Source organism: Streptomyces phaeoluteigriseus, assembly GCF_001896135.2.
GTDB lineage: Bacteria > Actinomycetota > Actinomycetes > Streptomycetales > Streptomycetaceae > Streptomyces > Streptomyces phaeoluteigriseus.
Map to the genome: position 1 here is coordinate 1 of NZ_MPOH02000015.1, position 55,734 is coordinate 55,734.

Below are 55,734 nucleotides of genomic sequence, written 5' to 3' on the forward strand. Positions count from 1 at the left end.
GGACGGCGGGATCCGGTCGGCGACCTGGACTTCCGCGTGGCCCGGACGCGGGATCCCGTCGGGCGACCTGGACTTCCGACATACCCCCTAGGGGTATATAGTCGATCCTGACAGGAGGGGCGGACCGCGCTCCTCCGGCAGCGCCCCACGCGACGACACCCGAGGAAGTAGCCATGACTGACCTGAAGAACGTCGGCGTGACCGACGTGCGGAACTCCGGCTCCTGCTGCTCCATCGACGGCTCGTGCCACTCCGGCGGCGCGGCCGACAGCCAGGGCGGTGCGGTCACCACCGTCTACAAGGTGTCCGGCATGACCTGCGGGCACTGCGAGGGCGCGGTCTCGCAGGAGATCTCCGCGCTGGACGGCGTCACCGCTGTCACCGCGGACGCCAGGACCGGTGAGGTGACCGTCGCCTCCACCACCCCGCTCGACGAGGAGGCCGTCCGCGCCGCCGTCGACGAGGCGGGTTACCAGCTCGTCGGCACGGCGTGAGCCCGTCCGGGCCCGGACGGGCCCGGACCACGCGCATTCCTCCCCGCCGCGGCGTGCCGCTCCGCTGATACGGACGCCGTACGTCCCGGCCTTCCCCAGGAGTATCTCCATGACCAGCACGGCTCCCGAGAAGACGCTTCCCGACAGGGCACCCGCGCCCGTCTCCGAGGTCGAGCTCTCCATCGGCGGCATGACCTGCGCCTCCTGCGCGGCCCGCATCGAGAAGAAGCTCAACCGGATCGACGGCGTCACGGCGACCGTCAACTACGCCACCGAGAAGGCGAAGATCTCCTACCCGGCCGCGGTCGGGGTCGCCGACCTCATCAGCACTGTCGAGAAGACCGGCTACACGGCCGCGGAGCCGCCCCCGCCCACTCCCCCGGGCGACGACGCCGCGTACGGAGCGCTCCGCCCGCCGCGGACCACGAGCTGCTCACCCTGCGGCAGCGCCTGTTCGTCTCGCTGGCGCTCTCGGTGCCCGTGGTGCTGATGGCGATGGTGCCGGCCCTGCAGTTCGACAACTGGCAGTGGCTGTCGCTGACACTGGCCGCTCCGGTCGTCGTCTGGGGTGCGTTCCCCTTCCACCGGGCCGCCTGGACGAACGCCCGGCACGGCGCGGCGACCATGGACACGCTGGTGTCGATCGGCACGCTCGCCGCCCTCGGCTGGTCGCTGTGGGCCCTGTTCCTCGGAGACGCCGGCATGCCGGGCATGCGGCACGGCTTCGAGTTCACCATCTCCCGCTCCGACGGCTCGTCCTCCATCTACTTGGAGGCCGCGGCCGGTGTGACGACGTTCATCCTGGCCGGGCGCTATCTGGAGGCAAGGTCCAAGCGCAAGGCCGGCGCGGCGCTGCGGGCACTGCTGGAGCTGGGCGCGAAGGAGGTCGCCGTGCTGCGCGGCGGCACGGAGGTGCGCGTCCCCGTCGCCCAGTTGGCGGTCGGCGACCGCTTCGTCGTACGCCCCGGCGAGAAGATCGCCACCGACGGGACCGTCGTCGAGGGTGCTTCCGCGGTCGACGCCGCCATGCTGACCGGCGAATCCGTACCGGTGGACGTAGGCGTCGGCGACGCCGTGACCGGGGCGACGGTGAACGCCGGTGGCCGACTCGTCGTCGAGGCCACCCGGGTCGGCGCCGACACCCAGCTCGCCCGGATGGCGAGGCTCGTCGAGGACGCCCAGAACGGCAAGGCCGACGTGCAACGCCTCGCCGACCGGATCTCCGGCGTCTTCGTCCCCGCGGTCCTGCTGATCACCGCCGCCACCCTCGGCGCCTGGCTCGGCCTCACGGGTGACACGACCGCCGCCTTCACCGCCGCCGTGGCCGTCCTGATCATCGCCTGCCCGTGCGCCCTGGGCCTCGCGACACCGACCGCGCTCATGGTCGGCACCGGCCGCGGAGCCCAGCTCGGCATCCTCATCAAGGGCCCCGAGGTCCTGGAGAACACCCGCCGGGTCGACACGATCGTCCTCGACAAGACCGGCACCGTCACCACCGGCCGGATGCGGCTCCAGGACGTGTTCACCGCGCCGGGCGTGGACGAGGGCGAACTGCTGCGCCTCGCGGGCGCGTTGGAACACGCCTCCGAGCACCCGATCGCCCGTGCCATCGCGGCCGGCGCCGTGGACCGGACGGGAAGCCTGCCGGTGGCCGAGAACTTCGAGAACGCCGCCGGTCTCGGCGTCCAGGGCGTCGTCGAGGGACACGCGGTGCTCGTCGGCCGCGAGAAGCTCCTGGCGGAGTGGGCCATCGAGCTGCCCGGCGAGCTGGCCGAAGCCAGGGCCGCCGCGGAGGCCGACGGGCGTACGGCGGTCGTCGTGGCCTGGGACGGCGAGGCACGCGGTGTCCTGACCGTCGCGGACGCGGTCAAGGCGACCAGCGCCGAGGCGGTGGCCGGGCTGCGCGTGCTCGGGCTGAGGCCGGTCCTGCTGACCGGGGACAACCGTCTCGTCGCCGAGACGGTCGCCCGGGCCGTCGGCATCGACGAGGTCATCGCCGAGGTACTGCCGCAGGACAAGGTCGACGTCGTCAAGCGACTCCAGGCGGAGGGCCGTACGGTCGCCATGGTCGGCGACGGTGTCAACGACGCCGCCGCCCTCGCCACCGCCGACCTCGGTCTGGCCATGGGCACCGGCACGGACGCGGCGATCGAGGCCGGCGACCTGACCCTCGTACGCGGCGATCTGCGGGTGGCGGCGGACGCGATCCGGCTCTCCCGCAAGACCCTCGCCACCATCAAGGGCAACCTCTTCTGGGCCTTCGGCTACAACATCGCCGCCCTGCCGCTGGCCGCCTTCGGGATGCTCAACCCGATGATCGCCGGCTCCGCGATGGCCTTCTCGTCGGTCTTCGTCGTCACCAACAGTCTGCGCCTGCGCTCGTTCAAGTAGCCCCGCCCCGTCACCACCCCCACGCTCACCCCGACGCACCGCTCAGCGCCGCCCGGCCGCCGTCCGCGCGGCCGGGGCGGCCGGGCGGCGCCTCACGTCGACGGTGGCGGGGTCAGTGCCCCCACGCCACCAGCGATCAATGGGGAACGGCCCCTTCACGGCACGGCCCGCGGCCCTTGGGTACTGTCGGAAAAGCAGATCCAGAACGGCCAGTCACGGAGTCCGGTGTGAAGGCGAGCCGAAACGCACGCGCGGGGGGTGCCCTCGGGCACCTGCTGCTCGTCGTCCTGCTCGCCCTCGGCGTGTTCGCGATGCACGGTGTGGGACATCCCAGCGAGTCGGCCCACGACGCCGGCATGAGCACCACGTCCTCTTCCGCGATGCCCGGTGCCGCTGCTCCGGGCCACATGCCGAGGAGTGCGCCGCACGGCATGGCGGTCGGCGGTCACGCCACGGACGACAAGCCGGATTCGTCGTCCACGCACGAGCCCGCCATGGCCATGGACATGCTGTCGCTGTGCGTGGCGGTGCTGTTCGGCGCGTGCGCGCTCACCGCCCTCGTCAGATCGGCACTCACCCGTCGCCAGGAGTGGTCGGCGGGACTCCTCGCCCAGGTCGCCGCCGTCGCACGACCAAATCCTCCGCCTCGCGGACCCGATCTCACCCGTCTGTCGGTTCTGCGGCTGTAGGCCGAACCCTCTCGCGGACGCGCGTCACGCGCGAGCCCGCGGTTTCGCCTGCGGGCGGTTACGCCTGCGCACACAGCCCACGAACCGACACCACGAGGTGAATCGACCATGACTGCCTTCACGCATGCCCCGCGCCACAAGCCCGTCCGCCGCGCCGCGACCATCGGTCTCGTCGCCGTCGGCGCCCTGTTCCTCTCCGCCTGTGGCGACAACGGCGACGACATGAGCGGCATGGACCACGGCAGCGGCAACAGCTCGGCGACCGCGACCGCGACCGCGTCGGCGGCCGCCGAGGCGGGCTCCACGGGCTTCAACGACACGGACGTCACGTTCGCGCAGATGATGATCCCGCACCACCAGCAGGCCGTGGAGATGGCCCGGCTCGCCGACGGCCGTGCCTCGGACTCCGAGATCAAGGACATCGCGGTGAAGATCGAGCAGGCTCAGGAGCCCGAGATCACGACCATGCAGGGCTGGCTGAAGGACTGGAACGAGCCGACCGCCGCCGCCACCGGATCCATGCACGGCATGGACCACGGCAGCGGCGACGGCATGATGTCCGGCAGGGACATGGAACACCTCAAGGGCATGAAGGGCGCCGAGTTCGACAAGATGTTCGCCGACATGATGATCGAGCATCACAACGGCGCGATCACCATGGCCGGGGCCGAGCAGCGGAACGGCGAGAACGCCGACGCCGTGAAGATGGCGGGCGACATCGTCGAAGGCCAGAAGGCCGAGGTCGAGCAGCTCCAGAGCATCCTCGACCGGCTCTGAGCGCCGCAGGCGCGGCGACGTCCGCCGCGCCGTCCGCACTGCCCACGGCGCCCGCGTCACCCACGTCGCTCACGTCGCCCACGGCGCCCGCGCCGCCCACGTCGCCCAAGCCGACGACCCCTCCCGGTACCAGTCGCCGAAACGTTCGCGGTCGGTGAGGGCGTCCCACTCCGTTCCGCTCACGCGGACACGCGAGCGGCCCGCTGCGGGGCCGGTCGCGACGGCCTCCGTGAGGGTGCGCAGGGCGCCGACGAGGGCGGGGTGGCAGCCCTCTGGGCCGCGGCCGTGCCGGGCCCGCCCGGCTTCGCGGTGGCCCGCTTCGGCCTAGGCGCATCCCAGGCGCGCCTCGGCGTCGCCTCGGCCGGCTTTCGTCACCGCCGTCACCGCCGTCACCGCCGTCACCGCCATCACCGCGCCAGGCAGGGCGGACCACGATGACACCGACCCTGGCCATATACCCCCCAGGGGTATATATTATGTGACTGTGGGACTCGGAGAGACGGGCCGCACTCGAAGGGAATGGGGATGACGGTCATGAACCACACCGCACGCCACACGACGACCGGGCACGACCACGCGACCCACGCGGTCCACGAGGGGCAGCACGGCCACGCGGGCCACGGGACGGACGCGGGGGCAGGGGCATCCTGGGGTACGGCGGTCAAGGCGACCCTGCACTGCCTCACCGGCTGCGCCATCGGCGAGATCCTCGGCATGGTCATCGGCACGGCCCTGATGTGGGGCAACGTGCCCACCATGATCCTGGCGATCACGCTGGCGTTCCTCTTCGGCTACTCGTTCACCCTGTTCGCGGTCATCCGGGCGGGCCTCGGCTTCAAGAGGGCGATCGCGGTCGCGTTCGCCGCCGACACCGTGTCCATCGCCGTGATGGAGACCGTCGACAACGGCATCATCGCCCTCGTCCCCGGCGCGATGGACGCCCACCTCTCCGACGCGCTGTTCTGGTCGGCCCTGCTGGGCGGCTTCGTGGTCGCGTTCCTGGTCACGACGCCGATCAACAAGTGGATGATCGGCCGCGGCAAGGGCCACGCCGTCGTCCACGCCCACCACTGACGATCAGCCGGAGGAGTCCGCACCGTGTCGAGGCGCCCCGAGCCGTCGGGGCGCCTCGACACGTTCCGGTGCCTTGCGTGCCGTAGCGGCCCGGAAGGCAAGGCGCGCGGCCGGCGCGGGAGTTCAGCCGCCCTCGGCGAGAACTTCCGTGCCGGGGGCGCTCATCCGCAGGTTCCAACGACCGCTCCGGCCGGTCAGGTGCACCGCGGACAACGGCGGGACGTCCACGCGCCAGAACGACGACAGCGGAGCGTCCAGCGCACGCAGCACCGCGGCCCGCGCCACGGCCTGTTCCACCACGGCCAGCACCCGTCCCGCGTCCGGCGGCAACGCATCCAGCCAGGCGGCGACCCGGCCGCAGGCGTCCGCAACGGATTCCCCGCCGTGGGGTGCGGCTCCGGGATCCGTCATCCAGACGGCCAGCCCGGCACCGTCACCGGCCGCGACCTCGTCGAGTGTCCGGCCCCGCCAGTCGCCCATGTCCAGGTCCCGCAGCGACGGTTCGACGACGGGGGCGTCCCAGCCCAGGGCATGCGCCGTCCGCCGGCAGCGCTCCGACGGCGCCGTACGGCAGGCGGCCCCGTCGGGCAGGGCTCCGGCGACGGTCGCCGCCACCGCTCGTGCCTGGCGCAACGCCCGCTCGTCGAGGGGGGTGTCGCCGAAGCGCACGTCGCGCTCCGCGGGGGCGGCGGCGCACAGCAGGGTGAGCCGGACGGTCATGACGGTCCCTTCGCCGGATACCGCCGGTGGGCGGTTCATCGTAGGTGGCGTACGCCATGTTGGCCGATGCCCCCGGTGCCCCTACCATCAGGGGCGACAAGGACGACGGCGCCACGGAAGCCGGTGCAAGCCCGGCACGGTCGCGCCACTGTGTGCCGTCCCTCCCCGGAGGTGGCGGTGAGTCAGACCCAACGCCGTCGTCGCGTGCTCCACACGATGCGGGACGCGATGTTCCCGAGGAGGTCTCGCCATGGCGCAGTCCACTGCCGCCCCCACCCCCACCACCCAGACCCTCACCCCGCTGCCGTTGCGGGCGATCGCCCCCTGGGCCGTCTTCGTCGGCGTCCTGATGCTCGTCCTGCTGTACTTCGTCGGCGCCGAGCAGGGCGCCACGTCGCTGGTCTCCGGTGAGGGCGTGCACGAATGGGTGCACGACGCCCGTCACCTCCTCGGCTTCCCCTGCCACTAGACGGGGCGCCCCTCCATGAACTCCACCACCGTACGCACCCTGCTGGTGCGTGGCATGCTCGCCGGCCTGGGCGCCGGCGTGCTCGCCTTCGTCTTCGCCTACTTCGTCGGAGAGGGCTCCGTGGACGCGGCCATCGCGTTCGAGGAGTCCGGCGCCCATGAGCACGGCGAGGAACTGGTCAGCAGGTCCGTCCAGTCGACGGCCGGCCTCGCCACGGGTGTGCTCGTCTTCGGCGTCGCCATCGGCGGCATCGCGGCGCTCGCGTTCTGCTTCGCGCTGGGCCGCATCGGCCGGTTCGGCGCGCGGGCGACCGCCGCGCTGACCGCGCTCGCCGGTTTCCTGCTCGTCTACCTGGTACCGATCCTGAAGTACCCGGCGAACCCGCCGGCCGTCGGCGACCCGGACACTCTCGGCAAGCGCACCAGCCTGTTCGTGCTGATGATCGCCCTGAGCGTGCTGCTGGGTACGGCCGCCGTCCTGCTGGGCCGCAGGCTCGCCCCGGCCTGGGGCAACTGGAACGCCTCCATCGCCGCCGGCACCGCGTTCGTGGTGGTGGTCGGGGTCGCGATGGCGGTCCTGCCATCGGGGGACAACACCCCCAAGGGCTTCCCCGCAACCGACCTCTGGGAGTTCCGCCTGGCCTCGATCGGTATCCAGGCCGTGCTGTGGTCCGCCTTCGGGCTCCTCTTCGGCCACCTGGCCGAACGCGTCCTCGAACCGAGAGCCGTACGCGGCCGGGTCGCCACACTGGTGGCCTGAACAACGACCCCACTCGGCGGGGGCTGCCCGGGGGCGCGCCCGGCAGCCCCCGCGCGCATGTTTTCCACCCGGGTCCGGCAACGGCCCAAGGGGCCCGTCTGGTGACGGCTCGTCCCCTACGACCCCTTCGACCAGCGGCTCGTCGATGACTGGTCCCTCGCACGTGCCGCGCGTCGCCGGTGGCGGGACGGCCTCGGTCTCGAGACGCGCCCAGCCCCCGCTGCACCCTTTCCGCTGACCGGGACAGCCCCGCCGCGGCAGGTGCCGGCGCGGCGGAACGCGCCGCCGCCCACCCGCTCACGCCGGTGCTCGCGCGCGAGGCCGACCGGACAGGCGGACAGGCGGACAGGCGGACAGGCGGAGAGTCGGACAGGGCGACGGCTGAGCGCCCGTCCACCAGCCCCGCTGCTGCATCCGGGTGGATCCGGTGGCGCGGCGGAACCGGAGCCGGGGGCGGCGCAGTCCCTCCCGGCAACCTCTGCACACCATGCAGGAGAGGAATCAGCCCATGGCCCACACCACCACGACGCACCGCCGGCCCTCCTGGGCGAGCGAGGACTTCCCGCTCGCGCCGCCGGACCCCGCCCGGCGTTTCGAGCTGACGCTCGACCCCCGCGACGTGCGCCGCCTGGAACTGCACGCGGCTCTCACCACCGCCGGCATCGCCCCGATGCCCGGCGACCGTGAAGCCATCGACCAGCTCAGCGGGCTCCCCCAGGGCGTCCAGTCGGCGCTGCACCGCTGGCTCACCCACACCCTGACCTGAGCCCCAGGCTCCCGGGACGGCGCTCCTCGATGCGAGGAGGGCCGCCGGTCTCAGTCCGCCGCGCCCACGACGGGGGTCTCACCGTCGCGCGCGGACGGCTGCACCGGCTGGTGGGGCAGGAGCGGTTTGCGGATCAGGAGCAGCGCCGCGTCGTCGTGCAGCCGACCGCCCACATGGGCCAGCAGGTCGTCGTGGAGCGCGGTGAGGGTGCTCGCCGGATTGTCGGTCAATGTGCGTGCCAGCCCTTCGTGGAGGGGGTAGAACTCGCGGTCGCGGTCGCGTGCCTCGGTGACGCCGTCGGTGTAGAGCAGCAGTTGGTCGCCGTCGGTGAACGGCAGCACATGCAGGTCGGGGGTCTGGTCCGTGAGCGCGCGCAGGCCCAGCGGCGGGGCCGGACGCGGCGGATCCACCGGGACGACGTCTCCCACGGCGCGAACCAGCAGCGGGGGCGCGTGTCCGCAGTTCACCACCTCCAGTTGTCCTGGGCGCGGGTGTCCGGCGACCACGGCGGTGACGAAGTCGTCGCGTCCGAGGTTGCGCGCCAGGCTGCGTTCGATCCGGTCGACCACGGCCAGGAGGTCGGGTTCGTCGTGGGCGGCCTCCCGGAAGACGCCGAGCACCAGCGCGGCGGTGCCCACGGCCGGCAACCCCTTGCCCCGCACATCGCCGACGATCAGCCGGACGCCGTACGGGGTGGACACCAGGGCGTAGAGATCGCCGCCGATGCGGGCCTCGGCCGCGGCGGCGCTGTAGCGGACGGCGACCTGGAACGGGCCGACCGTCGGCGGCACCGGCACCAGCAGCGCGTGCTGGGCGGTCTCCGCCACGGAGCGGACGGCGGCGAGGACCCGTTCCCGGCGTCCGCGCAGCACGCTGGCCAGGCCGCTCGCCAGGGTGACGGCCACCAGGACGGACAGCACGGCGGCCAGCTCGGGGCCCGGAACGCCGTGCCGCATGCCGTGGACGACGCCGAACGCCGCGGCGAGCAGTCCGACGCACAGGACACCGCGCGGGCCGTTGGTGGTGGCAGCCAGCGCGGGTCCGGCCGCCAGCAGCGGCAGCCACATCGCCCCGGCTCCGCCGACGAGGTCCACGGCCAGCACGACGACGGCCACGAGCAGCACGGGCAGCACTGCCGTCCCGGCGGCCGACCGCGCGGCGGCCCGCCTGACCGCCGACGCCCAGCGAAAGCCCGTCCGGCTTCTGAAGCGCCGCCCGGGCCGGTGGCCGTCACGGCGGTCTATGGCCTCACTCATGGTGTGTCCGCAGTCCTCATCTGTGCACGGGGGATCGCCCCTGAAACGCCTGTTTCATCCAGGAATACGGGTTCGATCCGGGTGCCACAAGGAGCACGTTTTCAGATAGTGAGCGACAGGCCCCTGGTCACGCGGTTCGCGGTCGGGATGAGCCGCTCCCGGATCTCCCGCAGCCGGGACAGCCGGTCCACCGGCAGGGACACCCCGAGCGAGCCGAGCGTGTCACCGCTGTAGACCGGCACCGCCACGCAGACCGTGCCGAGGGCGTACTCCTCCATGTCGGTGACGGCCGGTGCCATCGGCGCGGAGTCCAGGCGCCGCAGCAGCTCGGGGGAACTGGTGATCGTCCGCGGAGTGAGGTCGGAGAGGTGGTGGCGCGAGAGGTAGTCCCGGCGGGCCTCGTCGTCCAGTTCGCGCAGGACGGACTTGCCGAGCGCGGTGGCGTGGCCGGCGTCCTCGAATCCCACCCAGAGGTCGACCCGCGGGGCCCGGGGGCCGTCGACGATCTCGGCGACGCGGATCTCGCCCTCCTCGTAGAAGGTGAGGTAGGCGGCGGTCGCCAGCTCGTCCCGCAGAGCGGCGAGCGCGGGCCGGACCCGGCTGAGCAGTGCCTGACCGCGGCCCGTCGAGCGCAGCGTCTGGATCTTGTCGCCCATGATGAAGCCGCCGTCCTGAAGCTTGCGCACGTATCCGTCGTGGACCAGCGTTCGCAGCAGGTGGTAGGCGGTGGCCAGGGGCAGGCCCGTCTCGCGCGCCAACTGTTTCGCCGGGGCGCCGTTCTCGTGCGCGCCGACCGCCTCCAGCAGGCGGAAGGCCCGCTGGACGGACGTGATCAGCGTCGGGCCGCCCTGCTCACCCATGCGTACAGCCTGCGTCAGGCACCCGTAACGGGCAAGGCAGGCGGAAGACGTGCCCGTTTCGGGGCACCCGGTGCGCATGAACGACACGAACGCTGCGAACGACACGAACGGTACGGGCGCGGGACGTGCCTCCCCGCCCGAGGAGCGCCACACCGTGGAGCGGCTGGTTCCGGTCTGGCTCGCGGAGACCGAGCGGCACGATCCGGCCGCGGCCCGCGAGGCCGGGGCCGGGTGGGAGCGGGGTTCCCTCTCGGCCCACGCCGCCCAGGACCTCGCCACCTGGGTCACCGCGCGGGTCACCGACACGGGCTTCAACGAGGACGAGGGCCCGCGCGTCGACGGTCCGGCCCGGATCACCCCGGCCGACAAGGACGCCGTGCACCGCTGGCTGGCGCGGCAGGGCCACCGGATCTGAGGCCGGTCCCACCGGGCACCCGGTGTCGGGAGCGTTTCGCCGGGTACTCGGACATCTCGCCGTGAGGATCCTTCGGACCGGCTCGCCGGACGCGCCGGGCGACGGACCGAACAGGAAAGGGGGAGCAATGACGCAGCACGCGGACGACGACGCCCTCGGCCGGGCCCCGGGCTTCGCGGAACTGCGGCTGGCGACGGGGGACCCGGGTTCCGGCCCGCCGAGCGACGTCCTCGCGCAGGATCTGCCGCTGGACCGCAATCAGGCGATCCTCCAGGCCACCAAGCAGGTGGGTTCGATCCTGAAGCGCGAGGGGCACCTGTTCGCCCTGGCGGGCAGCGTCGCCGTCTACGCCCATGGCGGCACCCAGAACCTCCAGCACGACGTCGACTTCGCCATCCGTCCGGAGGACGCGGACGCCGTCGCCGAGACCCTGCGGGAGGCGGGGCTCGAGGTGTACGAGCCGCCGGAGGACTGGCTGTTGAAGGCCAGCTGCCTCGGCCAGCAGGTCGACCTGATCTTCGAGCTGGCCCGTCAGCCGGTCACTACGGACTTGCTGGAGCGGGCGGAGCGGCTCTCCGTCGACTCGGTCTTCATGCCGGTCCTGGCGCCGACCGACCTGGTGAGCAGCCTGGTCGCCGCGTTCTCCGAGCACCACTGCGACTTCGGGGCGGTCCTGCCGATCGCTCGCCAGCTGCGGGAGAAGGTCGACTGGGACCGGGTGCGCCGCGCCTTCGGCGACGAGCCGATGCCGGACGCGTTCTTCTACTTCCTGGAACGGCTGGACGTCATCGCGCCGAAGCCGAAGGAGGACCGGCGATGAGGCCTTTCGCGCAGCCCGCGAGCGGCGGTGCCCAACGGCCCGCCGGGAGCAGCGGTGACACCGACGACGCCGGGCACATCGAGTACCGCGTCGCCCATCTGCGCGACCGGCTCGCCGCCGAGGAGCTGGCCGAGCTGGGCGTGCGAGCCGAGGTGCGGGCCGGATCGGTGGTGGTGAGCGGCACGGTGCCCTCGGCGGAGTGCCGCGAGGTGCTGCTGCGGACCGTCCACGAGGAACTGGCGGGGCTCGCCGTGCACACCGACGTCGTGGTGGCGGAGACCGCCTCCCCCGACCATGCGGAGGACCTGCCATGATCCGTGTCGCCGCCGTCGGGGACATCCACATGGGCCCCGACAGCCAGGGCCTGCTCCGGCCCGCCTTCGACACCCTGGACGAGTGCGCCGACCTGTTGCTGCTGGCGGGCGACCTGACCCGGCACGGCACGCCGGAGGAGGCGCGGGTGGTGGCCCGGGAGGTGCGCGGACTGCCGGTGCCGGTGGTCGCGGTCCTGGGCAACCACGACCACCACGACGAGCAGCCCGAGAAGGTCACCGGCATTCTCCAGGAGGCGGGGGTGACCGTCCTGGAGGGCGAGGGGACCGTCGTGGAGTGCGCGGGGAGTCGCGTCGGCATCGCCGGCACCAAGGGCTTCTGCGGCGGGTTCGTCGGCCGCAGCGCCGGGGAGTTCGGGGAACCGCTGATGAAGGAGTTCGTCCGCTACACGCGGCGCAGCGCGGACGCGTTGCACGGCGCCCTGGAGGACCTCGGCCGGGACGGCTGCGACGTGCGGATCGCGCTCACCCACTTCTCCCCCGTCGCCGACACCCTCGCCGGTGAGCCGCCGGAGATCTACCCGTTCCTCGGCAGCTATCTGCTGGCCGAGGCCATCGACACGGCCGGCGCCGACCTCTCCGTCCACGGACACGCCCACATGGGCACCGAGCACGGGATGACGGCCGGCGGGGTCCGGGTGCGGAACGTGGCCCAGCCGGTGATCCGGCGCGCGTTCAACGTGTACCAGCTGCACGCGGCCTGACCCGGAGGCTCACCCACCGATCCCGCGCCCGGCGGCTCACCCGCCGCCCAAACCCCGGTCGGCCTCTCTTCGGTTGCGCGGGGAGCATCCTGTTGCGCGCGGTCCGTGCCGAGGCACGGGCCGCTGCGGGCTCGCGCCGTGGCGCTGCCACGTTCAGGTGAAGATCACCACGGATCGCCGCACCGGCCCCACGCCCGCCCGTATGCAGGGCACATGGACAATCTCCACGGCTCCGACGCATCCGACGAACCCCGCTCACTGTCCCGCCGGCACTTCACCGCCACCGCCACCGCCGGTACGGCCACCGCGGCGCTGCTCGCTACGGCGCCCGGCGCGACCGCCGCGCCAGCGGCCCTGCCGCGGCAGGCCCGGCCGCGGTCCACCGCCGACTGGGCCACCTGCCTGGCCGTCGCACGGGCCCTGCTGGTGGTCGACGAACAGGACGAGCCGCTCGTCCCCGGCTACCAGAAGATCCTCGGCGGGGGGCTGCCCCGCACCGGGGCGAGGACCGGGACGAGAACCGCGAAGAAGGTCCTCGTCGTCGGCGCGGGACCCGCCGGCCTCGTGGCCGCGTGGCTGCTGAAGCGGGCCGGGCACCACGTCACGCTCGTGGAGGCCAACGGCAACCGTGTCGGGGGCCGGGTCAAGACCTTCCGCACCGGCGGGCACGAGAAGGCGCCCCAGGCGTTCGCCGACGCCCGCCAGTACGCGGAGGCGGGTGCCATGCGCATCCCCGGCAGTCATCCGCTGGTGATGAGCCTGATCGACCAGCTCGACGTGGAGCGGCGCCCGTTCCACCTCGTGGACGTCGACGGCCAGGGCAAGCCCGTCAACAACGCCTGGCTGCACGTCAACGGCGTCCGCGTGCGCCGCTCCGCGTACGCGAGGTCGCCGCGGAGGATCAACCGGTCGTTCGGAGTGCCGAGGAAATACTGGGACACGCCCTCCTCGACGATCCTGCGCGAAGTCCTGGACCCGGTCCGCGACGAGTTCAGCACGGTCGGCCCGGACGGCAAGCGCGTCGACAAACCGATGCCGGAGCGGGTGCGGGGCTGGGCGCGCGTCGTGCAGCGGTTCGGCGACTGGTCGATGTACCGCTTCCTGACCGAGGAGGCCGGTCTCGACGAGCGCACCATCGATCTGATCGGCACCCTGGAGAACCTCACCTCGCGGCTGCCGCTCTCCTTCATCCACAGCTTCATCAGCGCCTCGCTGATCAGCCCGGACACCGCGTTCTGGGAGCTGGTCGGCGGTACGGCGACGCTGCCGGACGCGCTGCTGCGGGAGGTGTCCGACGTGCTGCGCCTCGACCGGCGTGCCACCCGCATCGAGTACTGGTCGCCGGACCGGACCGGCACGGACGACACCCCGCACGTCCGTGCGGACGGCCCGCACGTGTGGATCGACACCGTGTCCGAGGGCCGTGACGGCACGGTGGTGCGCGAGCAGTTCACCGGCGACGTCGCGATCGTCACCGTGCCGTTCTCGGGTCTGCGCCAGGTGCAGGTCAGCCCGCTGATGTCGTACAGGAAGCGGCGGGCCGTGGCCGAGCTGCACTACGACAGCGCGACCAAGGTGCTGCTGGAGTTCAGCCGGCGCTGGTGGGAGTTCACGGAGGCCGACTGGAAGCGGGAGCTGGACGCCGTACGGGCGGGGCTGTACGACGAGTACCGGGCGGGGAAGGCCCCGGCCGACGGGAGTCTGCTCGGGGTGCATCCTTCCGTGCCGCCGGGGCACATCACGGCGGGGCAGCGGGTGCACTACGCCGCCAACCGGTGGGTGGGCCGGGACCAGCCGGAAGCGGTGGACATCGTCGGCGGAGCCTCCGTCTCGGACAACTCCAACCGCTTCATGATCAACCCGTCCCACCCGGTGGAGGGCAGCCGGGGCGGTGTCGTCCTCGCCTCCTACAGCTGGGCCGACGACGCCTCCCGCTGGGACTCCCTCGACGACGACGCCCGCTACCCGCACGCCCTGCGGGGACTCCAGCAGGTCTACGGCCGGCGCGTCGAGGTCTTCTACACGGGCGCCGGCCGCACCCAGAGCTGGCTGCGGGACCCCTACGCCTACGGGGAGGCGTCCGTCCTGCTCCCCGGCCAGCACACGGAACTGCTCACCGCGATCCGCTCCCCCGAGGGGCCGCTGCACTTCGCGGGCGACCACACCTCGGTCAAGCCGTCCTGGATCGAGGGCGCCGTGGAGTCAGCGGTACGGGCGGCGCTGGAGGTGCACCAGGGGTAGGGACGACCCTTCACCGTAGTTTTTGAACACGTTCAAATATCGGGTAGGCTCCCCTTCGGACGAGGGACGTGCAGGACACGAGGGAGGGGAGCCTCACGATGAAGATCGTCATACCCGGCGGGACCGGACAGGTGGGTACGGTGCTGCGCCGGGCGCTCACCGCGGCCGGACACGAGGTCGTGGTGCTGAGCAGGCGCCCGGCACGGCCCGGCGACCTGGCCTGGGACGGCAGGACCACCGGGCCCTGGACGGACGCCGTCGACGGCAGTGACGTCGTGATCAACCTGGCCGGGCGCAGCGTCAGCTGCCGCTACACCCCGGGCAACCTACGGGAGATGATGGACTCGCGGGTGGACTCCGCCCGGGTCGTCGGCGAGGCGATCGTCGGGGCCGCCCGGCCGCCCCGGCTCTGGCTCCAGATGAGCACCGCCACCCTCTACGCCCACCGCTTCGACGCACCCAACGACGAGGCGACGGGAATCGTCGGAGGTGCCGAGCCCGACGTCCCCGGCTACTGGTCCTACAGCGTCGACATCGCCAGGAACTGGGAGCGGGAGCAGGAGGAGGCCGACACCCCGCACACCCGCAAGGTCGCCCTGCGGTCGGCCATGGTGATGAGCCCCGACCGGGGCGGGGTCTTCGACGTGCTGTCGAAGCTGACCCGCCTCGGCCTCGGCGGTCCGGTCGCCGGCGGCGCGCAGTACGTCTCCTGGATCCATGACCGCGACTTCGTGCGCGCGGTCCGTTTCCTGATCGACCGGGAGGACCTCGCCGGGCCCGTGAACCTCGCGGCCCCGGCACCGCTGCCGCACCGCGCGTTCATGCGCGCGCTGCGGGGCGCGTGGGGCGTCCCGGTGGGCCTCCCGGCGACGAGATCGATGGCCGCGCTGGGCGCCTTCGCCCTCCGCTCGGACACGGAACTCCTGCTCAAGAGCCGCCGTGTCGTCCCCGGCCGCCTGCTCGAGGCGGGCTTCGCCTTCGACCACCCCCAATGGCCGGAAGCGGCGAGGGACCTGGTGCGGCGGAGGCGGGGCGGGGCCGAGGTCGCCCCGGGGGAAAGCGCGGGGGCCGCGCGGACGTGATACGGGGGACGCGTCCGCGCGGCTGCTGTGGGGGTGTCAGCTCGTCGCGCGGACGGCTGTGCGGATCAGGTCCGCGACCTCCTTCGGCCGGGACACCGCGACGGCGTGCGAGGCGCCCTCGATCTCGACGACCGTCGCGTCGGCACGCTTGGCGCCGAAGCGCTCGACCTCGGGGTTGATGGCGTTGTCCGCGCCGGCGATCAGCGCCCAGGACGGCTTGGTCCTCCAGGCGGCCGCGGCAGCGGTCTCCTCGAACGCGGCGGCGGCCAGCGGGCGCTGGGCGGCGGCGAGGACCTTGGTGATCTCGGCCGGCACATCGGCGGCGAACACCGACGGGAAGGCGTCCTCGGCGATGGTGACCTCGGCGGCGGGCTCGCCGCCCGGCACCGGGTACGTCCACTGCTTCAGGTTGCTGACCAGCGGGGACAGCGGGAAGCGGCCCTGGAGCTCGCCGAGGCTCTCGCCCTCCTCCAGGACGTAGGCGGCGACGTACACGAGGCCGACGACGTTCTCCGTGACGCCGGCCACGGTGATGAGGGCACCGCCGTAGGAGTGGCCGACCAGGACGACGGGACCGTCGATCTGGGCGGCGACGGAGGCGACGTACGCCGCGTCGGAGGCCAGGCCGCGCAGCGGGTTCGGCGGGGCGATCACGGGGATGCCGTCGCGCTGGAGTTCGGCGATGACACCGGACCAGCCGGCCGCGTCCGCGAACGCGCCGTGGACGAGGAGGACGGTGGGAGTGGTGCTCATGTGGTGTGTCTCCTCGGATCAGGCGGCGTGCAGGGCGGCGCGGAGCGTGCCGACGGCCTGGGTGATGGCGGCTTCGGCGGCGTGCGTCCCGCGCAGGGCGTTGAGCATGACGAAGTCGTGGACGATGCCCTGGTAGCGGACGGCGGTGACGGGGACGCCGGCCTGGCGGAGCTTGTTGGCGTAGGCCTCGCCCTCGTCGCGCAGGACGTCGGCCTCGCCGGTGATGACCAGGGCCGGGGGCAGCCCGGTGAGCTGCTCGGTGGTGGCCCGCAGCGGGGACGCGGTGATCTGGGCGCGCTCGGCCTCGTCGGTCGTGTACTGGTCCCAGAACCACTGCATGCCGTCGCGGCGCAGGAAGTAGCCGGTGGCGAACTGGTGGTAGGAACCGGTGTCGAAGTTCGCGTCGGTCACCGGGTAGAACAGCACCTGCTGCACCAGCGGCACATCGCCGCGTTCCTTGGCCATCAGGGTGAGGGCGGCGGTCATGTTGCCGCCGACGGAGTCGCCCGCGGCGGCGATGCGGGTGGCGTCCAGACCCTTGGTGGCGCCCTGTTCGACGATCCAGCGGGCGACGGCGTAGTTCTGCTCGATGGCGACGGGGTAGCGGGCCTCGGGCGAGAGGTCGTACTCGGGGAAGACGACGGCCGCACCGGCGCCGACGGCGAGTTCGCGCACGAGCCGGTCGTGGGTGTGGGCGTTGCCGAAGACCCAGCCCGCGCCGTGGATGTAGAGGATGACGGGCAGGGTGCCCTGGCTGCCGGCGGGCTTGACGACGCGGGCGCGGACACTGCCCGTGGGACCGCCCGAGACGGTGATCCACTCCTCGTCGACGGCGGGCTTGTCGATCTCGCCGGACTGCACCTCGTCGACGGCCTTGCGTCCCTCGGCCGGTGCCAGGTCGAACAGATACGGCGGGTTCGCGGTGGCCTCCACGAACGCCTGGGCGGCGGGCTCCAGCACCGGCGCGGCCGGCTCGACGACGTCGGACATGAGAATCTCCTGCTGTTGACGGTGTGCGTTGTGCTGCCCGGTCACGCTAGACACGCTTCGCGACCGGGCATGGTCCGCGCGCGCACCCTCAGTGTGCTCAGAGCGCACGGCATGTCGTGCGGCCCGGATCCGGCCGAGTCGTCGGCGTGGCGAGCGCGAGCGCGGTCCGCCCGGCGGACGGGCTTGTGGGAACTCGGCAGGGGTGCAACGGGTCGACGGTGCCGGTCGGCGGCTGCCTCGGCAGGCCGCCGATCACGGGAGAGCCGGGGAAGCGGAGCCGTCAGCCCCGGCCCGCGCTGTCCCGCCACTCGCGGGGGGACATGCCGTAGGCGGTGCGGAAGACGCGGCTGAAGTGCGTGGCGCTGGTGAAGCCCCACCGGCCCGCGACGGCGGCGATGGTGCGGCTTCGGCGGTCCTGGCGCAGCAGGTCGCGGCGGCACTCCTCCAGGCGGCGGCGCAGGATCCAGCGGCCGAGGGTGGTGCCCTCCTGCTGGAACAGCTTGTGCAGGTAGCGCACGGAGATGTGGTGGGCGCGGGCGAGGGTCTCCGGGGAGAGGTCCGGTTCGGTCAGGTGCAGTTCGACGTGCTCCAGGATGCGGGCCAGCACCGGTGGTGGCTGGCCGTCCGAGGGGCCCTCCGTGTCACTGCCGAGCCGTTCGGCGACAAGGGTCGCCAGGAGGTTCACGGCGTTCCCGGCGAGCATGTCGCCGACCGGCGGCCGGGCCCGGGCCGCGGTGCGGGCCAGGTCGGACAGCAGCGGTGAGAGCAGCGCGCCGAGCCGGGAGGTCCGGGCGACCGGCGTGCGGGTGATCCGGCCGGCGTCGGCGGGGGTGATGCCCAGCAGGTCGGCCGGCATCAGGAAGACCGTGGCACGGAACCGCTCGGGGAAGTCCAGGGCGGGCGGCCGGTGGGCGTCGTAGAAGCAGATGTCGCCGGGGGCGAGGCACACGCTCACCGGGTCGGTGTCCGGCGGGCGGGTGGCGCTGCGCAGTCCCACGAAGAGGTACTCGCCCGCCTCCCGTGCGTAGGGCCGGTGCTCCGGCTGCGGTGCCCGCTCGCCCGGCAGCCGGCCGGGGCCGGTCTCGACGGTCATGATCTCGACGCCCAGGGGCGTCCTGCGGATGGGTGCGTCGATGGTGCTGGTGGTGGACATCTTCCGCCGTTGCCTCCTGAGCGAGCGACTGTCGGTCTCGTCGCCCGGACCGTAGGCCGCAGGGTGTGCAAAAAGAGTGACAACGCGGTGACAACGGCCGGGACAACGGCCGGGCGCGTCACCTGCGAGGCGCTTCGGCGGCGAAGGCCCGCAGCAGGCGGTGCAGGGTGTAGCGGCCGGGCGTGTGCTCGGTGATCAGGTGGGTTTCGGCGAGTTCGGCGAGGAGTCGGCGGGCCCCGCGGACCGGTAGCCCGGTGAGCGCCGCCGCCGACGCCGGGGTGAGGTCGGGCCCCGCGTGGCGGGGCAGGAGCCGGAACAGCCGGGCGGCCTGCGGTGACAGCAGCCGGTAGGAACCCAGGAAGGCGGCGCGGACGTCGGCCGTGCCGCCGCCGGCGAAGGCGTCCAGGGTGCCTTCCGTCTCGCGCAGGTAGGCGGCGGTGTCCGTGAGGGGGATCTCGCGGTGGGCGGCGGCCCGCAGGGCGACGGCGGTCAGCGCGAGGGGCAGTCGGCCGCTCCGAAGGAGGATCTCGTCGACGGCCACGGGTTCGGCCGCGGTCCGGTCGGCACCGATCAGCCGGGCCAGCATCTCGCGCGCGTCCTCGGCCGGGGGCGGCTCCAGGCGCAGTGGGCGGGCGCCCGAGGCGATCAGGCCGGGCAGGGCGTGGCGGCTGGTGACCAGGGCCAGGCAGCCGGGTGCGGCGGGCAGCAGCGGACGCAGTTGTTCCGTGCCTGCCGCGTCGTCGAGGACCACGAGGACGCGCCGGGCGGCCAGCAGGGTGCGGTACAGGCCGGTCAGGGCCGCCGCCCCGGTCGGCATCCGGGCCGCGGACACGCCGAGGGCGGTGAGCAGGGCGCGCAGCGCCTCCTCGGGTTCGGCGGCGGGCCCGGCCGGGTCGCTGCCGCGCAGCGCGACGTACAGGCGCCCGTCGGGGAAACGGCCGGCGGCCCGGTGCGCCCAGTGCACGGCGAGGGCGGTCTTGCCGACGCCCGCCATGCCGCCGATCCATACGGCCGCCGGGGTGGCGACGGTCCCGTCGACCGCGTCCCGGGTCGCCGTCAGCCACCCAAGCTCGGCCTTCCGGCCGGTGAAGCCGTGGATGTCGGGGGGCAGGCCGGTGTGCCCCGTGGGTGCCGTCCGCTCCGGTACGGCGAGGGCGGCACCCGGCGCCCTGTCGTCGCCCCGCGGGGCCGCGGCGACACCCGACCCGGCGACCCGTGCGACCGGAGTCTCCCGGGCGAGGTCCACCCGTGGCCCGCCGTCAGCCGGCCCACGTCCTGGCGCAGCACGCGCGTGTGCGCGCCGCCAGTTCGGCGCCGGGGGTGGTGCCGAGTTCGGCGGCCAGTCGGCGGCGCACGTCCTCGTACGCCGTGAGGGCCTCCGCCTGGAGGCCGCAGGCGGCGAGGGAGAGGATCAGCCGGGCGTGCAGGGGTTCGTCGAGCGGATCGAGGGCGGTGGCCCGGCGCAGTGCGGGCAGGACCTGGGCGGTCCTGCCGCTGAGCAGGGCGGCGTCGCCCGCCAGCCGGGCCGTCCGCAGGAGTTCGCGGCAGACGTCGGTGAACCGGACGTGCTCGCGCGCGGCGGCCGCGACGCCCATCGCCACCGGACCGCGCCACTGTGCCAGGGCATCGGTGAAACGCAGCGCCGCCGTCTCGGCCCGCCCGGTGACGGCCGCCCGTACGCCCTGCCGGGTCAGTTCACGAAAGCGCAGCAGGTCGACCTCGTCCGGGGTCACGTCCAGCAGGTAGCCGCCGGGGCGGCGCAGCAGTCGTCGGCCGGGGGCGCGGGGCGGCAGTTCCGGTTCCAGGAGGCGTCGTAGCGCGCCGATGTACCGGCGCACCACGTTCAGCGCGCTGGCGGGCGGCTGTCCCGGCCAGAGCAGGTCGAGCAGTTCGCCGGTCGGCACCGGGCGGCCCTCATGGGCCAGGAGCAGGGCGAGGAGCGCGCGTTGCTGCGGGAACCCGAGGTCGAGTTCGGCTCCGTCGCGGCACACCCGGACCGGTCCGAGCAGCTCGAACCGCAGCACCGGGCCCCGTGCCTCCGGGCGGGCGGGGTCAGCAGACATCGGCATGTCCGTCGCGTCCGGTCAGCCGGGCACGGACCCGCTCGGCGTCGGGGTGGGCCAGGGCGCTGAGGAGACGGAGGGCGTCGGTCCAGGCGGCGCGGGCGCTGTCCTCGTCGCCCATGGCGCGGTGGGTGTCGCCGAGCCGGGCGAGGATGTCGGCCTCCGCGTAGGGCGCGCCGAGGTCGCGGAGGAGGGCGAGGGCGTTGCGGTAGGCGAGGAGGGCCTGTGGGTGGCGGCCCAGGTGCTGGTGGGCGTAGCCGATGCTGTCCCAGGTGACCGCCTGGCCGTAGCGGTCGCCGAGGTCCTGGAGCATGGTCAGGGCCTCGAAGCAGTGCGTCAGGGCCTGCCGGTGGTCGCCGAGCCGGGCGTGGTACCAGCCGACCGAGTTCAGGACGCTGGCCTGCGCGGCCCGGTCGCCGAGCGCGCGGAACAGGGCGAGGGCGAGTTGGTTGTGGCGCAGCGCTCCGGGCAGGTCGCCGCGCTGCTCGCTCTCCCAGCCGAGGCTGCGGTGGGTGTGCGCGCGGCCGATGTCGTCGCCCAGCCGGGTGAAGAGTTCCAGGGCCTCTTCGAGGCGGGGCACGGACCGGTCGTGGAGGCCGAGCCGGCCTTCGATGCGCCCGAGTCCGCGCAGTCCGCGCGCCTCCAGAGCGGGTTCGGCGAGCCGTCGGGCGGCGTCGAGGGCGGTGCGCTGGACGGTGAGCCCGTCGTGCCAGTGGCCGCGCCGGTCGAAGAACGGTTCCAGGGACCAGGCCAGATGGCAGGCGAGACGTTCCTGCCCGGTGGCGGCGGCGGTGTCGACGGCGGCGAGGAGCACCGCGTGCTCGGCGGTGAGCCAGCCCAGGGCCCGGTCGTCGTCGGCGAGCGGTTCGGGGCGTACGCCGTCGGGTGCGGGCGGCGGGGGCAGCGGGTCGGCGTGGGGGACGAGCAACCGGTCGGCGGCGTGGGCGGTGTGCAGGTAGTGGTGGTACAGCCGGTGCAGGGCCGCCCGCTGTTCGTCCTGGGTGTGCCGTTCGTCGAGGAGTTCGCCGGCGTGGGCGCGGAGCAGGTCGTGGAAGGCGTGCCGGCCGGGGCTGTGCTCGGTGACGAGGTGCAGGCCGGTCAGTTCGGCCAGCAGCGGCCGGGTCCGGCGCGCCGGCAGCCCGGCCAGGGCGGCGGCGGCGGCCGGCAGGGTGAAGTCGGGGCCCGGGTGCAGGGCGAGCAGCCGGAACAGCCGGGCGGCGGCGTCGGAGATCTGCCGGGAGGACCAGGAGAAGACGGTGCCGACGTCCACGGAGGCGTCGGAGCGGGCGAACGCGTCGAGGCTGCCGTGGGCCTCGCGCAGTTCGGCGGCGACGGCGGAGAGCGGGAAGTGGGGGTGGGCGGCGGCGCGGGCGGCGACACAGGCGAGCGCGAGGGGCAGACCGGCGCAGAGTGCGGTGATCTCGTCGGCGCGCCCGGTTCGGCCCCGACGCGTGCGGCGCCCAGGCGTCGGACCAGGAGGTCGCGCGCCTGCGCGGTGTCGAAGGGCCGCAGCGTCAGGGAGTGGGCGCCGTGCGCGGCGACCAGCCCGGACAGGGCGTCGCGGCTGGTGACGAGGGTGAGGCAGCCGGGCGAGCCGGGCAGCAGCGGCCGTACGTGGTCGCTGTCGCGGGCGTTGTCCAGGACGAGGAGGATCCGCCGCCCGGCCAGCACGCCGCGGTAGAGGGCGGCCTGCGCGTCCACGCCGTGCGGTATCCGGTCGGGCGGTACGCCGAGCGCGTCCAGGAAGCCGCGGACGGCCTCGCCCGCCTCCATGACGGCGCCGGAGGGGTCGTAGCCGCGCAGGTTGACGTAGAGCTGCCCGTCGGGGAAGCGGTCGGCGACGCGGTGGGCCCAGTGCACGGCGAGGGTGGTCTTGCCGACGCCGGCCATGCCGCCGATGGCGCTGATCACCACGGTGTGGGACGCGGGGGCCGCGCCGCCCGACAGGGCGAGCATCTCGTCGAGTTCGCCATCCCGGCCGGTGAACGCCGGGATGTCGTGCGGGAGTTGGGCGGGCACCGGGAAGGAGGAGAGACCGGCGGGGGCGCCCTCGCGGGCCGGCGCGTGGGGTTCGTCGGTCTCCGTGAGCGGGGCGCCGGCCGCCGTCGCGGCTCCCCCGGCCTCGCCGGGCCTCCCCCGCAGCACGGTCTCCCGGGCCTCCCGCAGTTCCGCGCCGGGGTCGATCCCCAGCTCCCCGGCGAGCCGGGTCCGCACGGCGTCGTACACGCCGAGGGCCTCGGAGCGGTGGCCCGCCGCCGCGAGGGTGAGGATCAGGCCGGCCTGTACGGGTTCGTCCAGGGGGTGTTCGGCGGCGGCCCGGCGCAGTTCGGGAAGGACGGTCCCGGGGAGTCCGGCGCGCAGGGCGGCATCGGCCGCTTCACGCACGGCGGCGACGCGTTCGCGGTCCACCGCGTCGAACGCCGGACGGGCGCGGGCCCGCGCGGGAAGCCCGGCGGCGACCGGCCCCCGCCACAGGGAGAGCGCCTCGGTGAACAGCCCGAGCGCGTGCGCGGGCGACTCCCGCGGGGTCCGCTGCCCGGCCTCCCGCAGCGCGCGGAACCGGATCAGGTCCAGAAAGTCACCCTCTGTCACGAGCCGGTAGCCGCCCGCGTCCCGCACCAGCCGGTGGCTCTCCGCGCGGGCGGGGAGGCCGGGCTCCAGCAGCCGCCGCAGTGAACCCACGTGCCGGCGGACCACGTTGACCGCGCTGGGGGGCGGGTCGGTTCCCCAGAGGGTGTCGACGATCTCGTCCATACCGACCGGCTGGCCCGCCCTGACCAGCAGCAGCGCGAGGAGGGCCCGCTCCTGCGGCGCGCCCAGCTCCAGCTCCGTGTCCCCTCGACGCACCCTCACGGGCCCCAGAACCGCAAACCGCACGGACTCCAGCGGCACCTCTTCCCCCTCCGGTCTCACTCCCCGGAGGCCGACCCTACGTCACGGTCGGGGTTACCGAGAGTCAGGGCCGCTCGGGTGGATCATGCCGACCGCGCGCGGGCCAGGGCGGCCGACAGTGCCTGGTGGATCTCGTCGGGGAGCCAGCGGCAGTGGGCGCCCTGCACCACGTACTCGGCGACCTCGCGCAGCTTGGTGTTGGTCCGCTGGGAGATCTCCAGCAGGACCTCCCAGCCCTGCTCGGGGCGCAGCCGGCCGACGGCGACGACCACCCCGATCGCCTGGTCGATCACGGCGTGGGAGGCGATGGCCTGCCGCAGCTGGGCCACCTCCTCCTGCAGGGCCGCGACCCGCGCCTCGACGTCCTCCTCCGCAGCCATGCCGCAATCCCCCGTCCTTCTCCCCGCCGAGGACCGGCGAAGCCGCGGGCCCCGCCGGTGTGTCACGTGCCGTCCTTCCCAGCCTGCACACAAAGGACCGGGAGCGCCGCACGCAGAACGAACAACATCGCCGGGCCCGGTCCGGAAAACGCATGCGCACCGGGATGCGGGGAAAGCGGGCGAAGCGGGCGAACGTCGGTCCGGGGGCCTCCCGGCCCGCAGAGCGCGGTGCAGACCGACCCATCGGACGAAGGTTTCATGGACACGCTGTTCTTCGACAGTGACGACCTCGGCCTGACCGAGGACTTCCTCAGCCGGGCCTACTCCAGCATGCAGATCGGCAGCGACGATCCGGGGACCGTCCGGACGCGCATCAGCCGCGCCGCGATGCCCTCGGTGAGCGTCGACGAACTCGACCTCGGCTTCGAGATGAGCTACTCCGTCACGCCGCTGGGCCGGATCTGTCTGTGCCTCGTCCACGAGGGCACCATCCAGGACCACACCTTCGACGGTGTGACGGACGCCTTCGGGCCGGGCGACGTGGTGTCGTTCGCCCCGCCGGAGCTGCCGTACTCGGGGCGGATCTGCCACGCCCGCTACAACATCACCATGCTGGACACCGATCTGCTCACCCAGGTGGCCGCCGGCGCCCCGGGCCGCGTGCCGGGACCGGTGCGGCTGACCGGTCACCGGCCGCACTCCCCTGCCGCGGCCCTCCGGCTGCGGCAGACCGTCGGCTACGTCCGCGACCATGTGCTGGCCTCACCGGGCCTCGCCGACCAGCCGCTCGTCGCCTCCACGGCCGCCCAGCACCTGGCGGCGGGCGTACTCGCCACGTTCCCCAACACTGCGCTCACCGATCCCACCGCGACCGACCGCAACGACGCCCGGCCGGCGACACTGCGCCGCGCGCTGGCCTACATCGACGACCACGCCGGCGAACCGGTCACGGTCGCCGACATCGCCGCGGCCGCGCACGTCACCGTGCGGGGCCTCCAGTACACGTTCCGGCGGCACCTCGACACCACGCCGCTGGCGCACCTGCGCCGGGTCCGGCTCGCCCACGCCCACGACGACCTGCGGGCCGCGGACCCGCTCGACGGCACCACGGTCACCGACGTCGCGGCCCGCTGGGGCTTCTTCCACCCCGGCCGCTTCGCCACCCTGTACCGCTCGGCGTACGGCCGTCCCCCGCACCGCACACTGGCCGGTTAGCCGGGGCTCATCCGGCGTCCGGGGCGACCACGACGTTCCCCCGCTCGTCGAGGGTGCGGGTGCTCCCGTACGTGTCCCACTCGTCGCCGACGATCTCGGGGACCTTCCCCTGGGGGCAGCGGACGCAGCCCCCAGGGGGCTCCTCCTCGTTCGGGACGCCGGTGCCGCCGGTGCCGCCCACCGCCGGCACCGGGTGCTCGCCGCCGCCGCACATCGCCTCCTCGATGCGGAGGGAGCAGCCGGTCGGGACCGCTGCGGTCACCCCGGCCACCGGCAGCAGGGCCGAGGCGGCAGCGCCGCAGGCGCGGGACGGACGACCGGCCGCGCCGGGCCGAGGCGGATCGCGCCGCCGAGGGGCGGGGCGCGGAGACGGGGGCCGCACCCGACGGGTCATACGGACGGCCGGCTCCTGCTCGGCTCCTCGATGACTCGACGAGGGCTCGCCGACGGGTACGGCGGCTGGTACGGCCGGCCTGCGCGAGCCGAGCGGATCGCTCATGAGGTACGACTGCTCAGGTGTGCCGACGCGGCTACTCGACTTCAGGGGCTCGTCACGTCAGCGCCGCGCGGACGGCCAGGCGGGGAGCGCGATGGGTCAGAGCAGCGGCGGACAGGCCGATCAGCGCGCCGGCGGCGACGTCGGTGGGGTAGTGCGCGCCGGTGTGCACCCGTTCGCAGGCCACCAGCACCGCGGGCACCGCGCAGAGCGCGCCGGCCACGGGCCAGACCCCGGCGACGGCGGCGGTGAAGCCGACGGCGGCCGCCGTGTGCCCGGAGGGGAAGGAGGAGGAGTCGGGCCGGTCGTGGACCTCCTCGTTCGGGATCCACTCCTTCGGTGGCCGGCGCCGCTCCCAGAGATGCTTGAGCACGCCGTTGGACACCGCTTCCGCCACGGCCATGCTCGCCAGGCCCGCCGCGGCGGCCCGGCGTCCCCGCCACCCTCCTGCCGAGGCCATCAGGAAGGCGGCGCCCCACCAGAGTTTGGTGTGCTGCGCCGCCTCCTCCACCGCCGGCAGCCCCCGCCGCACGCCGGTCCACGGCCATGAGGCCACCCACTGGGTGAGCCGCCGGTCGCCGTCCCTGAGATCGTTCCGCATGCTCATGACCTGCGCCTGCCCCACCCGGCCGGTCCCTAACGCGGAGGTCACCGGGCGGCTCCCCCACGCCCTCACGTCATACGGCGCTGGTCCTCCTCGCTCCAGGCGCGGGTGTCCCGGGGCGGCACGTAGGGTTCCTCGTCCGGCGGCATTCCGCCCGCGACGGCCCGCTGACGGGCCAGCTCGGCGTCGAACTCCAGGCCGAGCAGAATGGCGATGTTGCTGATCCACAGCCACACCAGGAACACGATGACGCCGGCGAGTGTGCCGTAGGTCTTGTTGTACGAGGCGAAGTTGGCCACGTAGAAGGCGAAGCCGGCCGAGGCGATCAGCCAGATCAGCAGGGCCAGCACACTGCCCGGGGTGATCCACCGGAAGCCGCGGCCCTTCACGTTCGGGGTCGCCCAGTACAGCAGCGCGATCATGATGATGACGAGTACGACCAGGACCGGCCACTTGGCGATCGACCAGACCGTCAGGGCGGTGTCGCCGATGCCGAGCGCCGTGCCGGCCCGGCGTGCGAGGTCACCGGTGAACACCACGATCAGGGCGCTGATCACGGCCAGCACCAGCAGCAGCACCGTCACGCCCACGCGGACCGGCAGCACCTTCCACACGGGCCGGCCCTCCGGCACGTCGTACACGGCGTTCGCGCTGCGGATGAAGGCGGCGACGTAGCCGGAGGCCGACCAGACGGCCAGCACGATACCGACGATCGCCATGATCGAGCCGATGCCGCCCCGGCCCTGGAGCTGGGTGACCGCGTCGCTGAGGATGTCCCGGGCCGACCCCGGGGCCAGTTTCTGGAGGTTCTTCAGGACCTCGTCGGTCGCCGACTTGCCGGCGATGCCGAGCAGTGACACCAGGACCAGCAGGGCGGGGAACAGCGCCAGCACCCCGTAGTAGGTCAGGGCGGCGGCGCGGTCGGTGAGTTCGTCGTCCTTGAACTCCTTGACCGTGCCCTTCAGCACCGCCAGCCAGGAACGCTTGGGGAGCCCGGTAGGTTCGTCCGGCGCCCTGCGCTCCACCTGCTCGTCCGGTCCGGTTCTCGATGTCCGTGCCATAGCGACGGAGTAACCCCGGCGGCCCGTTCCATGCGCTTTTCCGGGACTTCTGTCACAGCCGGTACAGGTTCCCGGCCGCTGGGGGTAGCAGTGCCCCTGTGTGTGTCTCGTGTGCAGTTCCCGTGAGGGTCGCGGCCCCGCGCGCCGCCTCCCACCTCCGGGAGGTGCCGGTGCGGCCGGTGACGCGGTCCGCCGGTCAGGCCGTACGACTGCCGGAATCCGGGACCCCGTCGTGGGCCCGTGCCGTCGCCGCGTCGCAGAACGCGTCGAGCCCCTCCAGCAGCGCGACCCGCTTCCCCGCGGGCATCCCGGCCAGCACCGCCCGCAGCTCCGCCTCCCGGCGCTCCCGGAGGTCGGCGAGGAAGGCCCGGCCGCGGCCGCTGAGGCGCAGCCGCAGCTCACGCCGGTCGGTGGGGCTCACCACCCGCTCCACGAATCCGGCCGCCTGGAGCCGGTCGCACAGCCGGCTCGTCGACGGCGGGCTGGAGGCCAGGGAGTCGGCGAGGGTGCGCAGGTTGATGCCCTCCTGGTGCTCCAGGACGAACAGCACGCGCAACTGGGAGGCGGACGCGGGCGCCGTCGAGGCCCGCCCCCACAGCACTTCCAGCAGTTCCGCGGCCGTCGCGGTCACCCGTGCGACCTCGTCGGGTTCCGGGCGATGGCGGAAGGCAGTCACGGTCACACTCTCGCAGACACTGGGACGACCGCCAGCGTACTGGCGCTCCCCCGGTCCCCCAGGACCTCGAAGCCGCGGCGCCGCACGGGCGCCCGCGGGACACCCCCGGCCGGCGGTCCGGCCACAGAGCGAAGGATCGGTGCAACTCCCGTCGTGGTATCTCCCGTCACCCACAGATTCGCCACCGCCGAACGCGCCCTGCGGACGGCGGCACCGCACGAGCTGGTCGACGCCGTCCGCCGGACCCTGGACGAGCAGTACGCGGCGGTCGCCGTCGAACTGCTCATGGCCGACTACGGCCTCACCGTGCTGCAACCGGTCTCCGGCCCGCCCGGCCGGGAGCCCCTGTCGGTGTACGACAGCGCGGCCGGCCGGGCCTTCGGCGCGCAGGAGCCCTACGTCGAGCCGGCCGACGGCGGGCGGGTGCGGGCGCATCTGCCGGTCACGGTGCGCGGCGACCGGCTCGGCGTGCTGTCGGTGACGCTGCCCGGAGACGGCGAGGTGCCCGAGGTGCTGGGCGAACTGTCGGAGATCGCGCAGGTGCTCGGGCACGAGGTGGTGGTGGCCGACCGCGCCACCGACCTGTACCTGCGGGCCCGGCGCAGGGACCGGCTCACCCTGGCCGCCGAGATGCAGTGGCAGCTCCTCCCCGCCCGCTCCCGCACCTGCCCCGAGTACGCGCTCGGCGCACAGCTGGAGCCCGCCTACGCCGTCCACGGCGACAGCTTCGACTGGTCCGCGACGGCCGACCGGCTCACCCTGTACGTCAGCAACGGCATGGGCGAGGGCACGGAGGCGGCCCTGTTGACGAACCTGGCGGTCAACGCGCTGCGCAACGCCCGGCGGGCCGGCCTCCCGATCGCCGACCAGGCCGCGCTGGCCGACCAGGCGGTGCACGCCCACTACGGCGGCCGCCGCTATCTGTCCGTGCTGATGCTGGACGTCGAACTCGCCACGGGCCGGGCCCAGGTGGTGGACGCCGGCTCACCGCGGCTGCTGCGGCTGCGGGAGGGCACCGTCGAACGGGTCGACTTCGAGGCCCAGTTGCCGCTGGGCATGTTCGAGGAGACCGACTACGTGCCGCAGCCGTTCCGGGTGGAGCCCGGTGACCGGCTGGTCCTCGTCAGCGACGGCGTCCACGCGGTCGCCTCGCCCGGCGGGGAGGTGTACGGGGACGCCGCCCTGGCACGGGCGATCTCCTCGACCCGGCTGCTGCCGGCGGCCGAGGTCCCGCGGGCCGTGCTGCGCGAACTGAGGGGCCACCGCGGTGGATCCGTGGCGGAGGACGACGCGCTGGTGGTGTGCCTGGACTGGCACGGCCGCTGACCGGCGCCCGCGTACGTGATCGGCTACGAGGGCGGCTTCACCGTCACCACGAACGGCACCGGCGCCGGGCCGGAGGCCGATCGCCCGGCGGGCGCCCCGGTCTTCGGTGCCGCCGGCGTCGTGTGCCGCGCCGACCGGGGATTCCACGTCCCGGACTCGTCCTGTCGGTCCGGAGGCGGCGCTTCGGCGTCTGCGGCCGTCTGTCATTCTGTCGCCGTGCACCAGCCCGCCTCCGTGACGCCCGACGCCCCCGAATCCATCAGGTTGCCGTTGCTGACCCAGCAGTGGCTCGACCTCTGCTTCGTCCACTGGGAGGTGGCACCGGAGACGGTGGCGGGGCTGCTGCCGCCGGGCACCGTTCCCGACGTGCACGAGGGGTCGACGTACGTCGGTCTCGTCGCCTTCCGGATGCACCGGGTGGGCTGGCTGCGGCTGCCCGGGGTGCCGTACCTCGGGTCGTTCCCGGAGACCAACGTGCGGCTGTACTCGGTGGACGGGCACGGGCGGCGCGGAGTGGTGTTCCGGTCGATGGACGCGGCGCGGCTGATCCCCGTGGTGATGGGACGCGTCGGCTTCCGGCTGCCGTATCTGTGGTCGCGGATGCGGGTGCGCGCGGACGGCGACACCGTCGCGTACACGAGTTCGCGCCGGTGGCCGGGGCCGCGCGGTGCGTCGAGCCGGATCGTGGTGCGCCGGGGTGAGCGCATCGAGGAGCCCACGGAGCTGGAGCACTTCCTCACCGCCCGCTGGGGGATGCACAACGCGTTCTTCGGCGGCGCCGCCTACCTGCCCAACGACCATCCGCGCTGGCCCCTGTACCGGGCGGAGCTGCTCGTCTGCGAGGAGGACCTGGTCGCCGCGGCCGGACTGCCGGCGCCCGCGGGGGCGCCGGTCAGCGTCCTGTACTCGCCGGGCGTGCCGGTGCGGCTGGGCCGCCCGGCCCGCCCGGCGGGAATCCCCACCCCCTGACATCCGTCAGGGACGCGTTGTTGCCCCCAGACGTGCCGTGGTCTCCGTCAGGGAGACGTGAAGGGGTGTTGAGGGGCGGCCAGGAGCTGCTGCGCAGGGCCCTGCTCGACCAGTTCTCCCGCTTCCAGTACGGCGATGCGGTGGGCGAGGCGTGCGGTGTCCAGGTCGTGGGTGATGAGGACGAGGGCGAGGTCGTCACCGTCGCTCAGGAGGCCGGCCAGGAGGTCGAGGATGCCGCGCCGGGTGACCGTGTCGAGGCCGGAGGTGATCTCGTCGCAGATGAGGACGCGGGGCCGGGCGAGCAGGGCGCGGGCGAGGGCGGCCCGCTGGAGTTCGCCGCCGGACAGGGCGCCGGGCGGGCGGTGGGCGAGATCCTCCGGCAGGCCCAGACGGGCCAGCGTCGTCAACGCCTGTTCGACAGCGGCGTGTTCGTCGGCGCCACGCAGCCGGACCGCCGTGCGGGCGACCTGCGCGAGGACGGGACGGAACTCGTCGAACGCGGCGCGGGCGTCCTGGAAGACGTACTGCACGGCGGCGAGCCGGTCCCGGTCGCGGCGTCGCAGACTGCGCGGGAGGGCCGCCCCGTCGAGCAGGATCTCGCCGGTGTGGTCGCGGTGCAGCCCGGCCAGGCAGCGGGCCAAAGTGGTCTTGCCGCTGCCCGACCGGCCGACGACGGCGAGGCACTCTCCGGCGCCCAGGGTGAGGTGCGGAGCGCGCAGCACCGTGGTGGTGCCGTGCACGGCGGTCAGGTCGCGGACGGTCAGCACGGGCCGGGCGACGCCGGCGCCGGTGTCCCGCGGCGGGTCGGCCCGGTGTTCGGCGAGGAGCCTGCGGGTCCACTCGTGCCGGGGCGCGAGCCACAGGCGTTCGGCCGGGCCGGACTCCACGACCCGGCCGGCACGCATCACCAGGACCTCGTCGGCGAGGGCGCGAACCACGTCCAGGTCGTGGCTGAGCAGGACGACCGCGATGCCCCCGGCCGCGACCGCCGCGAGCTGCTCGACGATCCGGCTCTTGGTCAGCGCGTCCTGGCCGGTGGTGGGTTCGTCGGCGACGACGACCCGCGCGCCGAGCAGCAGGGCCTGGGCGAGCACGACCCGCTGCTGCTGGCCACCGGAGAGCTGATGCGGGTAGCGGCGCAGCAGGGCCGCCCCGTCGGCGAGTTGGGCGTCGCGCAGGGCCCGCAGGACCCGTTCGCGGACGGCCGTACGGCGTTCGGCGCGCGGCAGGTGGCGTACCTGGGGGCGGGCGATGTCGCGCAGGAGGGCGCCGACGCGGCGGGCCGGGTTGAGGACGGCGGCGGGGTGCTGGGGCACGTATCCGACCGGCCCGTCGCCGGGGCGGCTCACCTCCCCCGTGACACGGGCGCCGGGCGGGTACTCGCCCAGCAGTGCGAGGCCGGTCGTGGTCTTGCCGCTGCCGGAGGCCCCGACCAGGGCGGTCACCCGGCCGGGCGGCACGCGCAGGCTCACCCCGTCGACGATGGCCCGTCCGTCGATCTCGACGCGCAGATCGCGGATCTGTGCCGCGGGGGCGGTCTCGCCGGTCCTCGGTGCCGGCTGGTGGCTCACGGACGTCGTCCCTTCCGTCGCGGGGTCTTCTCCAGGGCGGCGTCGAAGACCAGGTTCGTGCCCGTCGTCAGGGCCACGATCAGCAGGGCGGGCACCACGACCGCCCAGGGCTGCACGAACAGTCCGGTGCGGTTGCGGTCGACCATGACCGCCCAGTCGGCGGCGTCCGGCGCGACGCCCACGCCGAGGAAGGCGGCCGTGGACACCAGATACAGCACGCCGGTCAGCCGGATTCCGGCGTCGGCGGCGAGGGTGCGCAGGGTGGCCCGGCCGACGTAGCCCACGGCGATGCGCCACCAGGTCTCGCCCTGCATGCGCAGCGCCTCGACCGCGGGACGGGCGGCGGCCTCGCCCGCCGCGCCCGCACGATGCGGGCCGCGTCGGGCACGTTCACCATGGCGACGAGCAGGGCGAGTCCGGTCGCTCCCGGCGAGAACACGGACGCCACGAGCAGGATCAGCAGCAGCGACGGTACGGCGAGCAGCACGTCCAGCGGCCGCATCAGCAGCTCCTCCAGACGCCGTACGTGGGTGAGCGCGGCGGTCAGTCCCACGGGCAGCGCGACCAGATAGGCCAGGGCGGTCGCGGCGAGGGCGGTCAGCACGACCGTACGGCCGCCGTGCAGGACCTGCCGCCAGACGTCCCGGCCGACGAAGTCGGTGCCGAGCGGCGGGTGACCGTCACCGAGGGCGAAGGACAGGGAGCGGGGGCCGGGTTCGCCGGCGAACAGGGGCCCAGGAGGGCGAGGCCGAGCGGGACGGCGACGACCGTGAGGCGAGGGCGAAGCGGCTGCGGGTCATGCCGCCACCGCCGCGCGGGGTGTCAGCCGGTGTGCCACCAGGTCGGCGCCCAGGTTGAGGACGACGGTCAGCACGCCGAAGACCACGGCCAGCCCCTGCACGACCGGTACGTCCCGTTCGGCGACGGCGTTGAGCAGGACCGTGCCGAGGCCCGGGATGACGAACAGCGCCTCGACGACGATGACCCCGCACAGCAGCCAGTCGGCGGTACGGGCCAGTTGCTGCACGGCCGGGGCGAGGGCGTTGGGCAGGGCGTGGGCGTAGCGGACGCGGGCGCCGGGGACGCCGCAGCGGCGGGCGTGGGCGGCGTAGGGCGCGGCGAGGGCGTCGACCATGCCGGCCCGGACCAGGCGGGACAGCGAGCAGACCGGCCGGGAGAGCAGGACGAGCACCGGCAGGACCAGGACGGCGGGGTGGGCGAGCAGGTCGGTGCCGTGGCCGACGGCGGTCGGCGGCAGCCAGGCCAGCTTCAGCGCGACGACCGTCACCAGCAGGACCCCGAGGGCGAACTCGGGGACCGCGTACACCGCGAGGGTGACGGAGCTGACCAGTCGGTCCACCAGCCGCCCTTCGTGGCGGGCGGCGAGCACGCCCAGGCCGAGGCCGAGCGGGACCAGCAGGGCCAGGGTGAGGGAGGCCAGCAGCAGGGTCGGCCCGAAACCGTCGCCGAGGTACTGGGACACCGGGCGGCCGGAGGCCAGGGAGGTGCCGAAGTCGCCGCGCGTCAGACCCGCGGCCCAGTCCGCGAGCCGCTCGTACGCGGGCCGGTCGAGGTCCATCGCCTCGCGGATGGCGGCGATGCGCGCGGGGTCGGGCTGGTCGCCGGCGAGGGCGACGGCCGCGTCGCCCGGCAGCGCCTCGGTGAGCGCGAAGACCAGCAGCACGACGGCCACGGTCTGCGCGGCGCCGAGGAGCAGCCGCCGGGCGACGAACGAGCGCAGGCCGCTCGTCCTCGGACTCTCCGTCACGCCAGCCAGACCTTGTCGAAGCGGGCCCAGTCGAGCGTGTTGGCGGGCGCCTCGGTCTCGACTCCCTTCACGGTGCGGGCCGTTCCGATGATCCAGTCGGCGAACCCCCAGATCAGGAAGCCGCCCTCGGCGTACAAGCGGCGCTGCATGCGCTCGTAGACGGCGGCTCGGGCGGTCTTGTCGCGGGTGGCCTGCGCCTGCTGGTAGAGAGCGTCGAAGTCCTTGTGCTGCCACTTGGTGGCGTTGGTGGTGGAGTCGGTGAGCAGGCGCTGCGAGATGTGCGCCTCGATGGGCATGGCGCCGGAGCGGTAGCAGCTCAGGGTGCCGTTGTCGAGGATGTCGCTCCAGTAGGAGTCCTTGCTGCCCACCTTCACGTCGACGGTGACCCCCGCCTGCGCGGCCTGGTCGCGGAAGATGCCGGCGGCCTCGGTGAAGCCGGCGGCGACGGCCGAGGTGTCCAGGGTGACCTTCAGTTTCTCGGCACCGGCCTGCTTCAGCAGGGCGCGGGCCCTGTCGAGTTCCTGGGCGCGCTGCGGGAGACCGTCGGCGTAGTACTCGTAGCCCTTGCCGAACAGGTCGTTGCCGACGACGCCCGCGCCGGACAGGGCGCCGTCGACGAGTTCCTGGCGGTCGGCGATGAGGAAGAAGGCCTCGCGCACCCGCTTGTCGTCGAAGGGGGCGCGGTCGGTCTTCATGCAGAACGCCTGCATGGCGCTGCCCCGCAGCCGCACGATCTCGATCTGCCCCTTGCCCTCGTGGGCGCGGGCGGTGGTCGGGGCGAGTTCGTGGGCGTATTCGATCTGGCCGCCGAGGAGGGCGTTGACACGGGCCGACTCCTCGTTGACGACGACGAGTTCCAGCTCGTCGAGGTGCGGGGCGCCGTCCCAGTAGGCGTCGTTGCGGCGGAAGACGGCGGAGCGGCCCGGCGCGAAGGAGACGAACCGGAAGGGCCCGGAGCCGATCGGCTTCCTGTCGAAGTCGGTGGCGTTCTCGGGGACGATGTACGCGCCGAACGCGGCGAGCACGTTGGGGAACTCGGCCGTCGGCCGCTTGAGCACGAACTCGACGACCCGCTCGCCGGCGGCGCGGCTCGCGTCGAGGTCGATGGGCTCCAGGGACGCCTTCGCGCGGTACGCCTGCTTCGGGTCGGCGATACGGCGGTAGCTGTACAGGACGTCCTTGGCGGTGACCGGCCTGCCGTCGTGGAAGGTGGCCTGGCGCAGGGTGACCTTCCAGCGGGCGAGGGTCTTGTCGGGCTCCCACGACGCGGCGAGGCGGGGCCGCGCGGCGAGGTCGGCGCCGTAGTCGGCGAGCTTGTCGTAGAGGGCCTTGGCGCGGGCGGCGTCGGCGAACAGGTTGGCCAGGTGCGGGTCGAGGGTCTCGCTCGCGCCGCCGCCGGCGAACGCGGCGCGCAGCCGCCCGCCCTTGCCGGGCTTGCCGTCACCACTGTCGGCCGGGTCGTCGCCGGTGCCGTCGCCGCAGCCGACGAGGGCGAGGGCGGCGGCCCAGGCGCCGGCGGCGAGGAAGCCGCGTCGGCGCAGGCCGGAGAAACGTTCGTCATGCATGGCTGTTTCCTTGGGGTGGGGTGGGGTGGGATGAGGTGGAGCGGAGTCGACTGGGGTGCTGACGGGTCAGGGAGTGGCGGTCAGGCGGGCCACGAGGTGCAGGCGGTCCCCGTCGGCCGTGGTGTTGGGCGATTGGCCCTCCCGCCACGGGGGTCGGGTGCGCGGGCCGGGGCCGTCGTGGAGTTCGAGGACCTCGAAACCGTGTGCGGCGAGGAAGTGCCGCAGCTCCTGTGGGAACAACAGCCGCCAGGCGGAGTGCTGTTCGACCGGGGGCGTGCCGTCATCGGCGGTCCATACGCGGATACGGCGCAGCAGCTGGGCGTCGCGGTCGACAAACAGGTTGGTCTTGGAACGGTAGTTGACGTCCCGCCAGGTGAAGAAGTCGACCTTCGGGGTGTCCAGGAGGTCCGTACGGCCCAGGAAGTAGGCCCCGTTGCGCATCTCCGCGACCAGCAGCCCGCCGGGCGTGAGGGCCTGGCGGCAGGAGGCGAGGAAGCCGTCGAGCTGGTCGTTGGTGTGGCAGTACAGCAGGGAGCTGTCCAGGCAGACCACCGCGTCGAAGGCGGCCCGGCCCAGGTCGAAGCCGTGCAGGTCGGCTCGCAGGTAGGTCGGCCCGCGGTGGTGGGCGCGGGCGTGACCGAGCATCGCCTCGGAGAGGTCGGCGCCGGTCACCGTACGGCCCGCCCCGTGCAGGTGGGCGGCGTCGCGGCCGGTGCCGCAGCCCATGTCGAGGACGCGCGGACCGGCGTCGTGGTGGCGCAGGCGGCTCTCGGCCCAGCGTCCGGCGAGCCGGCCGGGGTCGGGGAAACGGGCCTCGTAGAGGGCGGGGTTGTCGGTGAGGAGGTTTCCGCCGGTGTGGACGGTCACGCGTTGCTCCTCTCGTCGGCCGGAGCGGCTGAAGTGACCGGAGCGGCCGGGGCGGCTGAAGTGACCGGAGCGGCCGAAGCGGCCGAAGCGGCTGGAGCGGTCGAGGCAGTCGCAGGCGCCGGGTCATCCGGGCCGGTCACTCCGGCCCGGTCGGGCACCGGACCTCCGGGCAGCGCCCCGCGCCGCTGCAGCCACGCCATCCCGGCCGCCGATGCGGTCCCGAACACGGCGCAGCACACCCACGGCAGCCACTCGGCGCCGATCCGGTCGCCCGTGTCCATCGCCCATCCGACGACCGTGTTGCCGATGGCGGCGGCGACGCCCGAGACGACGTAGAAGATCCCGAAGTAGGTGCCGGTCAGCTCGGGGCGGCCGAAGCCGGGGATCAGTTCCATGACGAACGGCGAGGCGATCATGATGCCGATATGGAGCAGCAGGGCGCCGAGCAGCACGGGCACGGCGACCGGCCATCCCTCGGACGACGATCCGGCGACCGCCGCCGGGGGCAGGAACGCAAGGCCCATCAGGGTGAGCCCGGCCGCGATCCACCGGGCCCGGTGGCCCCGGGACTTGAGGGCGCGGGTGACGCGCAGCTGGAGCGCCAGGTTGGCGAGGGTGCCGACGAGGAGGACGAGACCTGCCGCGCCGTCCCAGCCGGTGGCCTGCCGGGCGCCGTCGGGCAGCAGCAGGTAGAGCTGGTTCTCCAGGGTGAACATGCCGACCATGGCGAGGGCGAAGCCGAGGAAGGCCCGGTTGCCGGCCACCTCGCGCCAGTCCGCGAGCACGCTGCCCTCGCTGGGCGGCACCTTCCGCGCGGGCAGCACGAGCGCCTGCGCCACGGTGAGGACGGCGAAAATGCCGGCGGCGGTCAGCGCGGAGGCACGGAAGTCGACGAGGAGGAGGGCGCTGCCGAGCAGCGGGCCGATCAGGGCGCCGGTGGTGGCGAACACGTTGAACAGGGCGAACGCCTCCGCCTTGCGCTCCCCCGCCTCCTGGGAGAGGTACGTGCGCACGGCCGGGTTGAACAGGGCGCCCGCCAGTCCGCTCAGCACCGACGCGGCGAGCAGCACGGGCAGCCCGTCGCCCAGCGCGAACAGCGCGAACCCGACCGTCCGCAGGGCGCACCCGGCGATGATCACGCCCCGCGCGCCGAGCCGGTCGGCCGCGGAGCCGCCGATGAGGAACAGGCCCTGCTGGCTGAGGTTGCGCACGCCGAGGACGATGCCGACGACGGCCGCCGACATGCCCAGGTTCTCGCCGAGGTGGACGGCGAGGTAGGGGATGAGGAGGTAGAAGCCGGTGTTGACGCCGAGCTGGTTGACCAGCAGGAGGCGGACGGCGACCGGGAAGCCGCGGATCTCACGCCAGGTCCGCACGCGTCACCCCCAGGCCCGGCCGGTCGCTCGCGCGGACGAAGCCGTCGGCGCCGCCGATGCCGCTCCACGGGTCGTCGGCGAGGAGCAGGTGTCCGTCCAGGTCGGTCCAGCGGGCGCGGTCGGCGAGGTGGACGGCGGGCGCGAGGCCCAGGCTGCTGGCGGTGAGGCAGCCCAGCATCAACGCGGTGCCGCTGCCCTCGATCGCCGCGGCGATGCGCAGGGCCGCGTGGACGCCGCCGCACTTGGCGAGCTTGACGTTGACACCGTGCACGCGTCCGGCGAGACGGCGGGCGTCCTCCAGGCCGACGGCGTCCTCGTCGGCGATGACGGGCAGCGGTGACCGCTCGGCGAGGGCGGCCAGCGTCTCCGGGTCGCCGGGGGCGAGGGGCTGTTCGACGGCCTCGACGCCGAGTTCCGCGTAGCGGGGCAGGAGCTTGTCGGCCTCGCGGAGCGTCCAGGCCCCGTTGGGGTCGAGAAGGAGCCGTACACGGGGGGCCGCGTCGCGCACGACGCGGACGCGTTCCACGTCGTCCTCGGGGTCGGGGCTGCCCGCCTTCACCTTCAGGACCTGGAAGCCGCTCGCGGCGAGCCGGCGGGCCTCCCCCGCCGCATGGGTGAGCGAGGTGATGCCGAGGGTGCGGGCGGTGGCGGCCACGGGCGGCGCGGGCGCGCCGAGGAGCCGGTGGACGGGAGCGTGCGCGCGCTTGCCCACGAGGTCGAGCAGCGCGGCCTCGACGGCGGCGGTCACGGCCGGCGGCGAAGCGGGGGCGTCGTGGCGCAGGGCCTCCAGGGCGCTCTCCGGGTCGGCGAACCGGCCCAGGTCGACGTCGGCGAGGAGGCGTTGCAGCGTGTCGGTGTCGAGGCCGTAGTACACGCTGGTGACGGCCTCGCCGTGGCCGCGCAGTCCGTCGTGCTCGACGGTCAGCCACAGGGCGTCGCGGGCGGCCATGGTGGAGCGGGAGATCCGCAGCGGCTCGGCGAGGACGAGGCGTACGGTGCGCAGGCTGGTCCTCACCGGTTGCCCTCCCCGCCGTGGAGGGCACCGAGCGGGTCGGTGACCCGGGTGCAGCGCGCCCAGCCGGTCGCCTCGACGGTGTGCGGGTGCGGTATCTCCACGGGCCGGGTGGCCGCGGTGGCGGGGTCGACGCCGTGCGCGGCGGTGAAGTCGTCGTCGTAGACGGTGCCGAGGTAGCGGTGCGGGCCGTCCGGGAAGACGGTCGCGACGACCGCGCCGGGGTGCACACGGGCCGCCCAGGCGGAGACGCGGGCGACCGCGCCGGTGCTCCAGCCGCCGGTGACGAAGCTGCCGCGGGCGAGTCTGCGGCAGCTGTCGACGGCCTCTGCGGGGCCGATCCAGTGGACCTCGTCGAAGGCGTCGTAGGCGACGTTGCGCGGGTGGATGCTGCTGCCTAGGCCGCGCATCAGACGGGGGCGGGCGGGCTGGCCGAAGATGGTGGAGCCGGTGGCGTCGACGCCGATCAGCCGCAGCGCGGGCCAGTGGCGGCGCAGCGGTCCGACGACGCCCGCGCTGTGTCCGCCGGTGCCGACGCTGCACACCAGGATGTCCAGGTGGTCGAGCTGGGTGGCGAGTTCGGCGGCGAGGGAGGCGTAACCGGCGGTGTTGTCGGGGTTGTTGTACTGGTCGGGCCAGTAGGCGCCGGGGAGTTCGGCGAGGAGTTCACGGAGCCGGGCGAGGCGGGCGGCCTGCCAGCCGCCCTGGAGGGCGGGGCGGTCGGCGATCTCCAGGCGCACGCCGTGGGCACGCAGCAACTGCCGCATCGACTGCTCCAGTTCACGGTCGCCGACCAGCACGACCGGATGGCCGAGGGCCTGCCCGGCGAAGGCCAGGCCGATGCCGAGGGTGCCGGAGGTGGACTCCACCACCGGGGCGCCGGGCCGCAGTTCGCCACGTTCACGGGCGCCGAGCAGCATGGACACCGCGGCCCGCGCCTTCATCCCGCCGGCCGAGAGCGCCTCGAGCTTGGCCCAGAACCCGGGGTGGGCGCCGGGCAGGTCGGCGGTGACACGCACCACTGGCGTACGGCCGAGCAGCGCGAGCAGTTCGCGGCGCGCGTCGGGGAGGACGGCGGTCGTGGTCATCGCGCGCCTCCCGGGCAGCCGTAGCGGTGGACGGTTCCTGGTCCGCCGTCGAGCCAGAAGAAGGGGTAGGGCTCGGCGCACACGGCGCTCACCCCGTGGCCGAGGAGGCGGGGCAGGACGGCGCTGCCGGTCTGGGCGAACGCGACCAGTTGCTTGCCATGGCTCGCCGCGTGCCGGCGCAGGGGTTCGAAGGTGCCGTTGCCGAGGGTCATGCCGGAGACGAGCAGGGCGTCGCAGCGGCCGGCGGCGGCGAGCGCGTCGGTGAGGACGGGCTCGCCCCACTCGGTGGTGCCGCCCTTGAGGTCGCTCGGCAGGTAGCGCAGACCGCGGGAACGAAGCGCTTCGAGGAGGGAGTTGACGACGCCGACGACGAGGACCGTCGCCCCGGCCGGCAGGTCGAGCAGTTCGACGACGGCACGGGCGCGGACGCGGGACTTCTCCAGGGAGGATCCGGCGGGCAGCGGGACCGGGAGGGCGCCGTGCTCGGGGGTGTGCGGGGTGATGTGCAGGAGGTAGGCGTCGAGGGCCGCGACCCGCACCGGCAGCAGGGGGTGCCGCAGGAGGTGGGCCACGTCGGCGCCGACGCAGTCGTCGAGCGCGCTGTCCGGCAGTTCTCCGGGTTCGACGGCGCAGGAGCCGACGGCCTCGGCGAGGCGCAGGCTGAGCACCTCGTTGCGGTAACCGGTCTCGCGCCCCTCGTGGTGTACGGCCTGGCGGGTGGTGAAGGCGACGGCGATCCGCAGCGTGGCCGGGTCGGGGCCGAGGGCGCCGGCCCGGACGCGGTCGACGAGATCGTCGTAGGCGTGGAAGGTCGCGGTGGCGGTCATCGGACGACCAGTCCCGAGCGCAGCCCGCAGAGCAGGTCCTCGACGCGGGCGCGGGCGCCGGGGCCGCGGGTGTCGGCGGTCATGACGTGCCCCAGGTATTCGTTGTTGCTGCCCGCCGCCTTCACGGCCCGCCCGGGTACGGCGAGTTCGACCTCCAGCACGCCGTCCGCGTCCCGTACGCCGCTGCCGTCGAGCGCTTCGAGGGTGCCGGCGCGCTCCGGGACGAGGAAGCCGATCGCGGCGCTGCGCACCCCGGTGTCGGTGCGCCGCAGGTCGGGCGCGCGGCCGAGGGCGACGTCCACGAAGGCGGCGGCGAGGTCGACGCCGGTGACATGGCGCACCAGTTCGGTGATGCGGTTTCCGGCCGGGCGGGGGTTGACCTCGACGACGCGCGGCCCGGCGGAGGTCAGCTTGATCTCGGTGTGCGCCACGACCCCGTCGGTCAGACCGAGGGCCTTGAGCGCGCTCAGCGCGGTCTGTTCGGCGGCCTCGGTGTCGGCGGGCGTCAGGTCGGCGGGGAACATGTGGCCGGTCTCGATGAAGGCGGGCGCCCCGCCGACGCTCTTGTCGGTCACGCCGACCACATGGACCGCGCCCGCGTGCGACACCGTCTCGACGCTCACCTCGGGCCCGTCCAGCAGTTCCTCCAGCAGGACGGCGGGCGACCGCCTCTGCCCACGGGCGTTCACCGGGAAGCCGGCCATCGCCCTTACGGCGTCGGCGAGTTGGCGTTCGTCGTCAACGCGGCGCACGTACATGCCGGCGCACAGGTCGACCGGCTTGACGACCAGCGGGTAACCGATCTCCCGGGCGGACCGGGCGAGGTCGGCCCACTCCTCGTGCAGGGCGAAGCGGGGGCCGGGCACCGCGGCCTCGGCGAGGACGCGCCGGGTGGCGTCCTTGCGGCAGGCGTTCCCGACCGCTTCGGGGCCGGGGCCGGGCAGGCCGAGGCGGTCGGCGATCCGGGCCACGGCCGGCAGGTAGTAGTCGCAGGAGGTGAGGACGCCGTCGAAGCGCAGTGCCGCGTGCAGCCGCTCGGCCTCGGGGAGCAGGGTGTCGACGTCGTTGGTCTCCGCCGTGATCACGTTGCGGGCGCCGAGCAGCGGGTGTGCCGTCCCCTCGGGGGCCGAGCGCAGGTAGTGGTGGAGGTCGCGGGTGAGGAAGGTGAACGTGTGCCCGCCCTCCCGGATCGCCCGGGGCAACAGCCTGCTCATCGATCCGACCCAGCTCTCGACCATCAACAGATGAGCCACGATTCCCCTTTTCGAGCGGCGAGTTCAGGCGCGCCAGGGCAGCCCGGCGAACCCTCGCCGGAGGGGAGGATGCCGGGCTGCGCGCACCCACACGCTATCGATAACCATTTTCATTTGCCACCCCCTTTCGCACTCCGTTCCGCAGGACGCACGCCGGAGGGCCGGGACGAGGCCGTCCCGGCCCTCCGCGCCGTTCACCGCCGACGGTCAGCAGGTGCGGCCGGTGTAGTAGGCGCCCTGGATCTCACCGGCCGAGCCCAGCCAGGTCTTGCCCGGCGCGACGCACCGCTCGTAGTCGGGCGCCCACGCCACCTCCACCTTGACGATCACGCGCGACCCGTCGGAGGTGCAGTGGTTGTAGTAGGCGTCGGACCCGGTCTCGTAGAAGCCGCAGGGGTCGGCGGCCGCGGGGCTCGCGGTGACGGCGGTCACCGCACCCAGGGACGCGAGAACGAGAGCGGCGGAAGCGAGGGTGCTAAGCACCGTACGAGGAACACGCACAGCGGAACTCCTTGAGGAAGGGTCGTGGAAAGGCCTGCGCCAGCATCACGGTGCGCTCCCCCGCCGGATCGGACGTCGCGTCCGTTTCACCCAGCGAATCGATTCATCGCTGGGCCGAAGGGGTGGTCCCGCCGCACATCGGGCATGATCGGGCGAACGGGGGGATCAGTGCCCGCCTCCTCTGTCAGCCGCGCATCGGCGCCCGTAGACTGACAAGTCACCGAAGTTCGGGCGCTGTTGATGGGGGAGGACAGCCATGTCCGGGGATCCGTACGGCATGCAGAACCACAGTTTCCACCTGCCACCGATGCCGTCGGGGCCGCCACCGGCCCCGCCCGCGCCGCCGGACGGCGCGCGGGCCGTCGCGGTCGCGGTGCTCAACCTGAGCGGCCTGGGGCTCGGGTACGCGCTGCTGCGCCGCTGGGTGCTGATGCTGCTGTGCTGGACCGCCACCGCCGTACTGCTGCTCGTGGCCCTGCCGGCCGACCCGGACGGCGTCCCGGTGGCGGCTCTCCTGCTGTACGCCGTCTTCCTCGCCGGTGCCGCGGCGCACGGCGCGCTCGTCGGCTTGCGCTCGCGCACGGCCGTGCTGCAACAAGCGCCCGTGGCGCTGCTGTTGGGCCTGGTTCTGCTCGCCGTACCGGCCGGTGGTGTCGTGCTGTACGACGACGCGCGGGAGGAGGCGACGGAGCAGATGCTCCTCGACCGGCTCGACGAGGCCGACAAGCTGGTCACCGCGTCCGGCAAGCAGGACTTCAGCAGCGGCAAGGCCGGCTACCGACAAGCGCTGAAGACCTACGAGGACCTCAGATCCGACCACCCCGACTCGCGGGCGGCCGAGCGGGTGCCGACCCGGATGAAGACCTTCTACACCACGGTCGCCGCCCCCTACGAGGACGCCGACTACTGCACGGCCATAGCGCCCCTCACCTATCTGCGCACCGTCCCCGAGGACATGCCGGCCACGGACCTCGGGAACCTGGAGAAGTGGCCCGACGACCGACTGGCCACGTCCCTGTACGAGTGCGCCTCGCGGGGCCTCTCCTCCGACCAGTCCACCTGGGCGGCGCAGTTCGGCGAACTGCTCACCACCTTCCCCGACTCCGACCAGGCCGCCAAGGTGCAGCCGGCCGTGGCCGCCGCCGTCACCCGCGAGGTCAAGGGCCTCTCCGGAGCCGAACCCTGCACGGCCGTCGAGCGGCTCAAGGACCTCGGCTCCCGCATCGCGGACCTGCCGGGCGACGAGGCGGGCATCGAGACCGCCCTCACCGCGGACGCCGGGCGCGCCACGAGCAGCGCCGACTCGGGCATGTACACCTGCGGGGTGGACCAGTACCGGGACGGTGACTTCGAGGCCGCGCAGACGACGATGAACGAGTACGTCTCGGCGCACAGGACCGCCAAGAACGCGGCCCGCGCGAAGAAGATAGCGATCGGGGCGGAGATCGCCCAGACCCTGCCGGCCGCGGGCAGGACCCTGCCCACGACGCGGTCCGGCGGCAGCATCTCCGTCACGGTGAAGAACGACAGCCCCGACCAGGTCACCGTCCTCTACACCGGCCCGGTGACGGGCAGCCTCACCCTCAAGGGCTGCGGCAGCTGCAAGGCGTACTCCCTGTCCAGCACCCTCAACCCCTCGTTCGAGCCGTGCAGCGGCAGCAAGAACTACCCGCAGCGCACGATCAGCCTGCCGCCGGGCACCACCTACTTCGTGCACAAGTCGACGTCGGGCTCCGTCTCCACCCCGGCCACGGACACCGCGAAGCTGGAGTCCGGCTACATCTACACGGAGTGCGCCTACACGACCGCAAGTCTGGGTTCGGGCATCTGAGAAGCCGGAACCGGCCCCGAGGGCCGTCGACCGCCGCCGGACCGTGTCACAACGGCTCACCGGGGCGGGCGGCGGCCCTCGCGCGCACCAGGTCCACGGCCGCCGTGGCCGCTTTGGCGGCGCAGGGTCAGGTGGGTGAAGCCTGAGCCGCCGTTCGTCGTGCGGGGCATGCATGAGAGTCCCGGCCGTCCCGGCCGCACCGGCCGAGTCGGCGGACACGACGTGCTGGAGACACATCATGAACCAAAGAACCGACCAACCGGGCGGCGCGATCCACAGGGTCCCCGTCCTGATCGTCGGCGGCTCCCTCGTGGGCCTGTCGACCTCACTGTTCCTGGGCCGGCTGGGGGTGCGGCACACCCTGGTGGAGCGCCACTCCGGAACCTCCCACCACCCTCGCGGACGCGGCAACAACGTCCGCACGATGGAGCTGTTCCGGGTGGCCGGCGTCGAGCCGGCGATCCATCGGGCCGCGGCCACCCTGGCCGACAACCACGGCATCCTCCAGGCCCGCGACCTGGTCGGCGACCCGGGCGAGTGGCTGGTCAAGGACATCGACCCGGGCGGCGGGCTGGCCCGCTTCAGCCCGAGTTCCTGGTGCCTGTGCAGCCAGAACGACCTGGAGCCGGTCCTGCTCGACCACGCCACCGGACTCGGCGGCGACCTGCGGTACTCCACCGAACTGCTGTCGTTCGACACCGACGCCGACGGTGTCACCGCGCTGGTCAAGAGCCGGGACACGGGCGAGCACACCAAGATCCGCGCCGACTACCTGGTCGCCGCCGACGGCCCCCGCAGCCCCGTCCGCGAGCAGCTCGGCATCGGCCAGAGCGGCCCCGGCGAGCTGTTCAGCAATGTCAGCATCACCTTCCGGTCCCGCCTCCTCGCCGACGTGGTGGGCGAGCGCCGGTTCATCGTCTGCTACCTCACGAGCCCCGACGGCGACGGCGCGCTGCTGCCCGTGGACAACCGGGAGAACTGGGTCTTCCACGCCCCCTGGCACCCCGAACGCGGGGAGACGCTGGAGGACTTCACCGACGAGCGCTGCGCGGAGCACATCCGCCGCGCGGTCGGCCGGGCCGACCTGGACATCGAGATCACCGGCCGGGCGCCCTGGCACGCCGCCCAGCGCGTGGCGCGCGGCTACCGCTCGGGACGCGTCCTGCTCGCGGGCGACTCGGCCCACGAGATGTCCCCCACCGGCGCCTTCGGCTCCAACACCGGCATCCAGGACGCGCACAACCTGGCGTGGAAGCTGGCGGCGGTGCTCGGTGGCTGGGCGGGGCACGGGCTGCTGGACTCCTACGACCTCGAACGCCGTCCGGTGGCGGAGGCGACCAGTGCCCGCGCCGCCGTCCGTTCGGCCGAGCACAGCCACCCCGGTTTCGCCCCGCCGGCGGGCGGGGGCGGGGGTGCGCCCGGAGGGGGGCCGCAGCGCGGCATCCTCAACGTGGCCCTCGGCTACCGCTACCCGCAGGGCGCCGTCGTCGGCACCGACCCCACCGCGCCGGTCGTCCCGGAGAAACTCGCCCTGAACGGCGAACCCGGCACCCGTGCGCCCCACCTCTGGGTCCGCCACGAGGGCAGGCGGCTCTCCACGCTCGACCTGTACGAGCGGTCCCTGGTCCTCCTGAGCGACGGCGACAGCGACGGCGACAGCGACAGCGACGCCGGAGCCCGCGCCGACGGGCCGAGCGGATGGCACGAGGCCGCCGTCCGCCTCGCCGCCGAACTGTCCGTCCCGCTGGTGTCGTACCGGGTGGGAGCGGGGCCCGACGCCGAGTTGGTGCCCGAGGACGGAGCGGACTGGCGGGAGCGCCACGGCACGGCGCACGGCGGTGCCGTCCTGGTGCGGCCCGACGGGTTCGTCGCCTGGCGCTCGCCCGGCCCCGTCCCGGAGGCCGAAGGCGTGCTGCGGCGCGTCCTGACCACGGTGCTGGCGCTGACCTGACCGGTCGTCGGATGCCGTACGGCGTCCGCGGGGCCTGTGCCGGCCACCCCTCGGGGAGGCCGGCACAGGCCCTTCGGCATTCCCCCGGGTGCCGCCCTCCCTCACCCGGCTGAGCGCCTTGAGTGGTGGAAGTGCGCGGGGTGACTGACGGTGGATCACGTCGGGGTCGGGTCACCTCAGCTGACGAACCGCCAGCTGCCCGGCCGACGGAAGGACCCACATATGCGCTCAGCACGCATGATCCTGGCCACCGCGGCGGCCTCGGCCGCCCTCGCACTCGCCGCGCCCGGCGCGTACGCGGCGGGCGGTGACTGGGAGCACGAGGACTCCTCCTACAGCAAGGAGCAGGACAACGGGAGCAAGCACGACGCGCCGCGCGGTGGAATGCACACGGGTGGCGGTGCGCTGACCTCGGTCACGGCGGACGACTGGGGCACCGCGCGTGACCCGAAGCACGACCCGGAGACGTACAAGAAGGACAGCGAGCACGGCAAGGACTCCTCCTGGAGCAAGGACGGCGAGGAGAAGGAGAAGGAGTCCTGGAGCGGCGAGGAGAAGCCGCGCGGCGGCGTGCACACCGGCGGCGGCGCGCTCGACGCGCCCACCGCCACCGCGGGCGGCATCGCCGTCCTGGCCGTCGCCGCGACCGGCCTGTACGCCGCGCGCCGCAAGAAGTCGGCAAACGGCCTGGCCTGATCCATGCCGGGCGACATAGCAGCCGTGGCCGCCACCTCAGCTCCATGTGGCGGCCCGGCTCGCTTTCCGCCCCTCTCCCGCCGCCGTGTACCAGCTAGTGAGGTCACCTCAGATGGCTGTCCACTCCTCCGCCTCCGACTCCTCCTCCGCCGACGGGCAGGCGCCGGCCGGCAGCCCCGCCGGGGGCTGACCATGCTGTGCGCCGGGGCGCTGCTGCTGCTGGCGGTGCGCCTGCTCGGCGACGGCACCCCGCAGACCGGCGCGCCCAGTCCCCCGCCCGACGCGCGCTCCGCCCCACGGACCGCCGCACCCGCCTCGCCCGACGCCCGGCCGGTCGCGGAGCACCTGCCACGGTCCAGCCCCGTGCGCCTGCTCATCCCGAAGATCTCCGTCGACGCCCCCTTCACCGACCTCGCCCTCGGCGCCAACGGACAGCTCCAGGCCCCTCCGCCGCACAACACCAACCTCGTCGGCTGGTACGCCAAGGGCGCCTCCCCCGGTGAGACGGGCACCGCGATCATCGCCGGGCACGTCGACACCGCCACCTCCGCCGCCGTCTTCGCCGAACTGGCACAACTGAAGAAGGGCGACGTCTTCCGCGTGCGGCGGGCCGACGGACGTGCGCCCGTCTTCGTGGTCGACAGCGTGGAGACGTTCGACAAGGACCGCTTCCCCAGCCGGCGGGTGTATGCCGACACCCCCGACGCCCAGGTGCGCCTCATCACCTGCGCCGGGGACTACGACCGCACGGTCAAGGACTACACGGAGAACCTCGTCGTCTTCGCGCACCTCAGGTGACGCGACCTCACACGGACGAGGGGAGCAGGTCACCCGCGTAGTCCCTCCCGGTCGCGCACCGGTCTGGACCGCCACAGGATCGAGGCACGCTCCCTTCGCTTCACCGCATCCGAGGCTCCGCCTCGCTCCCCGAAGGAGATCTCCCACGATGACCACCACGTCCGCCCCCGTCTCGGAATCGCTGACACGCCAGGTGTCGCAGCGCGTCTCCCAGTCCGTCTTCGACGGCTCCCACCTCCGGGTCGTCCTTCTGGTGGACGTCTACGACGGAGCCCAGCAGCAGTTCCTGGAGGCGTACGAGCAGCTCTGCAACCAGGTCGCGTCGGTCCCCGGACACGTCAGCGACCAGTTGTGCCAGTCGATCGAGAACCCCTCCCAGTGGCTCATCACCAGCGAGTGGGAGAGTGCCCCGCCGTTCCTCACCTGGGTCAACAGCGAGGAGCACGTCCGGATGGTGGAGCCGCTGCACAGCTGCGTGCGCGACACCCGGTCGCTGCGGTTCCACGTCGTCCGCGAGACCGGCGGCCCCGCCGCGCACGCCGAGCCCGGCGAGCGCCGGCTCCAGTCGTCCCCCCGGATCGGCGACGGCGTGATCCGGCACGCGCTCACCTTCACGGTCAAGCCGGGCAGTGAGGAGGCCGTCGCGAAGATCCTCGCCGACTACGCCTCGCCCGAACCCCGGGTCGACGACACGACCCGGCTGATCCGCACCTCCCTCTTCATGCACGGCAACCGCGTCGTGCGGGCCATCGAGGTGAGGGGCGACCTGCTCGCCGCGCTGCGGCACGTCGCCCGGCAGCCCGAGGTGCGGGCCGTCGAGGAGGCCATCAACCCCCATCTGGAGCACGACCGGGACCTCGACGACCCCGAGTCGGCCCGGGTCTTCTTCACCCGCGCCGCACTGCCGGCCGTCCACCACGTGACGGCGGGCGAGACGAAGGCGGACGCCGTACGGCACGCGCTGTACTACCCGGCGCGCGACGGCGGCGGTCTGCGGCTGGCCCAACTCCTCTCCCAGCAGGACGAGAAGGCGGCGGACGACCCGCGCAGCCCGGTGCTGCGCAGCACGATCTTCCAACGCGACGACGTCGTGGTGCGTCTGGTCGACGTACGCGGCGGGGACACCGATCCCGCTCAGGTGCTCGGTCTGACGGACCGGGCCCGGGCGGCCCAGGTGACGGCCCTGCTGGACGCCGACGCGCTGGGTGTGGACGCCTCCGCGCTGAGCGACGGGGCGGCCGCCCGGCTCCTCACGCTCGCCCGCATGGAACTCGTCACCGACCGCCGCTCGCCCGACGCCTGAGCCGTCCGGCAGGCGGGGCGCCGGTCGCCCACGCCGACACAGCACACGAAACGGAGCAACGTCGTGATCACATCCCGTCCCAGAATCGTGGACCTCAGCGAGGTCGAGCCCAACACCCGGCGTGGCGGTGACCTGCGCGCCATGCTCACGCCCATCACGTCCGGTGCCACCAGCGGCTTCATGGGCGTGGCCATCGTCCAGCCGGGTGACCGCATCGGTGAGCACTACCACCCGTACTCCGAGGAGTTCGTGTACGTCGTGTGCGGGCAGCTGGAGGTCGACCTCGACGGCGAACCGCATCCGCTCCGGCCCGAGCAGGGGCTGATGATCCCGATGCACATGCGGCACCGGTTCCGCAATGTGGGCAAGGTGGAGGCGCGCCTCGTCTTCCACCTGGGTCCGCTGGCGCCGAGCCCGCCGCTCGGGCACGTCGACACGGAGGAGACCGAGCCCGCCTCCGTCGCGGCGGAGGGCGCCCACGCCGGTGCGGTGCGAACGGCCGAGCGACAGCAGGCCGGGTCATGAACCGGCGGGTGGCGGTCACCGGCATAGGAGTCGTCGCCCCCGGCGGGATAGGCGTGCCCGCGTTCTGGGACCAGCTGTCCCACGGGCGTACCGCGACACGGGGCATCACCTTCTTCGACCCGACGGGTCTGCGGTCGCGGATCGCGGCCGAGTGCGACTTCGACCCGGCGGCGCACGGGCTGGACGCGGAGCAGATCGCCCGGTGCGACCGGTACATCCAGTTCGCCCTGGTGGCCGGGGAGGAGGCGGTCCGGGACTCCGGTCTCGACCTCGGCCGGGAGAACCCCTGGCGGGTCGGGGTGTCGCTGGGTACCGCGGTCGGCGGAACCACCCGGCTGGAGCAGGACTACGTGCTGGTCAGCCACGGCGGCCAGCGCTGGGACGTGGACCCCGACCGGGCCCGGCCGCATCTGCACCGCGCGTTCTCCCCCAGCACGCTGGCCTCCACGGTGGCGGAGCGGTTCGAGGCGCGTGGGCCGGTGCAGACGGTGTCGACGGGCTGCACCTCCGGGCTCGACGCCGTCGGGTACGCCTTCCACACCATCGAGGAGGGCCGGGCCGACGTCTGCATCGCCGGCGCCTCGGACTCGCCGATCTCCCCGATCACCATGGCCTGCTTCGACGCCATCAAGGCCACGTCGTGCAACAACGACGATCCGGCGCACGCCTCGCGTCCCTTCGACGCCAACCGTGACGGCTTCGTCATGGGCGAGGGCGGTGCGGTGCTCGTCCTGGAGGAACTGGAGCACGCCAGGGCCCGCGGTGCGCACGTCTACTGCGAGCTGGGCGGCTACGCGACCTTCGGCAACGCGTACCACATGACTGGTCTGACCAGCGAGGGCCTGGAGATGGCGCGGGCCATCGAGGACGCCCTCGACCACGCCAGGGTCGACCCCACGGCGGTCGACTACGTCAACGCGCACGGCTCGGGAACCAAGCAGAACGACCGGCACGAGACCGCCGCCGTGAAGCGGACCCTGGGGCAGCACGCGTATGACACGCCCATGAGTTCCATCAAGTCCATGGTGGGGCACTCCCTGGGCGCGATCGGCGCGATCGAGGTCGTCGCCTGTGTGCTGGCCCTGGCCCACCAGGTGGTGCCGCCCACCGCGAACTACGAGACCCCGGACCCCGAGTGCGACCTGGACTACGTGCCGCGTGACGCGCGCGAGCGGAAGCTGAACAGCGTGCTCTCCGTGGGCAGCGGCTTCGGCGGATTCCAGTCGGCGGTGGTCCTGAACCGGCCGAGGGAGAGGGAAAGATGACCGAACCCCATCCGAGGCGCGCCGCCGTCACCGGTATCGGTGTGGTCGCGCCCAACGGAGCCAGCACCGAGTCCTTCTGGAAGTCCACCCAGGAGGGCCTCAGCGCCCTCGGCCCGGTCACCCGCGAGGGCTGTGAGCACCTGCCGCTGCGGGTGGCGGGCGAAGTGCGGGCGTTCGAGCCGTCGGCGGCGGTCGAGGAGCGTTACGTCGTCCAGACCGACCGGTTCACGCACTTCGCGCTGGCCGCGACCGACCTCGCGCTGGAGGACGCCCGCCTCGGGCAGGCCGACACCGGCGACGCGCCGTACTCCGTCGGCGTGGTCACCGCGGCCGGTTCCGGCGGCGGCGAGTTCGGCCAGCGGGAGCTCCAACGCCTGTGGGGCAAGGGCAGCCGCTTCGTCGGGCCGTACCAGTCGATCGCCTGGTTCTACGCCGCCAGCACCGGCCAGGTCTCCATCCGGCGCGGCTTCAAGGGGCCCTGCTCGGTCGTCGCCTCCGACGAGGCGGGCGGACTGGACGCCCTGGCGCACGCGGCGCGGGCGGTACGGCGCGGCACCGACGTGATCGTGGCCGGCGCGACCGAGGCGCCGCTCGCCCCCTACTCGGTGGTCTGCCAGCTCGGGTACGAGGAGCTGAGCACCTGCGAGGACCCGGAGCGCGCCTACCGCCCCTTCACGGACGGGGCCTGCGGGTTCGTCCCGGCCGAAGGCGGCGCCATGTTCGTCGTCGAGGAGGAGTCGGTGGCCCGGGAGCGCGGCGCGCGGGTGCGGGCCACGCTCGCCGGGCACGCGGCGACCTTCACCGGCGCCTCCCGCTGGGAGCAGTCCAGGGAGGGCCTCGCGGAAGCCGTCCGCGCGGCCCTGGCGGACGCCGGCTGTGCGCCGGAGGAGATCGACGTGGTCTTCGCCGACGCGCTCGGTGTGCCGGCGGCGGACCGTGCCGAGGCGCTGGCCATCACCGACGCCCTCGGCGCGCACGGCGGGCGGGTGCCGGTCACCGCGCCGAAGACCGGGTTCGGGCGGGGCTACTGCGCGGCGCCGGTGCTGGACAGCGCGGCGGCGGTGCTCGCCATGGAGCACGGCCTGATCCCGCCCACCCCGCACGTCTTCGACGTCTGCCACGACCTCGACCTCGTGACCGGCCGGGCCCGCCCCGCCGAACTGCGCACGGCGCTGGTGCTCAGCCGGGGACTCATGGGGTCGAACTCGGCGCTGGTGCTGCGGCACGGCGCCGCCGGCGCCTCGTGACGGGGCACGGCACAAGGGGTGCAGAACCAGCAAGAGGAACAGCGCACAAGAGGAACAGAGCAAAGGAGAGGGACCGCATGAGTGACCGCATCACGGTCGAGGAACTGGCCGAACTGATGAAGAAGTCCGCGGGCGTCACCGTCGCCTCGGACGACCTCCAGCGGCAGTACGACATCGGGTTCGACGCCCTCGGCATCGACTCGCTCGGACTGCTCGGCATCGTGGGCGAGCTGGAGAACCGCTACGGCACGCCGATGCCCCCGGACGCGGAGCGCAGCAAGACGCCCCGGCAGTTCCTCGACCAAGTCAACAGTGCTCTCCTGGCAGGGGCGTGACATGTCCGCACACACCGAGAACGAGATCGTCATCGCCGCCCCGCTCGACCTGGTCTGGGACATGACCAACGACGTGGCGAACTGGCCGCAGCTGTTCACCGAGTACGCCTCGGCCGAGATCCTGCGGCAGGAGGGCGAGAAGACCACCTTCCGGCTCACCATGCACCCCGACGAGAACGGCAAGGTGTGGAGCTGGGTCTCCGAGCGTGAGGCGGACCGCGACACGCTCACCGTGCGGGCCCGCCGCGTCGAGACCGGACCGTTCGCCTTCATGAACATCCGGTGGCACTACGAGGAGGTGCCGCAGGGCACCCGGATGGTGTGGACCCAGGACTTCGAGATGAAGCCCGACGCTCCCGTGGACGACGCCTGGATGACCGACAACATCAATCGGAACTCCAAGGTCCAGATGGCCCTGATCCGGGACCGCATCGAGCAGGCGGCCACGGAGCACCGGCCCGTGCCGAGCCTGGCCGACTGAGCCGGACGGAGGACGGATGACGCACCAGAGCCTGATCGTCGCCCGGATGGCCCCGGGGTCCGCCCCGGACATCGCGAAGCTGTTCGAGGAGTCGGACCGTGGGGAGCTGCCGCACCTCATCGGTGTCTCCCGGCGCAGTCTCTTCCAGTTCGACGACGTGTACCTGCATCTCATCGAGTCCGAGCAGGACCCGGGGCCCGCGATCGCCAAGGCGGTCGGGCACCCCGAGTTCCGGGACATCAGCGAGCGGCTGACCGCGTACGTCAGCGCCTACGACCCCGCGACCTGGCGGTCGCCGAAGGACGCGATGGCGCACTGCTTCTACCGCTGGGAGCGGAGTCCCACGGCCTGAGAAGCCGGTGGTCCGGGGGTGTCACGCGGGCACGGTGCAGTCGAACGCGTGCAGGTAGGGGTTGACCGGCCGGATGTCGTCGATGACCAGGCCCGCCCCGGTCAGCCGGCCCACCATGCTCTCGGTGGTGTGCTTCGCGCCGCCCACGTTGAGGAGCAGCAGCAGGTCCATCGCGGTGCTGAAGCGCATCGAGGGCGAGTCGTCGACGAGGTTCTCGATGACGACGACCCGTGCGCCGGGCCCGCCGGCCGCCATGACGTTGCGCAGCGTCCTGGCGGTGCTGTCGTCGTCCCACTCCAGGATGTTCTTGATGATGTACACATCGGCCTGGACGGGGATGGCCTCGCGGCAGTCGCCGGGCACGATACGCATCCGGTCCGCGAGCGCGCCGCCCGGACGCAGCCGCGGGTCGGCGTTCTCCACCACGCGGGGCAGGTCGAGCAGCGTCCCGTGGAGTGTGGGGTACTTCTCCAGCAGGCTGGCCACCACATGCCCCTGGCCGCCGCCGATGTCGGCGACGGAGGCGCTCCCCGACAGGTCGAGGAGCTGGGCGACGTCCCGTGCGGACTGCGCGCTGGACGTGGTCATCGCGCGGTTGAAGACGAGGGCGGATTCGGGCGCGTCCTCGTTGAGGTAGGTGAAGAACTCCTTGCCGTACAGGTCCTGGACGACGTTGTGGCCGGTGCGCACGGCCTCGTCGAGCTTGGGCCAGGCGTCCCAGGTCCACGGCTCGGTGCACCACAGGGTGATGTAGCGCAGGCTGTGCGGATCGTCCTCGCGCAGCAGGCGGGACATCTCGGTGTGCGCGAAGGTTCCGTCGCCCTGTTCGGCGAAGACGCCGTAGCAGGACATGGCCCGCAACAGCCGTCGCAGGGGCTTGGGTTCGGTCTTCACCGCGGCCGCGAGGTCCTCCACGGCCATGGGGCTGTCCCCGAGGGCGTCGGCGATGCCCAGGCGGGCCGTCGCGCGGAGGGCGGCGGCACAGGCCGCCCCGAACACCAGCTCCCGCAGCCGCATGGACGGCGCCGGGGCAGTTTCTGCGGTCGTCATGTGCCGCCTTTCTCTTTCGTCGTGTTCACGGGTGGATACGACCGGTCAGCACAGGCCCGCGGGCCTGGACACCTGGCAGGTGTTGGCCTCGAAGGTGTTGGCCTTGGCGGTCTCCTGGTCGACGAGGTCGGCCGGGGAGTTTCCGCTCAGTTCGTTGTCGCTGATCCGGTTCCGCTCGCTGGACGTGCCGACGAAGCTCTTGAACAGCACGATGCCGCCGGACAGCGGGGACTTGCCGGCGTTGTCCCGGATGACGTTCTGCGTGATCAGGGTGTCCTCGGTGCCGGTCAGGACGATGCCGGAGCCCTGGAGGGCGTCGAGCCGCGCGGTCTTGGGGCAGGACTTGTTGTTGCGCACGATGCGGTTCTCGGCGACGGTCACCTTGCCGGCCCTGGGCTTGTTCTCGTCGCCGACGAGGAACACTCCCGCGCAGTTGCCGGTGAGGTGGTTGCCGGCGACGGTGAGGTTGCGCAGCCGGCGCACGGTGACGCCGATCCGGTTGCCCTCCAGCCGGTTGCGCTCGACGAGCGTGCCGTCGGTGTCGGTGGCGCCCTTCTCGGCGCTGATGGTGTTGGCGAGGAAGAGGCCCGCGTCGCCGTTGTCCCGGGCGGTGTTGCCGCGGAACACACCGCGGACCGACCCTTCCTGGGCGATGCCCCACACCCCGTTCTTCACCGCGGTGACATTGCGCACGGTCAGACCGTCGGTGGCGACGGCGTACACACCACTGCGGGTGAAGCCGGTGACGGTGAGGGAGGCGAGGGTGACGCCCTCGACCTTGTGCTTGTCCGTCCCGACCACGCAGACGCCGTTGCGCCCACGGCGCAGGTGCCGGCGGCCTTGGCGGCCGGTTCGATCACGACGCCCCGGCCCACGCCGCGCAGGGTGAGTCCGGGTGTGGTCACGGTGACGCTCTCCCGGTACGTGCCCGGGGTGATCAGCACCGTGTCGCCGGACGCCGCGGCGTCCACGGCCTTCTGGATGGACTGTCCCTCGTGGACCACATGGGTCGTGTGACCGGCGGACGCCGGAGCGGCGCCGAGGCTCGCCCCCACGACAGTGGCGGTGCACGCGAGATACACGAAATGGCATTTCTTCATATTCCGGACGATATGCGCGTCAGGTCGGTGGCCCGGCGATATCGGCCGTCCGGTGGCGTGTTGCGGGACGCCCGGTCGTCCGCGTACCTCCAGGGCACCCGCGCGGACCGACGGGCCGTCGCCGGTACACCGCGCTACTCTGCGCAGATCTGTCCGTTTTGCCCTTTCCTGGAGGTGGTCATGGCCTCGCGCCTCAACCCGTACATCAGCTTCGGCGGCAACGCCCGGCAGGCGATGGAGTTCTACAAGGACGTCTTCGGCGGCACCCTGGCCCTCAACACCTACGGGGAGTCGGGACAGCAGGACACGCCGGAGGCCGACCAGATCATGCACGCGATGCTGGAGACCCCCAGCGGCTTCACCCTGATGGGCGCGGACACCCCGCCCGGGATGAACGTCACGCAGGGCGACAACTTCTCCGTCAGCCTCAGCGGCGACGACGACGCCGAGCTGCGCGGCTACTGGGAGAAGCTGTCCGCCGGCGGCTCGGTGGCCGTCCCGCTGGAGAGGCAGATGTGGGGCGACGTGTTCGGCATGTGCACCGA

General features: G+C 73.3%; 56 protein-coding genes and 2 pseudogenes (1 of these 58 only partly in view). 29 read left to right on the forward strand and 29 right to left on the reverse strand.

Annotation, left to right across the window (positions count from 1 at the left end; translation table 11 throughout):
- The first annotated feature begins 173 nt into the window (after positions 1-173).
- The 5 genes and pseudogenes from BM536_RS17765 to BM536_RS17785 all read left to right on the forward strand — a co-directional run bounded on the left by BM536_RS17765 (position 174) and on the right by BM536_RS17785 (position 5,425).
- Positions 174-494, forward strand: coding sequence for a heavy-metal-associated domain-containing protein (locus BM536_RS17765; protein ID WP_073500106.1), 321 nt, complete (start codon positions 174-176; stop codon positions 492-494).
- A 109-nt stretch (positions 495-603) separates the two neighbouring features.
- Positions 604-2,885, forward strand: a pseudogene (locus BM536_RS17770) (heavy metal translocating P-type ATPase).
- A gap of 227 nt (positions 2,886-3,112) precedes the next feature.
- On the forward strand, positions 3,113-3,574 hold the full coding sequence (locus tag BM536_RS17775; RefSeq protein ID WP_073491143.1) for a DUF6153 family protein: 462 nt from the start codon (positions 3,113-3,115) through the stop codon (positions 3,572-3,574).
- 108 nt (positions 3,575-3,682) lie between these two features.
- Positions 3,683-4,351, forward strand: coding sequence for a DUF305 domain-containing protein (locus BM536_RS17780; protein WP_094103184.1), 669 nt, complete (start codon positions 3,683-3,685; stop codon positions 4,349-4,351).
- Between the two features lie 534 nt (positions 4,352-4,885).
- Positions 4,886-5,425 carry a DUF4396 domain-containing protein gene (locus BM536_RS17785; RefSeq protein WP_073491151.1) on the forward strand — a complete coding sequence of 180 codons (540 nt, stop codon included), beginning with the start codon at positions 4,886-4,888 and terminating at the stop codon, positions 5,423-5,425.
- Between the two features lie 123 nt (positions 5,426-5,548).
- On the opposite strand, the gene BM536_RS17790 is transcribed toward BM536_RS17785, so the two are convergent.
- A complete protein-coding gene (locus BM536_RS17790; RefSeq protein ID WP_094103186.1) occupies positions 5,549-6,145 on the reverse strand; it encodes a histidine phosphatase family protein in 597 nt (198 codons plus the stop codon).
- Between the two features lie 250 nt (positions 6,146-6,395).
- Between BM536_RS17790 and BM536_RS17795 the strand changes: the two genes are divergently transcribed.
- The 3 genes from BM536_RS17795 to BM536_RS17805 all read left to right on the forward strand — a co-directional run bounded on the left by BM536_RS17795 (position 6,396) and on the right by BM536_RS17805 (position 8,139).
- The gene (locus tag BM536_RS17795) at positions 6,396-6,614 is read left to right on the forward strand and encodes a CbtB domain-containing protein (RefSeq protein WP_073491141.1); all 219 of its coding nucleotides are present in this window, start codon (positions 6,396-6,398) and stop codon (positions 6,612-6,614) included.
- A 15-nt stretch (positions 6,615-6,629) separates the two neighbouring features.
- Positions 6,630-7,373 (forward strand): CbtA family protein, encoded by a 744-nt coding sequence (locus BM536_RS17800; protein WP_073491140.1) that lies wholly within the window; start codon positions 6,630-6,632, stop codon positions 7,371-7,373.
- 508 nt (positions 7,374-7,881) lie between these two features.
- Positions 7,882-8,139 (forward strand): hypothetical protein, encoded by a 258-nt coding sequence (locus BM536_RS17805; RefSeq protein WP_094103187.1) that lies wholly within the window; start codon positions 7,882-7,884, stop codon positions 8,137-8,139.
- Between the two features lie 50 nt (positions 8,140-8,189).
- Here the strand turns inward: BM536_RS17805 and BM536_RS17810 are convergent, their stop codons facing one another.
- On the reverse strand, positions 8,190-9,395 hold the full coding sequence (locus tag BM536_RS17810) for a PP2C family protein-serine/threonine phosphatase (protein ID WP_211362907.1): 1,206 nt from the start codon (positions 9,393-9,395) through the stop codon (positions 8,190-8,192).
- A 101-nt stretch (positions 9,396-9,496) separates the two neighbouring features.
- Positions 9,497-10,255, reverse strand: a complete 759-nt coding sequence (locus BM536_RS17815) for an IclR family transcriptional regulator (protein WP_073491139.1) — start codon at positions 10,253-10,255, stop codon at positions 9,497-9,499.
- 76 nt (positions 10,256-10,331) lie between these two features.
- On the opposite strand from BM536_RS17815, the gene BM536_RS17820 reads away from it, so the two are divergent.
- From BM536_RS17820 to BM536_RS17845, 6 genes are all read left to right on the forward strand, one after another.
- Positions 10,332-10,670, forward strand: coding sequence for a hypothetical protein (locus BM536_RS17820; protein ID WP_245873618.1), 339 nt, complete (start codon positions 10,332-10,334; stop codon positions 10,668-10,670).
- 127 nt (positions 10,671-10,797) lie between these two features.
- Complete coding sequence (locus tag BM536_RS17825; protein ID WP_073491138.1) at positions 10,798-11,490, forward strand: nucleotidyltransferase family protein; 693 nt, start codon at positions 10,798-10,800, stop codon at positions 11,488-11,490.
- Positions 11,487-11,804, forward strand: a complete 318-nt coding sequence (locus tag BM536_RS17830) for a hypothetical protein (protein WP_073491137.1) — start codon at positions 11,487-11,489, stop codon at positions 11,802-11,804. The genes BM536_RS17825 and BM536_RS17830 overlap by 4 nt, the downstream gene beginning before the upstream one ends.
- Positions 11,801-12,526 (forward strand): metallophosphoesterase family protein, encoded by a 726-nt coding sequence (locus BM536_RS17835; protein ID WP_073491136.1) that lies wholly within the window; start codon positions 11,801-11,803, stop codon positions 12,524-12,526. Before BM536_RS17830 ends, BM536_RS17835 begins: the two co-directional genes overlap by 4 nt.
- 213 nt (positions 12,527-12,739) lie before the next feature.
- Complete coding sequence (locus BM536_RS17840; protein ID WP_073491135.1) at positions 12,740-14,767, forward strand: flavin monoamine oxidase family protein; 2,028 nt, start codon at positions 12,740-12,742, stop codon at positions 14,765-14,767.
- 98 nt (positions 14,768-14,865) lie between these two features.
- The gene (locus BM536_RS17845; RefSeq protein WP_094103484.1) at positions 14,866-15,849 is read left to right on the forward strand and encodes an epimerase; all 984 of its coding nucleotides are present in this window, start codon (positions 14,866-14,868) and stop codon (positions 15,847-15,849) included.
- A gap of 36 nt (positions 15,850-15,885) precedes the next feature.
- On the opposite strand, the gene BM536_RS17850 is transcribed toward BM536_RS17845, so the two are convergent.
- The 8 genes from BM536_RS17850 to BM536_RS17875 form a co-directional block, all read right to left on the reverse strand.
- Positions 15,886-16,602 (reverse strand): alpha/beta fold hydrolase, encoded by a 717-nt coding sequence (locus tag BM536_RS17850; RefSeq protein WP_094103188.1) that lies wholly within the window; start codon positions 16,600-16,602, stop codon positions 15,886-15,888.
- Positions 16,603-16,620: 18 nt separating this feature from the next.
- Positions 16,621-17,592: an alpha/beta hydrolase gene (locus tag BM536_RS17855; protein ID WP_073491134.1), complete on the reverse strand. Its 972-nt coding sequence runs from the start codon at positions 17,590-17,592 to the stop codon at positions 16,621-16,623.
- Positions 17,593-17,872: 280 nt separating this feature from the next.
- A complete protein-coding gene (locus BM536_RS17860) occupies positions 17,873-18,745 on the reverse strand; it encodes a helix-turn-helix domain-containing protein (RefSeq protein ID WP_073491133.1) in 873 nt (290 codons plus the stop codon).
- A 118-nt stretch (positions 18,746-18,863) separates the two neighbouring features.
- The gene (locus BM536_RS42940) at positions 18,864-19,991 is read right to left on the reverse strand and encodes an NB-ARC domain-containing protein (protein ID WP_245873621.1); all 1,128 of its coding nucleotides are present in this window, start codon (positions 19,989-19,991) and stop codon (positions 18,864-18,866) included.
- 13 nt (positions 19,992-20,004) lie between these two features.
- Positions 20,005-20,808, reverse strand: a complete 804-nt coding sequence (locus tag BM536_RS42945) for an AfsR/SARP family transcriptional regulator (RefSeq protein ID WP_245873628.1) — start codon at positions 20,806-20,808, stop codon at positions 20,005-20,007.
- Complete coding sequence (locus BM536_RS44390) at positions 20,798-21,622, reverse strand: tetratricopeptide repeat protein (protein ID WP_342748835.1); 825 nt, start codon at positions 21,620-21,622, stop codon at positions 20,798-20,800. The genes BM536_RS42945 and BM536_RS44390 overlap by 11 nt, the downstream gene beginning before the upstream one ends.
- Before the next feature lie 284 nt (positions 21,623-21,906).
- Positions 21,907-23,661, reverse strand: coding sequence for an AfsR/SARP family transcriptional regulator (locus tag BM536_RS44395; RefSeq protein ID WP_342748821.1), 1,755 nt, complete (start codon positions 23,659-23,661; stop codon positions 21,907-21,909).
- 122 nt (positions 23,662-23,783) lie between these two features.
- Positions 23,784-24,080 carry an ANTAR domain-containing protein gene (locus BM536_RS17875; protein ID WP_073491132.1) on the reverse strand — a complete coding sequence of 99 codons (297 nt, stop codon included), beginning with the start codon at positions 24,078-24,080 and terminating at the stop codon, positions 23,784-23,786.
- 258 nt (positions 24,081-24,338) lie between these two features.
- Here BM536_RS17875 and BM536_RS17880 point away from each other — a divergent pair, with 258 nt between their 5' ends.
- The gene (locus tag BM536_RS17880) at positions 24,339-25,295 is read left to right on the forward strand and encodes a helix-turn-helix transcriptional regulator (protein ID WP_094103189.1); all 957 of its coding nucleotides are present in this window, start codon (positions 24,339-24,341) and stop codon (positions 25,293-25,295) included.
- A gap of 7 nt (positions 25,296-25,302) precedes the next feature.
- On the opposite strand, the gene BM536_RS17885 is transcribed toward BM536_RS17880, so the two are convergent.
- The 4 genes from BM536_RS17885 to BM536_RS17900 form a co-directional block, all read right to left on the reverse strand.
- On the reverse strand, positions 25,303-25,557 hold the full coding sequence (locus BM536_RS17885) for an SCO0607 family lipoprotein (protein WP_342748822.1): 255 nt from the start codon (positions 25,555-25,557) through the stop codon (positions 25,303-25,305).
- 289 nt (positions 25,558-25,846) lie between these two features.
- The gene (locus BM536_RS17890) at positions 25,847-26,398 is read right to left on the reverse strand and encodes a phosphatase PAP2 family protein (protein ID WP_073491148.1); all 552 of its coding nucleotides are present in this window, start codon (positions 26,396-26,398) and stop codon (positions 25,847-25,849) included.
- Positions 26,399-26,463: 65 nt separating this feature from the next.
- Positions 26,464-27,456 carry a YihY/virulence factor BrkB family protein gene (locus BM536_RS17895; protein WP_073491131.1) on the reverse strand — a complete coding sequence of 331 codons (993 nt, stop codon included), beginning with the start codon at positions 27,454-27,456 and terminating at the stop codon, positions 26,464-26,466.
- 196 nt (positions 27,457-27,652) lie between these two features.
- On the reverse strand, positions 27,653-28,138 hold the full coding sequence (locus BM536_RS17900; protein ID WP_245873630.1) for a MarR family transcriptional regulator: 486 nt from the start codon (positions 28,136-28,138) through the stop codon (positions 27,653-27,655).
- A gap of 147 nt (positions 28,139-28,285) precedes the next feature.
- Between BM536_RS17900 and BM536_RS17905 the strand changes: the two genes are divergently transcribed.
- Positions 28,286-29,458, forward strand: a complete 1,173-nt coding sequence (locus BM536_RS17905) for a PP2C family protein-serine/threonine phosphatase (protein WP_245873634.1) — start codon at positions 28,286-28,288, stop codon at positions 29,456-29,458.
- Between the two features lie 216 nt (positions 29,459-29,674).
- Entirely contained in the window at positions 29,675-30,427 is a 753-nt protein-coding gene (locus BM536_RS17910; protein WP_094103486.1) for a YqjF family protein, read from the forward strand.
- Positions 30,428-30,474: 47 nt separating this feature from the next.
- Here BM536_RS17910 and BM536_RS17915 read toward each other — a convergent pair whose 3' ends face one another.
- The 12 genes from BM536_RS17915 to BM536_RS17965 form a co-directional block, all read right to left on the reverse strand.
- Entirely contained in the window at positions 30,475-32,106 is a 1,632-nt protein-coding gene (locus BM536_RS17915; RefSeq protein ID WP_211362941.1) for an ABC transporter ATP-binding protein, read from the reverse strand.
- A complete protein-coding gene (locus BM536_RS44880) occupies positions 31,995-32,282 on the reverse strand; it encodes a hypothetical protein (RefSeq protein ID WP_425444666.1) in 288 nt (95 codons plus the stop codon). The genes BM536_RS17915 and BM536_RS44880 overlap by 112 nt, the downstream gene beginning before the upstream one ends.
- A complete protein-coding gene (locus BM536_RS44885; RefSeq protein ID WP_425444653.1) occupies positions 32,222-32,602 on the reverse strand; it encodes a hypothetical protein in 381 nt (126 codons plus the stop codon). The genes BM536_RS44880 and BM536_RS44885 overlap by 61 nt, the downstream gene beginning before the upstream one ends.
- 192 nt (positions 32,603-32,794) lie before the next feature.
- Positions 32,795-33,766 (reverse strand): ABC transporter permease, encoded by a 972-nt coding sequence (locus tag BM536_RS17925; RefSeq protein ID WP_094103192.1) that lies wholly within the window; start codon positions 33,764-33,766, stop codon positions 32,795-32,797.
- Positions 33,763-35,331 carry an ABC transporter substrate-binding protein gene (locus tag BM536_RS17930; protein WP_094103193.1) on the reverse strand — a complete coding sequence of 523 codons (1,569 nt, stop codon included), beginning with the start codon at positions 35,329-35,331 and terminating at the stop codon, positions 33,763-33,765. Before BM536_RS17930 ends, BM536_RS17925 begins: the two co-directional genes overlap by 4 nt.
- Before the next feature lie 66 nt (positions 35,332-35,397).
- Positions 35,398-36,198 (reverse strand): class I SAM-dependent methyltransferase, encoded by an 801-nt coding sequence (locus BM536_RS17935; protein ID WP_094103194.1) that lies wholly within the window; start codon positions 36,196-36,198, stop codon positions 35,398-35,400.
- Complete coding sequence (locus BM536_RS17940) at positions 36,195-37,574, reverse strand: MFS transporter (RefSeq protein ID WP_073491129.1); 1,380 nt, start codon at positions 37,572-37,574, stop codon at positions 36,195-36,197. The genes BM536_RS17935 and BM536_RS17940 overlap by 4 nt, the downstream gene beginning before the upstream one ends.
- Complete coding sequence (locus BM536_RS17945; RefSeq protein WP_094103195.1) at positions 37,558-38,589, reverse strand: mandelate racemase/muconate lactonizing enzyme family protein; 1,032 nt, start codon at positions 38,587-38,589, stop codon at positions 37,558-37,560. The genes BM536_RS17940 and BM536_RS17945 overlap by 17 nt, the downstream gene beginning before the upstream one ends.
- Positions 38,586-39,674 carry a PLP-dependent cysteine synthase family protein gene (locus BM536_RS17950; protein ID WP_094103196.1) on the reverse strand — a complete coding sequence of 363 codons (1,089 nt, stop codon included), beginning with the start codon at positions 39,672-39,674 and terminating at the stop codon, positions 38,586-38,588. Before BM536_RS17950 ends, BM536_RS17945 begins: the two co-directional genes overlap by 4 nt.
- A complete protein-coding gene (locus BM536_RS17955) occupies positions 39,671-40,501 on the reverse strand; it encodes a Rossmann-like domain-containing protein (protein ID WP_094103197.1) in 831 nt (276 codons plus the stop codon). Before BM536_RS17955 ends, BM536_RS17950 begins: the two co-directional genes overlap by 4 nt.
- Positions 40,498-41,754 carry an ATP-grasp domain-containing protein gene (locus BM536_RS17960; RefSeq protein ID WP_211362908.1) on the reverse strand — a complete coding sequence of 419 codons (1,257 nt, stop codon included), beginning with the start codon at positions 41,752-41,754 and terminating at the stop codon, positions 40,498-40,500. Before BM536_RS17960 ends, BM536_RS17955 begins: the two co-directional genes overlap by 4 nt.
- A 207-nt stretch (positions 41,755-41,961) precedes the next feature.
- The gene (locus BM536_RS17965; RefSeq protein ID WP_245873635.1) at positions 41,962-42,237 is read right to left on the reverse strand and encodes a DUF6355 family natural product biosynthesis protein; all 276 of its coding nucleotides are present in this window, start codon (positions 42,235-42,237) and stop codon (positions 41,962-41,964) included.
- Positions 42,238-42,511: 274 nt separating this feature from the next.
- Here BM536_RS17965 and BM536_RS17970 point away from each other — a divergent pair, with 274 nt between their 5' ends.
- From BM536_RS17970 to BM536_RS18020, 11 genes are all read left to right on the forward strand, one after another.
- Positions 42,512-44,086, forward strand: coding sequence for a hypothetical protein (locus tag BM536_RS17970; protein WP_073491126.1), 1,575 nt, complete (start codon positions 42,512-42,514; stop codon positions 44,084-44,086).
- A gap of 238 nt (positions 44,087-44,324) precedes the next feature.
- Positions 44,325-46,037 carry an FAD-dependent oxidoreductase gene (locus BM536_RS17975; RefSeq protein WP_073491125.1) on the forward strand — a complete coding sequence of 571 codons (1,713 nt, stop codon included), beginning with the start codon at positions 44,325-44,327 and terminating at the stop codon, positions 46,035-46,037.
- A gap of 222 nt (positions 46,038-46,259) precedes the next feature.
- Positions 46,260-46,733 carry a hypothetical protein gene (locus BM536_RS17980; RefSeq protein ID WP_073491124.1) on the forward strand — a complete coding sequence of 158 codons (474 nt, stop codon included), beginning with the start codon at positions 46,260-46,262 and terminating at the stop codon, positions 46,731-46,733.
- A gap of 192 nt (positions 46,734-46,925) precedes the next feature.
- On the forward strand, positions 46,926-47,531 hold the full coding sequence (locus BM536_RS17985) for a class F sortase (RefSeq protein ID WP_094103199.1): 606 nt from the start codon (positions 46,926-46,928) through the stop codon (positions 47,529-47,531).
- Between the two features lie 148 nt (positions 47,532-47,679).
- Complete coding sequence (locus BM536_RS17990) at positions 47,680-48,834, forward strand: SchA/CurD-like domain-containing protein (protein ID WP_073491122.1); 1,155 nt, start codon at positions 47,680-47,682, stop codon at positions 48,832-48,834.
- A 63-nt stretch (positions 48,835-48,897) separates the two neighbouring features.
- Positions 48,898-49,359 carry a cupin domain-containing protein gene (locus tag BM536_RS17995; protein WP_073491121.1) on the forward strand — a complete coding sequence of 154 codons (462 nt, stop codon included), beginning with the start codon at positions 48,898-48,900 and terminating at the stop codon, positions 49,357-49,359.
- Positions 49,356-50,624: a beta-ketoacyl-[acyl-carrier-protein] synthase family protein gene (locus tag BM536_RS18000; RefSeq protein ID WP_073491120.1), complete on the forward strand. Its 1,269-nt coding sequence runs from the start codon at positions 49,356-49,358 to the stop codon at positions 50,622-50,624. Before BM536_RS17995 ends, BM536_RS18000 begins: the two co-directional genes overlap by 4 nt.
- Complete coding sequence (locus tag BM536_RS18005; protein WP_094103200.1) at positions 50,621-51,871, forward strand: ketosynthase chain-length factor; 1,251 nt, start codon at positions 50,621-50,623, stop codon at positions 51,869-51,871. The genes BM536_RS18000 and BM536_RS18005 overlap by 4 nt, the downstream gene beginning before the upstream one ends.
- Positions 51,872-51,948: 77 nt before the next feature.
- Positions 51,949-52,206 carry an acyl carrier protein gene (locus tag BM536_RS18010; RefSeq protein ID WP_073491119.1) on the forward strand — a complete coding sequence of 86 codons (258 nt, stop codon included), beginning with the start codon at positions 51,949-51,951 and terminating at the stop codon, positions 52,204-52,206.
- 1 nt (position 52,207) lies between these two features.
- Positions 52,208-52,687, forward strand: coding sequence for an SRPBCC family protein (locus BM536_RS18015; RefSeq protein ID WP_073491118.1), 480 nt, complete (start codon positions 52,208-52,210; stop codon positions 52,685-52,687).
- A 16-nt stretch (positions 52,688-52,703) separates the two neighbouring features.
- Positions 52,704-53,039, forward strand: coding sequence for a TcmI family type II polyketide cyclase (locus BM536_RS18020; RefSeq protein WP_073491117.1), 336 nt, complete (start codon positions 52,704-52,706; stop codon positions 53,037-53,039).
- Positions 53,040-53,060: 21 nt separating this feature from the next.
- On the opposite strand, the gene BM536_RS18025 is transcribed toward BM536_RS18020, so the two are convergent.
- Entirely contained in the window at positions 53,061-54,089 is a 1,029-nt protein-coding gene (locus BM536_RS18025) for a methyltransferase (RefSeq protein ID WP_073491116.1), read from the reverse strand.
- Between the two features lie 45 nt (positions 54,090-54,134).
- Positions 54,135-55,189 (reverse strand): annotated as a pseudogene (locus BM536_RS18030) (right-handed parallel beta-helix repeat-containing protein).
- 180 nt (positions 55,190-55,369) lie between these two features.
- On the opposite strand from BM536_RS18030, the gene BM536_RS18035 reads away from it, so the two are divergent.
- Positions 55,370-55,734, forward strand: partial view of a VOC family protein gene (locus BM536_RS18035; RefSeq protein WP_073491115.1) — the 5' portion only. 49 nt of this gene lie beyond the right edge of the window; the window shows 365 of its 414 coding nt (coding positions 1-365); it begins with the start codon at positions 55,370-55,372; the stop codon falls past the right edge of the window.

What these genes read in the sequence shown, in the direction of transcription:
- BM536_RS17765 (WP_073500106.1), top strand. Translation starts at nt 174, where the DNA reads ATGACTGACCTGAAGAACGTCGGCGTGACCGACGTGCGGAACTCCGGC.
- BM536_RS17780 (WP_094103184.1), top strand. Translation starts at nt 3,683, where the DNA reads ATGACTGCCTTCACGCATGCCCCGCGCCACAAGCCCGTCCGCCGCGCC.
- BM536_RS17785 (WP_073491151.1), top strand. Translation starts at nt 4,886, where the DNA reads ATGAACCACACCGCACGCCACACGACGACCGGGCACGACCACGCGACC.
- BM536_RS17790 (WP_094103186.1), bottom strand. Translation starts at nt 6,145, where the DNA reads ATGACCGTCCGGCTCACCCTGCTGTGCGCCGCCGCCCCCGCGGAGCGC.
- BM536_RS17795 (WP_073491141.1), top strand. Translation starts at nt 6,396, where the DNA reads ATGGCGCAGTCCACTGCCGCCCCCACCCCCACCACCCAGACCCTCACC.
- BM536_RS17800 (WP_073491140.1), top strand. Translation starts at nt 6,630, where the DNA reads ATGAACTCCACCACCGTACGCACCCTGCTGGTGCGTGGCATGCTCGCC.
- BM536_RS17805 (WP_094103187.1), top strand. Translation starts at nt 7,882, where the DNA reads ATGGCCCACACCACCACGACGCACCGCCGGCCCTCCTGGGCGAGCGAG.
- BM536_RS17810 (WP_211362907.1), bottom strand. Translation starts at nt 9,395, where the DNA reads ATGAGTGAGGCCATAGACCGCCGTGACGGCCACCGGCCCGGGCGGCGC.
- BM536_RS17815 (WP_073491139.1), bottom strand. Translation starts at nt 10,255, where the DNA reads ATGGGTGAGCAGGGCGGCCCGACGCTGATCACGTCCGTCCAGCGGGCC.
- BM536_RS17820 (WP_245873618.1), top strand. Translation starts at nt 10,332, where the DNA reads ATGAACGACACGAACGCTGCGAACGACACGAACGGTACGGGCGCGGGA.
- BM536_RS17825 (WP_073491138.1), top strand. Translation starts at nt 10,798, where the DNA reads ATGACGCAGCACGCGGACGACGACGCCCTCGGCCGGGCCCCGGGCTTC.
- BM536_RS17830 (WP_073491137.1), top strand. Translation starts at nt 11,487, where the DNA reads ATGAGGCCTTTCGCGCAGCCCGCGAGCGGCGGTGCCCAACGGCCCGCC.
- BM536_RS17835 (WP_073491136.1), top strand. Translation starts at nt 11,801, where the DNA reads ATGATCCGTGTCGCCGCCGTCGGGGACATCCACATGGGCCCCGACAGC.
- BM536_RS17840 (WP_073491135.1), top strand. Translation starts at nt 12,740, where the DNA reads ATGGACAATCTCCACGGCTCCGACGCATCCGACGAACCCCGCTCACTG.
- BM536_RS17845 (WP_094103484.1), top strand. Translation starts at nt 14,866, where the DNA reads ATGAAGATCGTCATACCCGGCGGGACCGGACAGGTGGGTACGGTGCTG.
- BM536_RS17850 (WP_094103188.1), bottom strand. Translation starts at nt 16,602, where the DNA reads ATGAGCACCACTCCCACCGTCCTCCTCGTCCACGGCGCGTTCGCGGAC.
- BM536_RS17855 (WP_073491134.1), bottom strand. Translation starts at nt 17,592, where the DNA reads ATGTCCGACGTCGTCGAGCCGGCCGCGCCGGTGCTGGAGCCCGCCGCC.
- BM536_RS17860 (WP_073491133.1), bottom strand. Translation starts at nt 18,745, where the DNA reads ATGTCCACCACCAGCACCATCGACGCACCCATCCGCAGGACGCCCCTG.
- BM536_RS42945 (WP_245873628.1), bottom strand. Translation starts at nt 20,808, where the DNA reads ATGTCTGCTGACCCCGCCCGCCCGGAGGCACGGGGCCCGGTGCTGCGG.
- BM536_RS17875 (WP_073491132.1), bottom strand. Translation starts at nt 24,080, where the DNA reads ATGGCTGCGGAGGAGGACGTCGAGGCGCGGGTCGCGGCCCTGCAGGAG.
- BM536_RS17880 (WP_094103189.1), top strand. Translation starts at nt 24,339, where the DNA reads ATGGACACGCTGTTCTTCGACAGTGACGACCTCGGCCTGACCGAGGAC.
- BM536_RS17890 (WP_073491148.1), bottom strand. Translation starts at nt 26,398, where the DNA reads ATGAGCATGCGGAACGATCTCAGGGACGGCGACCGGCGGCTCACCCAG.
- BM536_RS17895 (WP_073491131.1), bottom strand. Translation starts at nt 27,456, where the DNA reads ATGGCACGGACATCGAGAACCGGACCGGACGAGCAGGTGGAGCGCAGG.
- BM536_RS17930 (WP_094103193.1), bottom strand. Translation starts at nt 35,331, where the DNA reads ATGCATGACGAACGTTTCTCCGGCCTGCGCCGACGCGGCTTCCTCGCC.
- BM536_RS17950 (WP_094103196.1), bottom strand. Translation starts at nt 39,674, where the DNA reads ATGACCACGACCGCCGTCCTCCCCGACGCGCGCCGCGAACTGCTCGCG.
- BM536_RS17955 (WP_094103197.1), bottom strand. Translation starts at nt 40,501, where the DNA reads ATGACCGCCACCGCGACCTTCCACGCCTACGACGATCTCGTCGACCGC.
- BM536_RS17970 (WP_073491126.1), top strand. Translation starts at nt 42,512, where the DNA reads ATGTCCGGGGATCCGTACGGCATGCAGAACCACAGTTTCCACCTGCCA.
- BM536_RS17975 (WP_073491125.1), top strand. Translation starts at nt 44,325, where the DNA reads ATGAACCAAAGAACCGACCAACCGGGCGGCGCGATCCACAGGGTCCCC.
- BM536_RS17980 (WP_073491124.1), top strand. Translation starts at nt 46,260, where the DNA reads ATGCGCTCAGCACGCATGATCCTGGCCACCGCGGCGGCCTCGGCCGCC.
- BM536_RS17985 (WP_094103199.1), top strand. Translation starts at nt 46,926, where the DNA reads ATGCTGTGCGCCGGGGCGCTGCTGCTGCTGGCGGTGCGCCTGCTCGGC.
- BM536_RS17990 (WP_073491122.1), top strand. Translation starts at nt 47,680, where the DNA reads ATGACCACCACGTCCGCCCCCGTCTCGGAATCGCTGACACGCCAGGTG.
- BM536_RS18000 (WP_073491120.1), top strand. Translation starts at nt 49,356, where the DNA reads ATGAACCGGCGGGTGGCGGTCACCGGCATAGGAGTCGTCGCCCCCGGC.
- BM536_RS18005 (WP_094103200.1), top strand. Translation starts at nt 50,621, where the DNA reads ATGACCGAACCCCATCCGAGGCGCGCCGCCGTCACCGGTATCGGTGTG.
- BM536_RS18010 (WP_073491119.1), top strand. Translation starts at nt 51,949, where the DNA reads ATGAGTGACCGCATCACGGTCGAGGAACTGGCCGAACTGATGAAGAAG.
- BM536_RS18015 (WP_073491118.1), top strand. Translation starts at nt 52,208, where the DNA reads ATGTCCGCACACACCGAGAACGAGATCGTCATCGCCGCCCCGCTCGAC.
- BM536_RS18020 (WP_073491117.1), top strand. Translation starts at nt 52,704, where the DNA reads ATGACGCACCAGAGCCTGATCGTCGCCCGGATGGCCCCGGGGTCCGCC.
- BM536_RS18025 (WP_073491116.1), bottom strand. Translation starts at nt 54,089, where the DNA reads ATGACGACCGCAGAAACTGCCCCGGCGCCGTCCATGCGGCTGCGGGAG.